The organism is Kitasatospora sp. NPDC090308, from assembly GCF_044769485.1.
Taxonomy (GTDB): Bacteria; Actinomycetota; Actinomycetes; order Streptomycetales; family Streptomycetaceae; genus Kitasatospora; species Kitasatospora fiedleri.
This window is the reverse complement of the sequence record NZ_JBIVXY010000004.1, coordinates 55,354-113,024: the sequence shown is the minus strand read 5'-3', so window position 1 is coordinate 113,024 and position 57,671 is coordinate 55,354. Positions and strand designations below refer to the sequence as shown.

The window sequence follows — 57,671 nt, the reverse complement described above, 5'->3', positions numbered from 1 at the left end:
CCTCGGTGACGGTGTCGACCGCGTCGTCGGCCGCATCGGAGCCGGAGCCGGAGCCGGAGTCGGTGACGGAGCCAGAGACGGTGACGGAGTCGGTGACGGAGCCGGAGACGGTGACGGAGTCGGCAGCGGCATCGACGGCGGAGTCGGTGACGGATTCGGGCATGACGGCTCCAGGGCACGGCGGGGCGGGGGTGACGGCGCCCGGGGCGACAGGCCGGCCGGGCACGCCCCGAACGTTGGCAGCTCGTTCCGCCGGCCGTCGCCACCCTTTCCGCCTGACGGAAACGCGCTGCTCGCGGCGGGCTGCGCGGCGCAGACTGCGGGACGGCCCACGGCGTCGTGCGCGGTGCGGTGTCGTACGCGGTGCGTCGTACGCGTCACGGCGTCGGGCACGTCACGGCGTCGGGCGCGCTACAGCGCCGTGCGGGCCCGCCGCCCCAACTCCTCGGAGATCCCGTGCACCGCCCGCAGCAGCGGCTCCCGCAGCCCCCGCGCCCGCTCCGCGCCGCGCGCCGCCACCACGATCCCCAGCGCCGCGCCCACCGGCCCGGTCCGGCCGATCCGCACCGGCGCGGCCACCGCCACCGTGCTCTCCGACAGCTGACGGTCGCTCACGAACACCTGCTCGCGGCGGATCAGGTCCAGCTGCGCCCGCAGCGTCCTCGGGTCGGTCACCGTGTGCGGCGTCCACGAGCGCAGCGGCGCCGCCAGCACCTCCTCCTGCAACTCGCGCGGCGCGTGCGCCAGCAGCACCCGGCCCATCCCCGTCGACCCGACCGGGAACCGGGTGCCCACCATCGTCAGCAGCTCCACCGAGCGGTGCCCCGCGATCCGCTCCACGAACACCAGCTCGGTGCCCTCGCGGACCGCCAGCTGGATGTTCTCGTGCGTCGCCTCGTACAGGTCCTGCATGAACGGCAGCGCCGCGTCCCGCAGGATCTGGGTCCGCGGACACCCCGAGGCGATCTCCCACAGCCGCAGCCCCACGTGCCACGACCCGTCCTCGGCCCGCTCCAGCGCGCCCCAGGACGCCAGCTCTGCCACCACCCGGTGCGCGGTGCTGATCGCCAGCCCCGTGCACTGCGCGATCTCCGACAGCGTCCGCGACGGGTGCTCGCGGTCGAACACCGCCAGCACCTGGAGGACCTTGCCGGCCGCCGAAACCCGGTTCGCACTCATCCCGCCAGTCTCGCACCCGCCCGTCCGGCCCCCGCCGGCCTCACCCCTGCCCCTGGAGGAACCCCCGTGGACCTGCTCGCCCTGACCTCGATGGCCGTCCGCCCCGCCCTCGCCGACCTCGTCCCGCTGCTGCCCCCGGTACGGTTCGAGGCCGCCGGCGGCGTCGAGGTGGCCCGCCGCATCCGCGCGGGCGCGTCCGCCGACCTCGCCGTGCTCGCCGCCGACGCGCTCGCCGCGCTGCACGCCGACGGGCTGGTGGAACGCCCCCGCCCGCTCTGGGACTCCGCCACCGTCGCCGCCGTGCCCGCCGCCGCCCCGCCCGCCGCCCTCGCCACCACCGCCGACCTGCGCACCCTGCTCACCACCGCCCGGGCCGTCGCCCACTCCACCGGCCCCAGCGGCACCGCCCTGCGCGCCCTGGTCGACCGGCTCGGCCTCACCGCCCGGGTCCGCCTCGTCCAGGCCCCGCCCGGCACCCCCGCCGGCCACCTGCTCACCGACGGCCGCGCCGACCTCGCCTTCCAGCAGCACAGCGAACTCGCCGACCTCCCCGGCATCCGCGTCCTCGGCCCGCTGCCCGGAGACACCGCCATCACCTCCACCTTCGCCGCCGCCGTCCTCACCGCCACCCCCCGCCCCGGCCCCGCCCGCCACCTGCTCGACCTGCTCGACGGCCTCGCCGCCGCCGGAGCCCCGCCCACCGCCCGGGCCCGCGGAATGCACCCGCACACCCCGGCGACCGGCCGTCCCGCCGGGTGACCCCCGACCGGCGCCGGACCGGCCCGGCCGAATTCGGTTCCGGCGGACCGGCCCGACCGCCTACCATCGCGGCCATGCCCAGACCCTTCGGCTTCAGCTACGACCGGCGCCCCGACGGCACCGTCACGATCACCCACCAGGGCCGCCCGGCCGGTACGCTGCGCGGGGCGCGCGCCGAGAAGTTCCTCGCGGAGGCCGACTCCGGTGACGCCCAGCTGGTGATGGCCCGCTGGACGGGCGCGTACAAGCACGGCAACGAGCGCACGGCACGCGACCACCCGCGCAACCGGCGCTAGCCTTCCTGTCCCGGGCCCCGGCCCCGGCCCCGGGTCCGTCCAGCCGCCCGCCGGGCGATAGCGCACCGCCCGGCGCGCCGTCAACTCCGCGACGCGGCGCGCCGATAACGGCTGGACGGCCCCGCGCCCGGTGCCGAGACTGGGTGCGGTGACGACCCATACGGACCACTCGACGGCCCCCTCCGCCGCCGCCCCCTCCACCGACCTCGGCGAACTGCGGCGGCAGTTGGCCGTCCTGCACGGCGGCAAGGTGACCTCGGTGCACGTCCCCGGCGGCGGCGCGGGCCTGTTCGCCCTGCTGCTCGGCCTGCCCGACCCCCGGCCCGACGGCCCGGCCGAACTCGCCCACCGCTGGCTCACCGTCGCCCGCAGCGGCTGGACCCTCGACCGCCCCACCACCGCCCGCACCACCCCCGGCCCCGGGGCCCGGCACCTGGCCGACGACCTGCGGGCCCTGATCGGTCGGGAGATCACCGCCGTCCGGATCACCGAACCCGACTGGGACACCCTGATCGAGTTCGGCGACCACCACCTGCGCATCCACCCCGCCGCCCCCGCCCCCCACGCCCCGCCCGACGAAACCCCCGCCTGGGCCCTGCGCCTCCCCTCCCGCCACCTCCTCCTGATCGGCCCCGGCCCCCGCTGGCGAACCCGCCACTGACCTGCGACGATGCCCGGATGCTGCGCCACGTCCACCGCGTCACCGCGGACGATCCCGCCGACCGTGACGCGTACGGCCGCTTCACCGGCACCACGGACACCCGCAGCGACCGCGGCCCCGTCGAGGCCGCGTACGTCGCGGCCGTCGCCGCGTTCGCCGCGGACTCCGGTGTGACGGTGCTGGAGCTGCGGGAGCCGTCCCTGCCCCCGGTCCCGGTCCACCCCGGGCCGGAACCGGCGTACCGGGACCCGGAGCCGGACGCGCTGCTGCCCGGCGGCCGGGAGGCGCTGCACGACGGGCTGCGGGTGGACGTGCCGACCGCGCAGGAGCTCGTTCGGGCGATGCTGCGCGACAGCGGGCTGTGGTGCCGGCTGGAGGCCGAGGGCCGGTTCGCCGTGCACATCGGGTGGGACCAGTACATGTACATCGGCAGCCACCTGCCGTGCGAGCGGGCCGTCGCCGCGACGAACGCCGCCGGTCTGTTCGCCGAGCGGATCGACGCCTCCCCGTACGACCCCGAACCGGAGCCGCGCGCGGTCCAACAGCGCCCCGCCGACCAGGAGTTCTGGGACCGGCTGCGGTGGTGCGTCGAACAGGGCGAGGCCGCCCTGCTGGAGGAGCTGTACGCGGGCAACTCGGCCCGCTGGTACCGACTCACCCCCGCGAACCTCGACACCGTCCGGGCCGGCCTCGCACCGCGCGCCCGGCTCTCGGTCCGGCCCGACGTCCTCGGCGACGCCGCCGCGGTGGCCGCCCGGATCGCCGCGATGACCGAGCAGGACGCCACCGTCGAGCTGGTCGTCGAGCACCCGGACGGCCGGATCACCGCCGCCCTCCACCACCCCGACGACCCGGCCCCCGACCTCTCCCGGGCCCGGGGCGCCGCACTGCTCCCGCTCCTCGCCGACGAGGACCCCCCCGCTGTTCACCGCCGCCCGCCCCGACCCCGACGGCGTCCTGCGCCTGCGCCGGTCCGTCGACCCGGCCCCCGGCGACTTCCGGTGGGCCCGACTGCGGGCGCTGCGGCTCGGCGAGCAGGTCACCGTCCAGGTCGGCACGGACGGCACGGCCGACCTGGACGGCCTGCCCGCCCGGCTGCGGGGCGGGCCGACGGCCGGGCCGGGCGGACGGGTGGCGGGGCGGATCACCGCGATCGACCTGGTCCGCGAACAGGTCGAGGTCGCGCCCACAGGACGGTGAAGCGACCGCCGGACAGGCGGACGCCCGGGCGAACTCCGCGACCCGGGTCTCCGGCGCGCCGCGGGACCACGCCACGGCCGTGGGCAGGGGGGCGCGCGGTGGCGGTGGCGGAGCTGGTGCCACCTCGCTCCGGGTGCCGGCGTCCTGGACGCCGGGCTGAAGGAGTTCCTCGGCCGCGGCTACCGGAAGGGGGCGGACGGGCCCGCGCCCGCCCGGCTGATTCCGCAGCCGCCGGAGGCCCTGCGGAAGGTCTTCACCGCGTTCACGGCCGGTGGTGGACGAGCTCGGCGGCGGAACGGCCCCGGTGGAGGGCGAGACGTTCGGCGCGGCGGGCGTGCGGGTGCGTCATGTTCCGGGGCCGGACGGCGGGACTTCGCTGCTCCAGCGGGTCTCGCCGTCGACGACGGTCCCGGTCGGGGCCAGGCCGAGGGCGCGGGCGACGCCGGCGGACGCCCGGTGTCCGGGGTGGACGTGGGCGAGCAGGACGTCCACCCGCTGGGCGCGCAGCCAGTGGGCCATCGCGAGTGCGCCCGTGCGGGCGTGGCCGTGTCCCTGGTGGGCGGTGCCGATCACCCAGGCCAGTTCCGCTGTGACGCGGCCGTCCGGGGCGCGCTCCAGGGTGGCCTGGACCGTGCCGACGAGCTGCCGGTCGGAGGTGCGGCGCAGCATCCAGTTGAGCCAGCCCTGCTCGCCGTCCGGGGAGCGGCCCCGCTCCAGGCGGCGGTAGCGGGCGCGGAGTTGCTCCGGTGAGAGCGGGTGCCCGCCGATCCAGGTGTGCAGCCGTACGTCGTCCAGCAGGGTGAACGCCTCCGCGGCGTGCGCCGCCCGCAGCGGTTCGAGGCGGAGGGCTCCGGCGGTGATCTCGGTGGCGGCGGGCCACTGCGCTGGGTCGGGCATCCCGGCAGCGTACGCCGCGGTGCCCCGGCGCGTGGTCACCCGGGGCGGAGCGGGCCGTCCAGCTCGGGTCCGGGTGGGCGAGGACCGCCTCCGGCTGTTCCGGGTGGGGGAGGTGTCCGGCTCCGGGCACGACGGCGAAGCGGGCGGCGGGGAAGGCGTAGGCGGCGCCGTACCCGGGGGTGGCGACCCGGTCGCTCTCGCCCCACAGCACCAGGACGGGCACCCGGACGCCGCGCAGCCGCTCCCGCAGCTCCGGGGTCGTGCACGGAGGGGTCGCCGGCCAGCGCCCGCACGGTGGCCAGGTCGGCCCGGCGGCGGGCGAGTTCGGCCGGGGGGAGGGGAACCCGCCGGGGCGGCGGCGTGACAACCTGGCGGCGTGAACGACGTCCTCACCGCCGCCCTGCGCCGCGCCGCCGACCACCAGCACCGCTTCGAAGCGCGCTTCGCGGCGCACCTCGACGCCCTGGCCGACCCGGCGGCCGGCCCGCTGGAGCCGCCGCCGCACGGCAGGTTCCCGGCCCGGGCCCTCGCGCTGGTGCGCGAACTGTCGCTGCGCGGCGGCAAGCGGCTGCGGGTCGCCCTGCTGCACGAGGCCGCCGCCCTGGCCACCGACCGGCCGGTGCCCGGCCTGGACGCCGCCGCGATCGGCATCGAACTGCTGCACACCCACGGGCTGATCCACGACGACCTGATCGACGACGCCCCCGTGCGCCGGGGCGGCCCGTCCACCTACCACGCCTACCGCCAGGAGTTCCCCGACCGGCCCGACACCGCCCTCGCCCTCACCGTCCTGGCCGGGGACCTGGCCGCCTTCCTGGCCGTCCGGGCCCTGCTCTCCGGCGACCTGCCCCCCGAGCGCGCCCTGGCCATGGCCACCGTCGTCACCGACGCGGCGGCCGCCGCGGTCAACGGCCAACTCCTCGACCTGGAACGCGACTTCCACCCCGCATCCGAGACCGGGTTCCTGCACACCGTCACCGAGTACAAGTCCACCCGCTACTCGATCCTCGCCCCGCTGCGCCTGGGCCTGCTCGCCGCCGGCGCCGACCCCGCCCCGCACGACGCCGAACTGCGCGCCTACGCCACCGCGCTGGGCATCGCCAACCAGATCCACGACGACTGGCTCGACCTCTTCGGCGACCCGGCCGCCCTCGGCAAACCCCTCGGCACCGACATCCGGGCCGGTCGCCGCAGCTACCTCGTCCGCGCCCTGCTGGCCGCCACCGCCGACGACGCCCCCGCCCGCGCCACCCTGCACGCCGTCCTGGGCGTCCCGCACCCGGACGAGGACGCCCTCGCCGAACTGCGCGACCTCGCCCGCGCCCGCGGCCTCGACCGCACCCTGTACGACGAAGCCGCCCGACACGCCCACCGCGCCGCCACCCTGGCCACCGCCTGGCAGCGGCACTGGCGCCCGGACGCCGTCGCCTTCTTCACCCACCTCCCGGCCTGGTCCGTCACCCGCGACCACTGAAACCCGCCGCGCCCGGCAGGACCGGCCCGTGCCGAGGAACCCCTCCGGAGCCGCTGCACCACGGCCAGTCCCTCGTGCTGTGACCGGCAACGTTCACCGAGTCAGGTCCGCGGCTGGTGGACCTTTGGGATCTGCGACGCTAGTCGCATGAGCAAGCAGGAGTGGGACGAGTTGTCCGAGGCCGAGAGGGCCTTCATGATCAATTCGTGCGAGATTGACATCCTCCCGGGAGTCTGGGGGGATCTCGACGAGGACGATCAAGCCCGGCCGGTTTGTGACCTCGCTGAAGTCCTGCTCACGCTTGTGGACCGCGGGTGGATTGAGGTCCGGCGGGTAGCTCCCTGGGTGTCGCCGTCGGGCCAGCAGGGATTCCAGCCAGGAGACCTGGTGCCGCGAGATCAGCTTGCGAAGGTCCTCCTGGACGAGGCCAGCTGGGAATACCCGGACGGCGACTGGGTCGGTGCGCTGACGCTGGTCGAGACCGCTGCCGGGAGGACGGTCACTCACCGTTCTCCCGACGAAGAGCCTGAGTAGGGTCCCCTGGTCAGCTCAGGCAGTCAGCAAGAGGCGCCCGCCCCAGCGGATGCCCTTCTCGCTGCGGATGCGGGCGCGTTCCTTGCGTTGGGCGGCCAGGACGTCGGGGTGGCGAGCGTTGGCGTTGCGCCAGCGCAGATAGGCGTGCAGCGCGCGGGTCTGGACCGTGTGGTTCGGATGGTTCGAGTTGGCGAGGGTGAACTGCCGCAAGGGCCCGAAGTGCGCCTCGATCGGGTTGGCCCAGGAGGTGTTGGTCGGGGTGAAGCAGAGGTGGACGTTGTTGTTCTTCGCCCAGCGCAGGATCTTCTTGCCGTTGTGGGCGGAGAGGTTGTCCAGGATCACGTAGACCGGGGCACCGTCCGGGCGCGCGGCCCGGATCGACCTGAGCGCGGCCAGGGTGTTCACAGTCCCCTTGCGGCGCCTGTTCACGCCCCACAGGGTGTCGTCGCCGATCGAGTAGCAGCCGTGGAAGTACGTCACGCCATGGGTGCGCTTGTAGGTCGCGGACAGCCGCTCGGGCCCGCCCTGTTCGGCCCAGCAACTGCCCGCGGTGGGGCGGATGCCGAGCGGGCCGAACTCGTCGAACGCGAACGTCCGGTCCGGGAAGCGTTTCAGGACGTGCTCGATCCGGTCGAGCTTGGCGTCGTAGTCGGGGTCGGTGGACTGCTTCCACGTCTTGGTGTGCTGGAAGGTGATGCCTCGCCGGGCGAGCAGGCAGCGCAGGGCCTCGCAGCCGATCCGGATCACTCGACCGTGGACCTTGCGCAGGTAGGCGAGGAGTTTGCGAATCGACCAGCGGGTGAAGGGCTGGCCGAGCTTGGCCGGACGGGTGGTGGCCGTCTGGACGACGAAGTCCTCGTCGTCAGTGCTGAGGAGGCGGGGACGGCCTCCCGCCCATCGAGAGTCCAGGCAGGCCAGGCCGATCTCGTTGAACCGGTGGATCACATCCCGCACGGTGTCCTCGTCCGCCTGTACGAGCTGGGCGATGACCGGGACCCGGTTGCCGCCGGCCGAGGCCAGCAGCATCATCGCCCGCCGGTAACGCACCGAGCTGGTGCTGCCCCGACGCACGATCCGCTGTAACTGCTGGCCTTCCTGGTCCGTGAGCCTGCGGACCCTGACCGGCTCTGCCATCGCGCCCCTCCGAGTTGAACGTCTCGCGACATCAAACCGGCCGAGGGCCCACCAGAGTCAACCCGGCGGACCTATGCGGTCACAGCACTCGGTAGGGCGGGGCGAGCCGTCGCGCTCCGGATCTCCCGCACCAGTGCTGAAGGCTCCCGGCCGGAGGCGGCGGCACTCCTCGCGGCGGGGCTCGGGGGCGGGGCTCGGGGGCGGGACCGGGGCGGACCCGGGCCGCTTCGACGTCCGGGCCGATCCCGACGCCGGGCTGGCGGAGGACTTCATCGGCCGGCCGGTCAAGATCGACGCCGAGGGACCCCTGGGAGGCCCTGCCGCCCGCCGTCTCCCGCCTCCCGGCCGCCGCCCGGGCACCGGGCCGTGGCCGCCTGCGACTTCGAGGGCGAGCTCCCGCAGGTCTGCGTCGGGGTCGGGAGTTCGGACCTGACCGGACGCGACCGGCCCGGCCGCCCGTGCGGGCCGGTCGGGCCGGTCGGGCCGACGGGGTGTCAGGGGGCCTCCGGGGCCGGGAGGAAGCCGGTGTCCCGGAAGTAGGAGAGGTAGCGGACGAGCACCTCCTCGGTCAGCGGCGCCGGGTGGACGCCGAGGCGGGCCGCGGCCTCGGTGGTGCGGCGGGAGTCGAAGTGGCGGGCCTCCGCAGGCTGCTCCGCGCCGCCGTCCGCGCCGCCGCCTCCGCTGCCGTCCTCGCCGAGGAAGAGCTGGGCGGCGTTGTCGTGGCGGGCCGCGACGGCGGCTCGCCACTGGTCGGCGGGCATGGTGCGCAGGCGGTAGCCGAGGTGCTCGGCGGCGGCGAACACCCGTGCCAGGTCCGGCGGTTCGGGGTGGGTGAGGTGGAAGGTCCCGCCGCCGCCGGGGGCGTCGAGGACGAACGCGGTGATCGCCGCGCTGACGTAGTCCACCGGTACCCAGCCGGTGGAGCCCGGCGGCAGGTCGGGCACCGCCCCCGCCTGGAGGCAGCCCTTGATCAACTGCCAGAGCAGGTCCCGGTCCTGGCAGGCCCCGGTCACGCTGTCGCCGCTGATCCGACCGGGGCGGTGCACGGTGACCGGCAGCCCGCGCTCCCGGGCCAGCCCGACCAGGCCCTCGGCCACCCACTTGCTCTGCGCGTAGCCGTCCGGCAGCGCCGCCACCGGCCCGGCCGGGGTGTGCTCGGTCACGGTGCCCGGGCCGCCCGTCGGCGGGTGCACGCCGGTGGTCGAGACGTGGTGCAGGCCGGGGGAGCGGGACTCCGCCAGCAGCCGCAGCAGCTCCTCGGTGCCCGCGACGTTCGCGGGCCGCAACTCCCGGTAGCCCGCCGCGAAGTTGACCCGGGCCCCGTTGTGCACGATCGGCCCGAGCCGGCGCAGCAGCGCCGCGCGCGCCCCCGGGTCGAGACCGAGCCCGGGCGCGGCCAGATCCCCGGGCACCGGACGGACCAGCTCCCGGTACCGCTCCTGCCACAGGCCGTACCGGCGCAGGTTCCGCTCCAGCCGCAGCGCCCCGTCCCGCTCGTCCTCGGCCCGCACCAGGCAGTCCACCGGGCCGCCGGTCGCCTCGATCAGGTCGCGCAGCAGGAACGCCCCGAGGAAACCGGAGGCACCCGTCAACAGCGGCCGGGCGGAGGACGGCACGGCGGCACCCGCCCGCGCCGCCGTTCCGGCCCCGGTGATGTCCGGGGCCAGCCGGACCTCGGCCGCCCAGTCCACCGCCTCCGCTCCCGTTCCCGTCCCCGCCTCCGCTCTCGTTCTCGCTCCTGTTCCCGCCCCCGCTCCCGCCTGCGTTCCGGTCCCCGGCCCGGCGTCGGCCGCCGCGTCGGCCGCAGCCCCGACCGAGGCCGCAGCCCCGGGCCCGTCCAGCAGGCGGGCGACGCCCTCCGCCGTCGGGGCCGCGAACAGGGCGCGCAGGGAGAGGCGTCGGCCGCAGCGTTCCTCGATCCGCTGGGCCAGGGACACCACCAGCAGGGAGTGGCCGCCGCAGGCGAAGAAGTCGTCCGTGGGGCCGATCTCCGGCAGGCCGAGGGTCTGGGCGAACACCTCGCACAGGACCGCCTCCCGTTCGGTGCGCGGCGCCCGGCCGGTGCCCCGGGGGTGCTCGGGGGCGGGCAGGGCCCGGCGGTCGGTCTTGCCGTTGGGCGTCAGCGGGAGCGCGTCCAGGGCGACGTACGCGGAGGGCACCAGGTGGTCCGGCAGGACGGCCGCCAGCCGGGCCCGCAGCTCCGCGGCGTCCGGGGGCGTCCGGCCGTCCGGCCCGCCCACGGTGTACGCGACCAGTCGGCGGTCGCCCGGCCGGTCCTCGCGGACCACGACGCAGGCGGCCGCGACGCCCGGCAGCGCGGTGAGTGCCGCCTCGACCTCGCCGGGCTCGATCCGGAAGCCGCGCAGCTTGACCTGCTCGTCGACCCGGCCGACGTACTCCAACTGCCCGTCGCGGCGCCAGCGGGCCAGGTCGCCGGTGCGGTACATCCGTTCGCCCGGCGCCCCGGCCGGGTCGGCCACGAAGCGGGCGGCGGTCAGGCCCGGACGGCCCAGGTAGCCGCGGGCCAGGCCCTCCCCGGCCACGTACAGCTCGCCCACCACGCCCGGCGGGACGGGGGCCAGCCGGGCGTCCAGGACGCGTACCCGGGTGCCGTCCACGGGGACGCCGATCGGCACGGACCGGTCCGGGACGGCCGCGCCCGCGGCGGCCTGGAAGCCGCTCATGGTGGCGCAGACCGTGGTCTCGGTGGGCCCGTACGCGTTGACCAGGCGGTGCTCGGCGGCCCAGGCGCGGGCCAGCGCGGGCGGGCAGGTCTCCCCGGCCAGGACCAGGGTCGTCCCGGCGGGCAGCGACCCCGGGGGCAGCGCCGCGAGCGCTGCCGGGGGCAGGGTCAGGTGGGTGATGCCGTGCTCGCGGACCCGGGCGGCCAGGGCCGGGCCGGGCAGCAGCGCCTCCCGGGCGTCCAGCTCCAGGCAGGCGCCGGACAGCAGGCCCATGCACAGCTCCCAGAACGCGGCGTCGAAGCTCACCGACGCCAGTTGCAGCACCCGGTCGGCCCCGGTCAGCCCCAGCCGCTCCCGCTGGGTGCCCGCCATCGCGGCGATGCCCCGGTGGGTGACCACCACGCCCTTGGGCCGCCCGGTGGAGCCGGAGGTGTAGATGACGTACGCCGGGTGCGCCGGGTCCACCACCGGCAGCCGGCCCGACGCCCCGGCGGACGCGTCCGCCCCCGCCTCGCCGGGCGCGTCCAGGTACAGGTGGGGCACGTCCGACGCCGGCAGCCCCCGGTGCACCTCGGGCGTGGTGAGCAGCAGCCGCGGCGCGGCGTCGTCGAGCATGTACGCCAGCCGGGCCGCCGGGTAGCCGGGGTCCAGCGGCAGGTAGGCGGCTCCGGCCCGGAGCACGGCCAGCAGGGCCACCGGCAGGCCGCCGTCGCGGGGGAGCGCCACGGCGACCCGGTCCTCCGGGCCGATGCCGCGGGCGGCCAGCCGCCGGGCCAGCGCCTCGGCGCGGGCGTCGAGTTCGCGGTAGGTCAGGGTGGTGCGCGGGTCGCGGACCGCGGGCGCGTCGGGGGTGCGGCGCACCTGCCGGGCGAACAGTTCGGGGAAGGCGGCGGGCGGTTCGGCCCGCGGACCGGTGCCCCAGCGCTCCAGGCGGGCCCGCTCGGCCGGGTCAAGCACCGGGTAGGCGTGCAGCGGCAGGCCCGGGTCGTCGGTGACGGCGCCCAGCAGCCGCACCAGCCGCCCGGCCAGCGCCCGGACGGTGTCGGCGTCGAACAGCGCGGTCGCGTAGTCCACGGTGGCCGCCAGCCCCCCGGTGCCGCCGGGGTCCGCGGCGAAGGTGAAGGACAGGTCGAACTTGCTGGCGCCCAGGTCCAGCGGCACCGGGTCGACGCGCAGGCCGGGCAGTTCGACGGGCGCGGCGGGGGCGTGGTTCTGCAGCACCAGCATGGTCTGGAACAGCGGGTGGTGCTCGGCCCGGGCCGGGTTCAGCAGCTCCACCAGCCGCTCGAACGGGACGTCCTGGTGGGCGTACGCGGCCAGGTCGAACTCCTTGACCCGGTCCAGGAGTTCCCGGAAGGTCGGGTCGCCGGACAGGTCGGTGCGCAGCACCAGCGTGTTGACGAAGAAGCCCACCAGGCCGGCGGTCGCCTCGTCGGTGCGCCCGGCCACCGCGGTGCCCAGCGGGACGTCCTCGCCCGCGCCGTGCCGGGACAGCAGCAGCGCCAGCGCGGCCTGCAGCACCATGAACTCGCTGCACCGCCCGGCCCGGGCCAGCGCGGCGATCCGGCCGGCCGTGGCGGCGTCCACCGCGAAGTGGTGGGTGGCGCCGTCGTGCCCGGCCCCGGCCGGGCGCGGCCGGTCGCAGGGCAGCTCGACCCGCTCCGGCAGCCCGGCCAGCGCCCCGCGCCAGAACGCCAGCTGCCGGGCCAGCGGGCTGTCCGGGTCGTGCTCGTCGCCCAGCAGCTCGCGCTGCCACAGCGCGTAGTCGGCGTAGTCGACCGGCAGCGGGCTCCAGTCGGGGGCCGCGCCCGCCAGCCGGGCCCGGTAGGCGGCGCCCAGGTCGCGGAAGAGCGGCGCCAGCGAGGAGCCGTCCGCGGCGATGTGGTGCACCACCAGCACCAGCACGTGCGAGTCGGCCGCCAGCCGCAGCACCACCACCCGCAGCGGCGCCTCCCGCTCCACGTCGATCGGCTCGGCCACCGCCGCGGCCATCCGGTCGGCGCACTTGCCCGGCTCGACGTCCTCCACCGCGAACGGCAGCCGCACCTCGGCGGCCGGCACGATCCGCTGCACCGGCCCGTCCGGGCCCGCCGGGAAGACGGTGCGCAGCACGGCGTGCCGGTCGACCGCGTCGTGGCAGGCCAGCCGCAGCGCGTCCACGTCCAGCGGGCCGTCCAGCCGCACCGCGAACGGCACGTGGTACGTCGCGGACGGGCCGTCCAGGCGGTGCAGGAACCACAGCCGCCGCTGGGCGGGAGACAGCGGCAGCGGCTCCGGCCGGGGCCCGCGGCGCAGCGCCGGGCGGGCCGGGCCGTCGGCGTCCCGGAGCGCCGCGGCGAGCGCCGCGACGGTCGGGTGCTCGAACAGGGTGCGGATCTGCGCCTCGGTGCCCAGCGCGGAGCGGATCCGGCCCACCAACAGCGTCGCCAGCAGCGAATTGCCGCCCAGCGCGAAGAAGTTGTCGTCCGCGCCGACCCGGGGCAGGCCCAGCGTCTCGGCGAACAGCCCGGCCAGGATCTCCTCCCGGCCCTCCAGCGGCGCCCGGCCGCCCACCGGCGCGGCGGCGGCCGGCGCGGGCAGCGCCGCCCGGTCCAGCTTGCCGTTGGCGGTCATCGGCAACGCCTCCAGCACCACCACGGCCGAGGGCACCAGGAACGCGGGCAGCCGGCCGCCCAGGTACCCGGCCAGCGCCGCCGGGTCCGCGGTGCGGCCCGCCGCCGGAACGGCGTACGCCACCAGCGCGCGGTCGCCCGGCCGGTCCTCGCGCACCAGCACGCAGGCCGCCCGCACCGACGGGTGGGAGCGCAGCGCCGCCTCCACCTCGCCCGGCTCGATCCGGTGGCCGCGCAGCTTCACCTGCTGGTCGGCCCGCCCGACGTACGCCAGCTCCCCGTCACCGCACCGGCGCACCAGGTCGCCGGTGCGGTACATCCGGGCGCCCGCCGCCCCCGACGGGTCGGCGACGAACCGGGCCGCGGTCAGCCCCGGCTGCCCCAGGTAGCCGCGCGCCACGCCCGGCCCCGCCAGGTACAGCTCGCCCTCCGCGCCCTCCGGCACCGGCCGCAGCGCGCCGTCCAGCACCAGGGCGCGCACCCCGTCCAGCGGCCGCCCGACCGGCGGCACCCCGGCCGGGGCGCCCTCGGCGGGCACCCGGTGCAGCAGGGCGAAGGTGGTGGCCTCGGTGGGCCCGTACGCGTTCAGCACCCGGGTGCCGGGGTGCGCCGCCGCCAGCCGCTGGAGCACCCCGGGCGCCGCCGCCTCGCCGCCGCAGGCCACCAGCCGCAGCAGGCCCAGCGCCGCCGGGTCGGTCTCGGCGACCACGTTGAACAGCGCCGTGGTCAGGAACGCCGCCCGCACCCCGTCCCGGGCCACCGCCTCCCGCAGCGCCGCCGGCTGCAGCACGCCCTCCGGCGCCGCCACCACCCGGCCGCCGCGCAGCAGCGGCACCCACAGCTCGAAGGTCGCCGCGTCGAAGACGTACGCCGAGTGCAGCAGCACCGCCTCGCCCGCGCCGTCCCCGTCCCAGGCCCGGTCGGCGGCCAGCGCGGCCACGTCCGCGTGCGTGACGCCCACCGCCTTGGGCCGGCCGGTCGAGCCGGAGGTGAACATCACGTACGCCAGCCGCCGCCCGCCCGCCGGGGCGGGCAGCGGACCGGGCACCGGCGGCGCCCCGGCCAGCACCCGGCCCGCGCCGTCCACGGTCAGCACCCGCACCCCGGGCCCCAGCGCCCGCACCCACGGGTGCCCGGCGTTCGCGGCGTCCACCACCAGCAGCCGGGGGGCCGCCGCCGCGGCGACCGCGGCCAGCCGCTCGACCGGCCAGCGCGGGTCCAGCGGCACGTACGCCGCGCCCGCCCGCAGCACCCCCAGCGGCGCGGTGACCTGCGCGGCCGAGCGGCCCAGCAGCAGGCCCACGCCCTCCTCGGGGGCCGCCCCCAGCCCGGTCAGCGCACCCGCCAACCGGTCCGACAGGTCGGCGAGCCGGCGGTAGGTCAGCCGCTCGACCGCCCCGGTCACCGCCGGTGCCTCCGGCCGCTCGGCGGCCCACCGGGCCACCACCGCCGCCAGGTCGGTGCCCGCGACGTCGGCGGGCAGCGCCGCCCCCGCGCCCCGCGCCAGCAGCTCCTCCCGCTCGCCCGCCAGCAGCACCGGCACCGCGTCGGCCCGCCCCGTCAGGCCCGCGCCCAGCCGCTCCAGCAGCCCGCGCAGCCGGTCCACCGTGCGCTCCGCCCACGGCCGCTCCAGCACCGAGGGGCGGAAGGCGAAGGTGATCCGCAGCGTCCGGCCCGGCGCCACCGTCAGGGTCAGCGGGTAGTGCGCGGCGTCGCTGCCCGCCATGCCGGTCACGGCCAGGCCCGGCAGCGCCCGCCCGGCGGCCCGCAGGCCCTCCTGGTCCAGCGGGTAGTTCTCGAACACCAGCAGGGTGTCGAACAGGGTGTCCAGGCCGGTGGTCGCCCCGATGTCGGTCAGCCCGACGTGCTGGCTGCCCAGCAGCGCGCCCTGCTCGTCCTGCAACCGGGCCAGCAGCGCGGCCAGGCCCTCGCCCGGCCGCACCGCCAGCCGCACCGGCACCGTGTTGATGAACAGGCCGATCATCGACTCGACCCCGGGCAGCTCCGGCGGCCGGCCCGACACCGTCGTCCCGAACAGCACGTCCGACCGGCCGGTCAGCCCCGCCAGCAGCAGCACCCAGGCGCCCTGCACCAGCGTGTTCAGGGTCAGCCGGTGCGCCCGGGCGGTGACCCGCAGCCGCTCGGTGGCCGCCTCGTCCAGCTCCAGCACCAGCGTCTCGGGCAGCTCGCCCGCGTGCGCCGCCCGGGCCGCCGCCCGCCCCGCCAGCAGCGTCGGCGCCTCCACCCCGGCCAGCGCGCCCCGCCAGGCGTCCAGCGCCGCGCCCCGGTCCTGCCCGGCCAGCCAGGCCAGGTAGGAGCGGTACGGGGCGACCCGGGGCAGCCCGGCGGCGTCGCCCCCGCTCCCGTACAGCTCGAACAGCTCGCGCAGCAGCAGCGGCACCGACCAGCCGTCCAGCAGGATGTGGTGACTGGTGATCACCAGCCGGTACCGGGCCGGGCCGGTGCGCAGCAGCGCGAAGCGCATCAGCGGCGGCGAGGCCAGGTCGAAGCGCCGCACCCGGTCGGCGGCCAGGAACTCCCGCAGCCGCTCCTCGACCGCCGCGCCGCCCGCCGCGCCGTCCCCCGCTGCGTCCGCCGCGCCGTCCGCCGCGGCGGCCAGGTCCGCCACGTGCAGCGGCACCGGCACCTCGGCCGCCACCGCCTGCACCGGCTGGTCCAGGTCCTCGTGCAGGAACCCCACCCGCAGGTTGGCGTGCCGGCGCAGCAGCGCGCCCAGCGCGGCCCGCAGCGCGGCCGGGTCGACCTCGCCCTCCAGGGCCAGCACGAACTGCGAGGTGTAGACGTCCACCGCCTCGGCGTCGTACAGCGCGTGGAAGAGCATGCCCGCCTGCAACGGCGTCAGCGGCAGTACGTCCTCCAACTGGAACCCGGTCATGCGCGTCCACCCCACTTGGTCTGCAGTCGGTCGAGTTGGGCCTGGTCCAGCGAGACCAGGGGAAGGTCGGACGGCGTCCAGCCGCCCGCGTCGGGCTGCGCGGAGTGCTCCGCGATCGCCCGCAGCGCCCGGTCGAAGGCGTCGGCGAGCGCCGCCACGTCCGCCTCGTCGAGCAGGTCGGCGGCCCAGGTCCAGCGGGCCGTCAGGCGCGGGCCGGCGGGCCCGTCCTCGGTGTGCGCGTTGATGTCCAGCACGTGGTGCACCGGCATCGCCGGGTCCGCCGGGGCCGGCGCGCCGCCCTCGGGCAGCACCTCCCAGTCCGCCTCCGGGCCGGCCCCGGGCGCCGGGTGGCGGCCCAGGTAGTTGAAGCCGATCCGCGGCTCGGCGCCGCCGGCCAGCAGCTCCCGGGCGGCCGGGTCCAGGTGCCGCAGCACGCCGTACCCGACGCCGTGGTCGGGCACCGCCCGCAGCTGCTCCTTGACGTTCTTCACCGCCCGGTCCACCAGGCCCGCGTCGAACCGGCCCGGCACCCGCGGGTCCAGCGGACCCGGGTCCAGCAGCACCGGGTACAGGCTGGTGAACCAGCCCACCGTGCGCGACAGGTCCAGGCCCTCGGCGAGCTGCTCGCGCCCGTGGCTCTCCAGGTCCACCAGCACCCCCGCCCGCCCGTCGTCCCCGGCCCGCCCGGCCCGCCAGGAGCGCACCGCCAGCGCCAGCGCCGTCAGCAGCACGTCGTCCACCCCGGCGTGGAACGCCTGCGGCGCGCTGGTCAGCAGCTCCCCGGTGCGGTCGGACGCCGGACGGGTGGTCAGCGACCTGGTCCGGCCCGCCGTGTCCCGGGCCGGGTCCAGCGGACGCACCCCCAGCGGCGGGTCGTCGGCCCGCGCCACCGCCTCCCAGAGCGGCAGCTCGCCCGCCCGGGCGCCGCTCGCGCCCTGCGCGGCCAGCAGCCGGGCCCAGGCTCGGTACGAGGTGCCCACCGCCGGCAGCACCGCGCCGCCCGGCGCGACCCCACCGGACACCGCACCCGGCACCCCGGCGAGCGCCGGGTCGGACACCGCCCGCCAGGCGGTCGCCAGGTCCTCGACCAGGATTCGCCAGGACACCGCGTCCACCGCCAGGTGGTGCACCAGCAGCAGCAGCCGCCCGCGCACCTCCGGCCCGGCGTCGCACCACACCGCCTCCAGCACCCCGCCGTGGGCCGGCCGCAGCCGCCCCCGGGCCCGTTCGCCCTCGGCGGCCAGCGCGGCGCGCACCTCCCGCTCGCCCAGCCCCGCGACGTCCAGCCGCACCAGCCGCGGCGCGACCGGCACCGCCCCGCGCGGCAGCGCCTCCAGCGCCGCCGAGCCGTCCGCGGCCCGGGTCACCCGGACCCGCAGCATGTCGTGGTGGTCGACCAGCAACTGGAGCGCCGCCGCCAGCCGCTCCCGGTCCGCCCCGGCCGGGGTGCGCAGCACCGCGGACTGGTGGTAGCCGTCGGTGGGGCCCGGCCGGTCCAGGAACCAGGCCGCGATCGGGGTCGGCGGCATGGTGCCCGTCCCGTCCTCGGCCGCCGCCGCGGGGGCCTCCTCGGCTGGCCGGGCCACCGCCGCCACCGCCTGCGGGGTGCGGTGCAGGAACACGTCGCGCGGGGTGATCCGCAGCCCCGCCTCGCGGGCCCGGCTGACCAGCTGGATCGACAGGATGCTGTCCCCGCCCAGCGCGAAGAAGTCCTCCTCCGGCCCGACCTCCGGCACCCGCAGCACCCCCGCGAACACCTCGCACAGCACCCGCTCCGGCCCGTCCGCCGGCCGCCCCGCGCCGCCGCCGGCCGCCGCCCCGGGCCGCGGCGGGTCGGGCAGCGCCCGCCGGTCCGCCTTGCCGCTGGGCAGCAGCGGCAGCGCCGCCAGCCGGACGAACACCGCCGGCACCAGCCCGGACGGCAGCAGCTCCGACAGCCCGGCCCGCAGCTCCGCGTCCGGCGGCAGCGCGCCGCCGTCCGCCGCGGGCACCAGGTAGGCCACCAGCCGCTCCGCCCGGACCAGCACGCAGGCCGCGCCCACGCCCGGCAGCGAGGTCAGCGCCGCCTCCACCTCCCCGGGCTCGATCCGCAGGCCGTGCAGCTTCACCTGGTCGTCGCCCCGGCCCAGGTAGCGCAGCAGCCCGTCCGCGCCGCGCCGCACCAGGTCCCCGGTGCGGTACATCCGGGTCCCGTCCGCCGCGAACGGGTCCGCGACGAACCGGGACGCGGTCAGCGCCGCCCGCCCCAGGTAGCCGCGGGCCAGGCCCGCGCCCGCCAGGTACAGCTCGCCCACCGCCCCCGGCGGCACCGGCCCCAGCGCGTCGTCCAGCACGTACGCGCGCAGGTTGTCCACCGGGCGCCCGATCGGCACCGCCGCGTCCGCCCCGTCTGCGGCCGGCCGCCAGCGGTGCGCGGTGGCGTCGATGGTCGCCTCGGTCGGCCCGTACAGGTTGTGCACCGCCACGCCCCAGGCCCGCTCGGCCCGCGCGGCCAGCGCCCCGGTCAGCGGCTCGCCGCCGCACAGCACCGCCCGCAGCGCGGCCGGGGCCGGCTCCCGCTCGGTCTCGCCCAGCACCAGCGCCAGCAGCGAGGGCACGAACTGGGCGACCGTCACGCCCTCGGCGCGCATCCGTCCCAGCAGCCCCACCGGGTCGTGGTTCAGCTCCGGCGGCACCGGGCAGGTCGCGCCGCCGTGCAGCAGCGGCAGCCAGGTCTCCCACACCGAGGCGTCGAAGCTCGGCGAGGTCCGGGCCAGCACCCGGTCGTCCGGGGTCAGCTCCAGGTGCCCGGCCAGCCAGGCCATGTGGTTGACCAGCCCCGCGTGGGTGACCACCACGCCCTTGGGACGGCCGGTGGAGCCCGAGGTGTGGATCACGTACGCGGCGTCCAGCGGCGCCGGGTCCACCAGCGGCACGTCCGGCGACTCCGGTGCGCCCGGCTCCCCGTCCCCGTCCCCGTCGTCGTCCAGCGCCAGCACCGGCACCGGCAGTTCCGGCAGCGCCGCCAGCGCCCGCGCCGGGGCCAGCAGCAGCACCGGCCGGGCGTCCTCCACGACGAAGCGCAGCCGGGCCGCCGGGTACTGCGGGTCCAGCGGCAGCCAGGCCGCGCCCGCCTTCGCGACCGCCAGCATCGCCACCACCTGCTCCGCGGTGCCCGGCATCGCCAGCGCCACCACGTCCCCGCGCCCGACCCCGCGCCCGCGCAGCCGCCGGGCCAGCGCGTCCGAGCCCGCGTCCAGCTCCGCGAAGGTCAGGCCCGCGCCGCCGTCCCGCACCGCGAGCGCGTCCGGGGTGCGGGCGCACCGGGCGCGGAACGCCTCCGGCGCCGTCCGCTCCGCCACCGCCCGCACCGGGCCGCGGCCCGCCGCGGCCAGCGCCGCCCGCTCCGCGCCGTCCAGCACCGGCACCGACCGCACCCGCAGCCCCGGGTCGGCCGCCAGCACGGCCAGCAGCCGCACCAGCCGGTCCGCCAGCGCCCGCGCCGTCCCCGGCTCGAACAGGTCCGCGGCGAACTCCAGCGACCCCTCCAGCCCCAGCGGGCGGCCCCGCCCGTCCCGGCGCTCGGCGAAGGTGAAGGTCAGGTCGAACTTGCTGATCCCGGTGCGCACCGGCTGCTGCGCCACCGCCAGGCCCGGCAGGTCCAGGTCCGCCCCGGCGTTGTTCTGCAGCGCCAGCATCACCTGGAACAGCGGGTGGCGGCTCTCGGTCCGCTCCGGCGCCAGCGCGTCCACCAGCCGCTCGAACGGCACGTCCTGGTGCGCGTACGCCGCCAGGTCGAACTCCCGCACCCGGTCCAGGACCTGCTCGAACGTCGGGTCGCCGGACAGGTCGGTGCGCAGCACCAGCGTGTTGACGAAGAAGCCCACCAGCTCGTCCAGCGCCTCGTCGGTGCGCCCCGCCACCGGCGTGCCCAGCGCGACGTCCTCGCCGCCGCCGTGCCGGGACAGCAGCACCGCCAGCGCCCCCTGGAGCACCATGAACAGGCTGCAGCCGCGCGAGCGGGCCAGCGCGTCCAGCGCCCGGTGGGTGTCGGCGTCCACCGGGAAGGCGAACGCGTCGCCCCGGTGCGAGGCCACCGCCGGGCGCGGCCGGTCCAACGGCAGCTCCAGCACGTCCGGCAGGCCCGCCAGCGCCTCCTCCCAGAACGCCAGCTGACGGGCCGCCAGCCCCGCCGGATCGCCCTCGTCGCCCAGCAGCCCGCGCTGCCACAGCGCGTAGTCCGCGTACTGCACCGGCAGTTCGGCCCAGCCCGGCGCCCGCCCCGCCGACCGGGCCCGGTACGCCGCGCCCAGGTCCCGGGCCAGCGGCGCCAGCGACCAGCCGTCGCCCGCGATGTGGTGCACCAGCAGCACCAGCACGTGCGCGTCCGGCCCCAGCCGCAGCAGCCGGGCCCGCACCGGGCGCTCCACCGCCACGTCGAAGGCGTACGCCGTCTCGGCCGCCAGCACCGCCGCCAGCAGCGCCGGGTCCACCTCGCGCGGCGTCAGGTCCAGGTCCGCGCCGGCCGCGTCCAGCACCAGCTGGCCCGGCACGCCCCCCGCCTCCGGGAAGACCGTCCGCAGCGACTCGTGCCGCTCCACCACGTCCGCCAGCGCCAGGCCCAGCGCCGCCGCGTCCAGCGGCCCGTCCAGGCGCAGCACCAGCGGCACGTTGTACGTCGCGCTCGGCCCCTCGAAGCGGTGCAGGAACCACAGCCGCTGCTGCGCGTACGACAGCGGCAGCGGGTCGGGCCGGTGCGCCGCCCGCTCCAGCCGGGGCCGGGCGGCCCGGCCGCCGTCCAGCGCCGCCGCCAGCCCCGCCGGGGTCGGGTGCTCGAAGACCGTGCGCACCTCGGTGTCCACGTCGAGCGCCGCCCGCAGCCGGGCCGCCAGCCGGGTGGCCAGCAGCGAGTGGCCGCCCAGCGCGAAGAAGTCCTCGTCGGCGCCGACCGAGGCCCGGCCCAGCAGGTCCGCGAACAGCCCGCACACCAGCTCCTCGCGGGCCGTGCGCGGCGCCCGGCCCGGCCCGGCGGCCCCGCCGTCCCCGTCCCCGGGCACCGGCAGCGCCGCCCGGTCCACCTTCCCGTTCGGGTTCAGCGGGAACGCCGCCAGCAGCACCACCGCCGCGGGCACCATGTACCCGGGCAGCACCCGGCCCACCGCCGCGGCCAGCTCCTCCGGCCGCGGCGCGGCCCCGGCCGCCGGGACGACGTACGCCACCAGCCGCCGGTCGCCCGGCACGTCCTCGCGCACCAGCACGAACGCGTCGGCGACCTCCGGCAGCGCCGCCAGCACGCCCTCGATCTCGCCCGGCTCCACCCGGTAGCCGCGCAGCTTCACCTGCCCGTCGGCCCGGGCGACGTACGCCACCTCCCCGTCCGCCGTCCAGCGCACCAGGTCGCCGGTGCGGTACATCCGCGAGCCGTCCGCCGCGAACGGGTCCGCCACGAAGCGCTCGGCGCTCGCCCCCGGCCGCCCCAGGTAGCCGCGCGCCACGCCCCGGCCCGCCAGGTACAGCTCGCCCACCACGCCCGGCGCGACCCGGTTCAGCGCGCCGTCCAGCACGTACAGCCGCATGCCGTCCAGCGGCCGGCCGATCGGCGGCGGGCCCGGCGGCAGGTCGGGGGAGACCCGGTGGCGGGTGGCGAAGGTGGTGGTCTCGGTCGGCCCGTACACGTGCAGCACCGCGGTGTCCGGCGCGGTCGCCGCGACCCGCTGCATCGCGTCCGGCGAGGCCAGCTCCCCGCCCGCGCACACCACCCGCAGGCCCGCGAACGCGCCCGGGTCGGTCTCGGCGACCACGTTGAACAGGGCGGTGGTCAGGAACACCGCCGTCACCCCCCGCTCGTGCACCGCCACGTCCAGCGTCCGGGCCTCCAGCAGCCCGCCCGGCGCCACCACCACCCGGCCGCCGTTCAGCAGCGGCGTCCAGATCTCGAAGGTCGAGGCGTCGAAGACGTACGCCGAGTGCATCAGCACCGCGTCCACCGCGCCGTCCGCCCAGGCCGCGTCGGCCGCCAGCGCCGCCACGTCGGCGTGCGCCACCCCGACGCCCTTGGGCAGGCCGGTGGAGCCCGAGGTGAACATCACGTACGCCAGCGCCTCCGGACCCACCGCCGGGACCGGCCGCCCCGGGCGCGGCGGCGCGCCGCGCAGCACCCGGCCGCACCGGTCCAGCACCACCACCGGCAGGCCCAGGCCCGCCACCCACGGCGACCCGGCCCCCTCCTCGTCCACCAGCAGCAGCCGCGGCCGGGCCACCTCCGCGACCCGGTCCAGCCGCTCGACCGGCCAGCGCGCGTCCAGCGGCACGTACGCCGCTCCCGCCCGCACCGCGCCCAGCGAGGCCGTCACCTGCGCCGCCGACCGGCCCAGCAGCACGCCCACCCGGTCCTCCGGGCCCACCCCGTGCCCGCCCAGCACCCCGGCCAGCTCGGCCGACAGCCGGTCCAGCCCGGCGTAGGACAGCGCCTCCTCGCCGTCCACCACCGCCACCGCGCCCGGCGCGCGCCGCAGCTGCCGCTCGAACAGCGCGGGCAGGGTGCCCGCGACCGCGGCGTCCGGGCCGGCGGGCAGCTCCCGCGCGGTGCCCCAGCGGGTCAGCCGCAGCTGCTCCTCCGCCGTCAGCAGCCGGTGGCCCGACAGCCGGCGGTCCGGCTCGGCCACCACCCGCTCCAGCAGCCGCACCAGCCGGGCCGCCAGCGCCTCGGCGGTGGAGCGGTCGAACAGCGCGGTGGCGTACTCCAGGCCCGCGGTCAGCCCGCCCGCCCCGGCACCCGCCCCGGCCCCGGTTCCCCCGGTTCCTCCGGCGTCCGCGGCGTCCCCGGTGTCCCCGGTGTCCTCGGCGAAGGAGAAGGTCAGGTCGAACTTGCTCAGCCCGTTGTGCACCAGCCGCTGCTCCACCGCCAGGCCCGGCAGCTCCGGCCGGGCCGCCCGCTGGTTCTGCAGCACCACCACGGTCTGGAACAGCGGGTGGTGGTCCCGGGCCCGCACCGGGTTGAGCTCCTCCACCAGCCGCTCGAACGGCACGTCCTGGTGGGCGTACGCCGCCAGGTCGAACTCCCGGACCCGGCCCAGCAGTTCACGGAAGGTCGGGTCGCCGGACAGGTCGGTGCGCAGCACCAGCGTGTTGACGAAGAACCCCACCAGGTCCGCCAGCGCCTCGTCGGTGCGCCCCGCCACCGGCGCCCCCAGCGGCACGTCCTCGCCCGCCCCGTGCCGGTGCAACAGCGCCGCCACCGCCGCCCGCAGCACCATGAACAGCGTCCCGCCGGTGGACCGGGCCAGCCCCAGCAGCGCCGCGTGCAGCGCCGGGGACACCTCGAACTCCACCACCGCGCCGCGCGGGTCCGCCACCGCCGGACGCGGCCGGTCCCACGGCAGCGCGACCAGCCCCGGCAGCCCCGCCAGCGCCCCGCGCCAGTGCGCCACCTGCTCGCGCAGCAGCGCCCCGTCCTCGCGCAGCAGCTCGCGCTGCCACAGCGCGTAGTCCGCGTACTGCAACGCGGGCGCCCCGGACGCCCGGGCCGGGCCGTCCCCCGCCAGCCGGGCCCGGTACGCCGCGCCCAGGTCCCGCACCAGCGGGCCCAGCGACCAGCCGTCCCCGGCGATGTGGTGCAGCACCAGCACCAGCACGTGGTGCTCCGGCGCCGCCCGCAGCAGCCGCACCCGCAGCGGCGGGTCCACCAGCACGTCGAACGGCTCGCCGACGGCCGCCAGCACCGCCGCCTCCAGGTCCTTGGGCGCGGTGCTCTCCACCACCGGGCGCGGCACCGCCGCCGCGGCGTCCAGCACCACCTGGTGCGGCACCCCGTCCCGCTCCGGGAACACCGTGCGCAGCGACTCGTGCCGCTCCACCACGTCCGCCAGCGCCAGCCCCAGCGCCGCCGGGTCCAGCGCGCCGCGCAGCTCCAGCACCAGCGGCAGGTTGTAGGCCGAACCCGGCCCCTCCATCCGGTTCAGGAACCACAGCCGGCTCTGCGCGAAGGACAGCGGCACCGGATCGGGCCGCTCCACCGCCCGCACCACCGGCCGCCGCGCCGCCCCCGGCTCCAGGACGCGGGCCAGCCCGGCCGCCGTCGGGTGCTCGAACAGGGTGCGCACCGCGAGGTCCGCGCCCAGCACCGACCGCACCCGGCCCACCACCCGCATCGCCAGCAGCGAGTGCCCGCCCAGCTCGAAGAAGCTCTCCTCCGGACCGACCTCCGCCCGCTCCAGCACCTCGGCGAAGATCCCGGCGACCAGCTCCTCGCGCACCGTGCGCGGCGCCCGGCCCGGCCCGGCGGCCCCGCCGCCGTCCGCGGGCACCGGCAGCGCGGCCCGGTCCACCTTCCCGTTGGGCAGCAGCGGCAGCGCCGCCAGCACCACCACCGCCTCCGGCACCAGGTGCCCCGGCAGCACCCCGGCCAGCGCCGCCCGCAGCGCGCCCGCCGCCGCGCCCGGCGCGACCGCGTAGCCCACCAGCCGGGCCCGGCCCGGCACGTCCTCCCGGACCACCGCGCAGGCCGCCGACACCCCCGGCAGCGCCAGCAGCGCCGCCGCCACCTCGCCCGGCTCGATCCGGAACCCGCGCAGCTTCACCTGGTCGTCGGCCCGCGCCAGGTAGTGCAGCAGCCCGTCGGAGCCCCACCGCACCAGGTCCCCGGTGCGGTACATCCGCTCCCCGTCCGCCGCGAACGGGTCCGCCACGAAGCGCTCGGCGGTCAGCCCCGGGCGGCCCAGGTACCCGCGGGCCAGGTTGGCCCCCGCCAGGTACAGCTCCCCGGCCACGCCCGCCGGCACCGGCCGCAGCCGCCCGTCCAGCACGTACGCCCGCATCCCGTCCACCGGGCGCCCGATCGGCACCGCGGCGCCCGCCACCGGCCCCGCCACCCGGTGCGCGGTGGCGTCGATGGTCGCCTCGGTCGGGCCGTACAGGTTGTGCACCGCCGCGCCCCAGCGCTCCCCGACCGCCTCGGCCAGCGCGCGGGGGAGCACCTCCCCGCCGCACAGCACCGCCCGCAGCCCGCCCGGCGGCAGCCCGGGCCCGCCGCCGTTCGCCGCGGCCCCCGCCGGGACGGCGCCCTCGCCCTCGCCCTTGACCTCGCCCTTGACTTCGCTCTCGACCTCGACCTCGACCTCGACCTCGTCTTCGGCGAGCACCAGCGCGAGGTGCGAGGGCACGAACTGGGCCACCGTGACGTCGAAGCGGCGCATCCAGTCCAGCAGCTCGCGCGGCTCCCGGTTGGCCTCCGCCGGGGCCACGCACACCTCCGCGCCGCAGGTCAGCGGCAGCCACAGCTCCCACACCGAGGCGTCGAAGCTGGTGGAGGTGCGGGCCAGCACCCGGTCGTCCGGGGTCAGCCCCAGGTGGCGGGCCATCCAGGCCATGTGGTTGGCCAGCGCCAGGTGCGGGACGACCACGCCCTTGGGACGGCCGGTCGACCCGGAGGTGTAGATCACGTACGCGGCCTCCGCCGGACCGGCCGGCTCCCCGCCCCCCTCGCCGCCGGGGCCCGCCGGGACGGGCGGCAGCGGCTCGTCCAGCGCCAGCCGGGGCACCCCGGCCGCGTCCGCCGGCAGGCTCCCGGCCGGGAGACCCGGGCCGGTGAGCAGCAGCGCGGGCCGGGCGTCCGCCAGCATCTGCCGAATGCGCGCGGGCGGGTACCCGGGGTCGACCGGCAGGTAGGCGGCGCCCGCCCGCAGCACGGCCAGCATGGCGACCACGGTCGCCGCCGACGGCGCCGCGGCCAGCGCCACCAGCGCCCCCGGGCCCGCTCCGCGCCCGCGCAGCACCGCCGCCAGCGCGTCGGCCCGGGCGTCCAGCTCGGCGTAGCTCAGCCGGGTGCGCCCGTCCCGCACGGCGGGCGCGTCCGGGGTGCGGGCGGCCCACCGGGCGACCTGCTCCGCCACGTTCGCGGTCGGCAGCGGGCGCTGCTCGCCGCGCCCGTCGGCCAGCAGCCGGGCCCGCTCGCCCGGGGTCAGCGGGTCGAGCTCCCCGACGCTCCGGTCGGGGTCGGCCGCGGCCAGGGCCAGCACCCGGGCGAACCGGTCCGCGAGCGCGCGCGCCGTGCCCGGGTCGAACAGCTCGGTGGCGTACTCCAGGTACCCGCCCAGCCGGACGGCACCGGAGCCGTCCGGGCCCGCGCCCGTGTCCACGGTGTCGGAGTCGGCGGTTCTCGCGGCATCGGTGTCCCCGGCGGCCCCGGTGTCCCCGGCGGCTTCGACGGCCCCGGCGACCTCGGCCAGCGAGAAGGTCAGGTCGAACTTGCTGGTGGTCGGCGGACCGGACAGGTCCCGCACGGTGACGCCGGGCAGGTCGAGTCCGGCCGCCCGCTGGTTCTGCAGCACCAGCATGGTCTGGAACAGCGGGTGGTGGCCGCCGGAGCGGTCCGGGTTCAGCTCCTCGACCAGCCGCTCGAACGGCAGGTCCGCGTGGCCGAACGCGGCCAGGTCGAACTCCCGCACCCGGCCCAGCAGTTCACGGAAGGTCGGGTCGCCGGACAGGTCGGTGCGCAGCACCACGGTGTTGACGAAGAAGCCCACCAGCTCGTCCAGCGCCTCGTCGGTGCGCCCGGCCAGCGCCGTGCCCAGCGGGACGTCGGTGCCCGCGCCGTGCGCGTGCAGGGTCACCGCGAGCGCCGCGTGCAGCACCATGAACGGCGTGCAGCCGCTCTCCCGGGCCAGCCGCACCACCCGCCCGTACGCCCCGGCGGGCAGCTCGAACGGCACCGCGCCGCCCCGGTGGCCGGGGACGGCCGGGCGGGGGCGGTCCCGGGGCAGCTCGACCGGCCCCGGCAGGCCCGCCAGCGCCCCGCGCCAGAACGCCAGCTGACGCGCCGCCAGCGACTCGGGATCGCCGTCCGCGCCCAGCAGCTCGCGCTGCCAGAGCGCGTAGTCGGCGTACTGGACGCGCAGCGCCGGCCAGTCGGGCGCGCCGCCGCCGGTGGTCCGGGCCCGGTAGGCGGCGGCGAGGTCCCGGCACAGCGGGGCCAGCGACCAGCCGTCGGCGCCCACGTGGTGCAGCACCAGCACCAGCACGTGCCGCTCGGGGCCGGTGCGCAGCAGCCTGGCTCGCACCGGCAGGTCCGCGGTCAGGTCGAAGGGCGCGGCGGCCAGCCGCCGCACCGCGTCCGCCACCCAGGCGTCATCGCCCGCGCCGTCATCAGTGCGGTCGCCCGCCGGGGCCCGCTCGACCTCCAGCGGCACCCGCGCCGCCGCGTCCGCCGGTGCCAGCACCAGCTGCTGCGGCACGCCGTCGCGCTCGGCGAGCACCGTGCGCAGGCTCTCGTGCCGGGCCAGCACGTCGTCCAGCGCGCCGCCCAGCGCCGCCGGGTCCAGCGGGCCGTCCAGGGCCAGCACCAGCGGCACGTTGTAGACGTCCCCCGCGCCCTCGACCCGGTTGAGGAACCACAGCCGCCGCTGCGCGAAGGACAGCGGCAGCGGGTCGGGCCGCTCCGCCGCCACCAGCGCGGGCCGCGCCGCCCCCGCCGGGCCCAGCACGGCCGCCAGCTCGGCCACCGTCGGGTGCGCGAACACCTCGCGCAGCTCCAGCTCCGCGCCGGTCGCCGCCCGGACCCGGGCCGCCAGCCGGGTGGCCAGCAGCGAGTGGCCGCCCAGCGCGAAGAAGTCGTCGTCCACGCCCACCGAGGGCAGCCCCAGCACGTCCGCGAACAGCCCCGCCAGCACCTCCTCGTACGCGGTGCGCGGCGCGGGCCCCTCGGCGACGGCGGTCGGCGGCGCGGGCAGCGCCCGCCGGTCCACCTTGCCGTTGGCGTTCAGCGGCAGCGCGTCCAGCAGCACGAACGCGCCCGGCACCGTGTACGCGGGCAGCACCCGGCCCAGCGCCCGGGCCAGCGCCGGACCCTCCACCCGCGCCCCGGGCTCCGGCACCACGTACGCGACCAGCCGCGGGTTGCCCGGCACGTCCTCGCGCACCAGCACCCGCGCGTCCCGGACGCCCGGGCGGGCCAGCAGCGCGTTCTCCACCTCGGCGGGCTCGATCCGGAACCCGCGCAGCTTCACCTGCCCGTCGGCCCGCCCCACGTAGTCGACATCCCCGTCCGCCGTCCAGCGCACCAGGTCGCCGGTGCGGTACATCCGCTCACCGCCCGCCGCGAACGGGTCGGCGACGAACCGCCCGGCGGTCAGGCCCGGGCGGCCCAGGTAGCCGCGGGCCACCCCCGCCCCGCCCACGTACAGCTCGCCCACCACGCCGGGCGGGACGGGGCGCAGCGCCGCGTCCAGCACGTACAGCCGCACGCCGTCCAGGGCCCGGCCGATCGGCGGCACCCCGGACGCGCCGGGGCGCACCCGGTGCCGGGTGGCGAAGGTGGTGGTCTCGGTCGGCCCGTACACGTGCAGCACCGCGGTGTCCGGCGCGGCCGCGGCGATCCGGCCCAGCACGCCGGGGGCGGCCGCCTCGCCGCCCGCCGCCACCAGCCGCAGGCCCGCGAACGCCGCCGGGTCGGTCCGGGCGATCTCGTTGAACAGGGCGGTGGTCAGGAAGAGCGCGCCCACCCCGTCCCGCTCGACCGCCGCCCGCAGTCCGGGCGCGTCCAGCACCCCGGGGGCGGCCACCACCACCCGGCCGCCGTTCAGCAGCGGGGCCCAGATCTCGAAGGTCGAGGCGTCGAAGACGTACGCCGAGTGCATCAGCACCGCGTCCACCGCGCCGTCCGCCCAGGCCGCGTCGGCCGCCAGCGCCAGCACGTCCGCGTGGCTGACCCCGACGCCCTTGGGCAGGCCGGTGGAGCCCGAGGTGAACACCGTGTACGCCAACCGCCCGCCGGGCACCGCCCCCGGCAGCGGGCCGGGCCGCTCCGGGCCGCCGCGCAGCACCGCGCCCGCCCGGTCCACCACCAGCACCGGCAGCCGCCCGGCCGCCGCCGCCACCCAGTCCAGCCCGGCCGCCGCCCCGTCCACCACCAGCGCCCGGACCCGGCCCACCTCGGCCACCCGGTCCAGCCGCTCGGCCGGCCAGGCCGGGTCCATCGGCACGTACACCCCGCCCGCGCCCACCACGCCCAGCGAGGCCGTCACCACCGCGGCCGAACGCCCCACCAGGACGCCCACCCCGTCCTCGGCCCGCAGGCCCCAGCCGGTCAGCGCCCCGGCCAACCCGGCCGACAGCCCGTCCAGTTCGGCGCAGGACAGCACCCGCGCGCCGTCCACCACCGCCGGCGCGTCCGGCGCGGCCCCGGCCCGGGCCGCGAACGCCGCCGCCAGGCCGTCCGCCGCCGGGCCGTCCGTCGCCCGCCGCGACAGCGCCCCGCCCCGGCCCTGCTCGACCAGCTCCCGGGTCCGGGCCGCGTCCACCAGCGGCAGGCCGTCCACCGGGGCGTCCGGGTCCGCCCCGGCGAACGCGGCCAGGAAACCGGACACCGCCCGCTGGTGCAGCCGCACGTCCTCGGGGTGGTACAGCGCCGGATCGGTGTCGAAACCGATCAGCGGACCCGTCCCCTCGGCCCGCTCGGAGACGAACAGCGACACGTCGTTCACCGGGCCGATCGACAGCAGCCGGGAGGTGGCCCGGCTGCCCGCGAAGTCCAGGTCGTAGTCGTAGCCCATGACGTTCACCACCAGGTCGGTCAGCCGCGACCCGCCGTCCGCCAGGTTCAGCTCCCGGGCCAACTGCTCGCGCGAGAAGCGCCGGTGGCGCAGGGCGCCGCGCATCTCGGCCGCCACCGCCCGCACCAGGCCGCCCACCGTCGTCCCCGGCTCCACCGCCAGCGGCAGCGGCAGCACGGTGGCGGTCATCCCCACCGCCTCCCGGAACCCGCCGGGACGCCCGTGCGAGGCCAGCCCCAGGCAGACCTCCCGCCGCCCGGCCACCCGGGCCGCGTACGCGGCGAGCGCCGCGACCAGCACCGCGCTCCAGGTGGTGCGGTGCTCGGCGGCCAGCCGCCGCAGGCCCTCGAACACCGGCAGCGGCAGCGTCTCGCCGGTGTGCAGCGCCCCGCCGGTGCCCGTCCCGCCGTTGTCCGTTCCGCCGGTGCCCGGCGCGCCGGTGTCCGACCGGTCCGCGCCGCCGCCGTCGGTGCGCCGGCGCAGCAGGGTGCCCGCGCCCGCGCCGCTCCCGTCGGTGGCCCGGTCGGCGAACCGGCCGACCCAGTACGCCCGGTCCGCCGCGTACCGCTCCGAGGACCGGTACGCCGCCTCCTCCTCCACCAGCGCGCGCAGCGGCCCGCCGACCGGCCCCGGCACCACCACCGGCTCCGCCCCGGCCGCCGCCCCGGTGTACAGCTCGGCGACCGTCCGGGCGAGCACCGCGCCGCTGAGGCCGTCCACCGCGATGTGGTGGTAGCGCACGTACCAGTAGTGCAGCTCGGGGCCCAGCCGCAGCAGCGCCCAGTGGTGGGTGGGCGCCTCGACGTCGTCGACGGTGGCCATGTCCCCGGCCATGTACCGCTCCGCCGCCGCCACCGGATCGGCCGTCCCGCTCAGGTCCACCCGCAGCAGCCGCGCCCGCGGCACCCCGGACCGGACCACCCGCTGGCGCACCGCACCGTCCCGCTCGACCAGCACGGCGTTCAGACTGTCGCACTGGTGGAACACCCGGTCGGCTACCTCGGCGAACAGCTCCTCGTCGAGCCCGCCGCGGATCTCCAGGCATTCGCCGATGTTGTACTTCGGGCTGTCCGGATCGACCAGCTGGCCGTACCGCACGCCCTGCTGCGCGGCGGTCAGCTCCAGGAGTTCGGAGTCCGGGAGTTCAGCGTCCGGGAGTTCCGGGTCCAGGAGTTCCGGGGCGGTTTCGTCCGACGGGACGGGACGGTATTCAGGCATGCCGACGACACCTTCGGTGAGGTTTTCCAGCGACGAATGGGAAGAACCGCGGACACGGTCGAGCGCGCGGTCGGCCGGGGCGCGTCCGCGGGGTGAATTCCCACTGAAGGGAGGGATTGCCGCCGGGCCCGTGGAAGGCGCCGCCGGGCCCGGAGCGGAAATCCCGTAAATAAGATGATCAGATCAAGATGATCGAATCGGACGGCCGGACCGCCCGGACGGCCGGACCGCGGGTCAGTCGGTGTCGGACTCCATGGCCGCGACCAGGCCGGCCGGGCGCATGTCGGTCCACAGGCGGTCGATCCGCGCCACGCACTCCTCCCGCGACCCCTCGGCGCCCACCTGGTCCCAGCCGCCCGGGACCTCGATGTGCGCGGGCCAGAGCGAGTACTGCGCCTCCGCGTTCACCAGCACGACGAAGCGCCCGGATTCGTCATCGAAAGGATTGCTCACGTTGCCCACCCCTTGTATCGCCTTGTCTCGGTCGCCGTTCCGCGTTTCGAGCGTCCTGCGGTCCGGGGGCGACGGCACTCCGGTGCGGAACCCCCGAAAACCGCCCGGCGCACAACCCGGCGCACAACCCAGCGCGTATGTCATGGATGTGATGCGCCGGGGCACGACTGCCCCCGAAAAACATATCTATTCCTATCACGTCATTGGATCTGTCGAGGCCGCTCCCGGTGATCGCCACGTTACCGGTCCGTAATCATTCAAGTGAGCGAATTAGAAAAGGCCCCGGTCATATGCCGCACCGCCCGGACCGGCGCACATGCGGTCGCGACCTGCCCGCTGCACCCCCGCATGTACCGATATGGAACGATCCGTTCCCCTCGGCTCCCGGTGCTCTCCCCGTGATCCCCTGCGCCCTTCCGGCCCCCGCCGTGCTCCCGTGCGCCCGTCGTACGCCCCGGGGCCGCCCGTGTCCTCCGGTGTCGCCCCGTGTCCCCCGATGACCCCCGGTTTCCCGGCCGCTTCCCCCGGAGCCACCCCGAGGCCGCCCGGGCCCCGCTCCCGGGGCGGACCCTCCTGCCGCCGCCCGTCCGGGGCCGCGTAGAGTGACCGCTCCGCCCACCGGGAGAGGACGGCAGCGTGCGTGAGCGTTCCGGAATCCTGTTCGTCACCGACCTCGCGTACCCGGCCCAGGGGCGCCGGTACTGCGACGAGGACATCCTCCTGACCGCGCGGCTGCGCGAGGAGTTCGACCTGGCGCTGTGCCACCCGCGCGACGCCGCCGCCCTGATGGACGGCTTCGACGCGGTCGTCATCCGCAACAGCGGGCCGGTGCTGCACTACCGCGAGCAGTTCGACGCCTTCCGCCGCCGGGCCGCCGAACGCGGCACCCGGGTCTACAACCCGCTGACCGGCCGCGGTGACATGGCCGGCAAGGACTACCTGCTCGACCTCACCGCGGCCGGCCACCCGGTCATCCCCACCGTCGACCGCCCCGCCGACCTCCACCTGCTGCCCCCGGCCGAGCGCTACGTGGTCAAGCCCAAGGCCGGTGCCGACTCGATCGGCCTCTCCGTGGTCGACCGCGCCCAACTGACCGACCGCGCCACCGGCCCGGTCCCCTCCTGGGACGGCATGCTCGTCCAGCCGCTGGTCGACTTCCGCTACGAGGTCTCGTTCTACTTCGTCGACGACGCCTTCCAGTACGCCCTGCACGCCCCCGACCCGTCCCGCCGCTGGGAGCTGACGCCCTACCACCCCACCGCGGACGACCTGGACTTCGCCCGCCGGTTCATCGCCTGGAACACCCTCGACCACGGCATCCAGCGCGTCGACGCCTGCCGCACCGCCACCGGCGAACTCCTGCTGGTCGAACTGGAGGACCTCAACCCCTACCTCTCGCTGGACGTCGCCCCACCGCCGCAGCGCGAGGCGTTCGTCACCGCGATGGCCGCCTCGCTCCACCACTTCCTGCACACCACCCCGGGGGAGTGACCACCCCGGGCATGGCCGCCGCCGCCCGCCGCTCCGGCTAGACGCCCTTCGCCGCGGCGACCTTCACCTCTGCGCCCTTCGTTCCTGTGCCCTTCGCCCCGGCGGCTTCCGCTCTGCCGCCCTTCGCCCTGCCGTCCCGCGTCGGTCGTTCGGCGTGGGCGGCCCGGGCCGCCAGGACCTCGGGGGTGCGGGTCTCGGCCCAGCGGGCCAGTGTCCAGACGTGCTGGGCGGCCTCCTCGCCGAGCGGGGTCAGCGAGTAGTCGACCCGTGGCGGGATGACGGGGTACGCCTCCCGGTGGACCAGGCCGTCCTGCTCCAGCGTCTGCAGGGTCTGGGCGAGCATCTTCTCGCTCACCCCGCCCACCGCGCGGCGCAGTTCGCTGAACCGGTGGGTGCCGTCCAGCAGGACGGCCAGCACCAGCACCGCCCAGCGGCTGGTGACATGCTCCAGGATGCCGCGCGAGGGACAGCAGACCGAGTTGACGTCCACCGGGATCCCGCCGGTCAGTTCCTTCACCCTGGTGTTCATGGAAGTACCTTACCTGAAAGTGGGTACTTCCGAATGGTTAGTGACTTTCCTAGGGTGGGTCTCCAAGCGTTGTCCCACCTCAGGAGTTGCATCACCATGAGCATCGTCGTCACCGGCGCCACCGGTCAGCTGGGCCGTCTCGTCATCGACGCCCTGCTGGCCCGCGTCCCGGCCACCGAGGTCGTCGCCGCCGTCCGCGACGAGGGCCGGGCCGCCGACCTGGCCGCCCGCGGCGTCGAACTGCGGGTCGCCGACTACGACCGGCCCGAGACGGTGGCCGCGGCGATCCGCCCCGGCGACACCGTGCTGCTGGTCTCCGGCAGCGAGGTCGGCCGCCGGGTCGCCCAGCACACCGCCGTGATCGAGGCCGCGAAGGCCGCCGGAGCCGCCCGCCTGGTCTACACCGGGGTGCTCGGCGGCCCGGACGCCGACTTCCGGCTCGCGGACGAGCACAAGGCCACCGAGCAGCTGATCCTCGACTCCGGCCTGCCGTACACCTTCCTGCGCAACGGCTGGTACACCGAGAACTACACCGCGCTGATCCCGGTCCAGCTGGAGCACGGCGTGGCCGGCAGCACCGCCGGCGGCCGGATCGGCTCGGCGTCCCGCGCCGACTACGCCGCCGCCGCGGCCGAGGTGCTGACCGGCGAGGGCCACGAGAACCGGGTCTACGAGCTCAGCGGCGACACCGCCTGGACGCTGGAGGAGTACGCCGCCGAACTCTCCCGGCAGAGCGGCCGCCAGGTCGCCCACCACGAGCTGCCGGCCGAGGCCAACCTCGGCGTGCTTACCGGCGCGGGCCTGCCCCCGCAGCTGGCCGAGATCCTGGTCGACGTCGACGTCTCCGGCATCTCCCGCGGCCTGCTGGCCGGCGGCAGCGGCGACCTCTCCCGCCTGATCGGCCGCCCCACCACCCCGCTCTCCACCACCATCGCCGAGGCCCTCGCGACCACCCACTGAGCCTCCGGCCCGCCCGGCCCCGGAGCCGCCCGACCCCGGCCAGCTCGGCTCCGGGGCCCTGGGCTCAGCCCGGTTCGTCCTCGTCGCTGCGGCGGCCCGCCCGGGCCGCGGCGAGGAAGACGGCCAGGGCCACCACGGGGCAGGCGAGTCCGAGACCCAGCAGGACGTAGCGCACGACGACCCCCTCCTTCTGTTCACGAACCCTTTCGGCGTGAAGGGCGGTCAACCTGACCCCTGCGGGCGGACTTTCACCCGTCGGTGTCGTGGACGTCGTCGCTGTTGCCGTCGTCGTCGCTGTTGCCGCCGTCGTCGTCGTCGCTGCCGCCGTCGCCGCTGCCGGTGTCGGCGACGGCGGTGCGGATGCGGCCGAGCAGGGTGCGCAGCTGCTCGCGTTCGGCGGCGCCGAGGGCGCCGGTGGCCGCGGCGAGGGCGGCGCGGTCGAGTTCCTCGGCCTCGCGGTGGCGGCGCACGCCCTCCGGGGTGAGGGTCAGCAGGAACGCGCGCCGGTCGGAGGGGTGCCGGACGCGTTCGACCAGGCCGTCGCGTTCGAGGCTGTCGACGATCGTGGTGGTCGTGCGGGGGGCGTTGCCCACGTACTCGGCGAGGTCGCGCATGCGCAGCGGGCCGCCCGCCAGGGCCAGGACGCGCAGGGTCCGCAGCCGGGCCACCGAGGCGCCGTGCTCGCGCAGCCGGCCGTCCACGAAGGTGCGCAACTGCTGGGTGGTGGCGAACAGTTCGTCGATCAGGACGTCGCTGCTGCCGAACCGGTGCCGCGCCTTCGCTTCCGCTGCCATGCCGTGTGCTCCCCATCCTCGTCCGGTTCCGCTGCGGAATCCGGTGCGTTCCCGCCGGGCCCTCGGACTTCATGAGCATACTCATACTGAGTATGCTCAGCTTCTATGAGCACCCGCCTGGGCCAGCGCCGTGTCGTGCCCATCATGGCTGTCCTGACCACCTTCATCTGCATCGTCGACGGGGCGATCACCACCGTCGCCCTCCCCAGCATCGCCCGGCAGTTCGACCTGACCCCGGCCGCCCTCACCGGCGTCGTCGTGGTCTACCCCGTCTGCCTGGGCATGATGATCCCCGCCTCCGCCTGGCTGGTGGAACGCCACGGCGGCCGCCGCCTGATGCTGCTGTCGCTGTCCGCCTTCACCGCCGCCAGCGGCCTGTGCGGCGCCGCCCCGAACCTGACCGCCCTGGTCGGCGCCCGGGCCCTGCAGGGCCTGGCCGCCGGTCTGCTCATGCCGACCTCGCAGGCCCTGCTCTTCCGCACCTTCAGCCAGACCGAGCAGGTCAGGCTGTCCCGGCTGATGGTCATCCCGCAGCAGATCGCCCCGGCGATCGCCCCGCTGCTGGGCGGCCTGCTGATCACCGGCCTGTCCTGGCGCTGGGTGTTCTACGTCAACGTGCCCTTCGGCGCCGCGGCGGTCCTGTTCGGCGCGCTCTTCCTGGCCGAGCACCGGGACCACGCCGCCGGCCGCCTCGACCTGCCCGGCCTGCTGCTGTGCGGCGCGGGCACGGCCGCCCTGATGTACGGCGTCTGCGCGGGCCCCGACCTCGGCTGGACCCGGCCGCAGGTGCTCGGCACCCTGGCCGCCGGCGCGGTCCTGCTCGCGGTCGCCGTCCGGCACCAACTCCGCACGCCCGAGCCGATCCTGCGGCTGCGGCTGTTCCGCGACCGGCTGTTCCGCGACACCAACCTGGTCAGCCTGGTCGGCTACGTGCCGATGATGGGCGCCATGTTCCTCGGCCCGATCTTCATCCAGGAGGCCCGCGGCGGCACGGCGCTGGAGAGCGGCAGCACCACCTTCACCGAGGCGTTCGGCGTCCTGGTGACGATGCAGGTGGTCGGCGCGGTCTACCACCGGATCGGACCGCGCCCGATCATCGGCACCGGCCTGCTGGGCGTCGCCGGCGTGATGCTGCTGTTCGCCACCGCCGACGCCGACACCGGCCTGTGGGCCTTCCGCGGCTACATGTTCCTGCTCGGCCTGGCCATGGGCGCGGTCTTCATCCCCACCACCATCGCCTCCTTCAGCACCATCGCCCGCGCCGACGTCGCCCACGCCGCCACCCTCAACACCGTCGTCCGGCAGACCGGCAGCGCCCTGGCCCCCGCCGTCGTCACCTCGGTCCTGGTCCTCGGCGCGAGCGGCTCGCAGCGTGCCCACCCGCCGCTGGCCGCCTACCAGCTCAGCTACTCCGTCCTGGCGGCCGTCGCCCTCGTCGCCGCGCTCTTCGCCCTCACCCTCCCCGCCGGCCCCGGCACCACCCGCCCCGCGGACGGCCCCACCACCGCCCGCACCCGCCCCGGGCCCCGCCAGCAGGTCGGCTGACCGCCCCGCCCCACCGCCCGGTCCGGACCCCGAGCCGGGACGGGCCGGATCAGGGCGCCGGGACGGTACCGAGAGCGGGGAGCATCCGCGCGACCTCCTCGTCGTCGGCACCCTCGACGTCGACGTCGCCCGCCACGCGCAGCTCCAGGTAGGCGAACCGGGGGGCCAGCGCGGCGAGGAGGGCCGGCGGATCGAGGTCCCCGTCCGCGTCCGCGGCTCCGATCACCAGTTCCCTGATGCCCAGGTGCTCGAGTTGGGCGAGCAACGGGTGCTCCGCGAGGAGGACGAAATCACCGGCCTCCTCGGGCTCGAAGTGCGCCCCGCCCAGGTCGAGGCTCCGCAGCCGGGGGTACCGGGCCGGGGCCGGCTCCGCCAGCTGGGCGTTCGTCCCCATCGTGCCGTGGACGTCGCAGTCGATCTCCACCTCCAGCGAGACGAGGGCGGGCGTCGCGGAGGGGAACAGGGAACCGTCCGCGAAGACGGCCCCCCGCACCCGCAGGTGCGCCAGGCCGTCGTGCTCCACGTCGTCGAACAGGAACGCGCCCTCCAGCTCCAGCGAGCGCAGCGCGGGCAGCGACCCCCACAGCGCCCGCGCCACCTCCTCGGGGACCACCGCGGCGTTCAGGTACACCTCGGGGACGACGGAGTTCCCCGCCGAGGTCGTGTGCGACTCCAGCAGCGTGTCGAACCCGTGGCCGAAGGACAGGGACGCCAACCGGGGCCACCGCCGCCGCCCCAGCGCGACCGCGGCCCGCTCGGCGGAGTGGTGGTAGTCGGTGAGGTGCAGATCCAGACCGCGCAGCAGCCGGGCCGCCGGATGGGACAGCAGGGCGTCGACCAGCACCCCCTCCCACTGCTCGGGATCGGCCGGGTCGACCTCCCCGCCCCCGAACGGCCCGGTCGGCGACCGCTCCGCCAGCAGCCGCTCCACCAGCACCCGGCGCCGCCGCCCCGGGTCCGGCGCGAGCCGGAAAACGGCCTTGTCGACGAACCCCCGGGACCAGGTGAACCGCCAGGACCCGTCCGCCCGGAGCAGGTCGAGCCCGCACTCCCGCTCCACCCGCCCGTACGCCGCGACCGTCTCCGCCGACTCCCCGCCGCTGCGGTGCTCCCGCCGGATCGCCTCCCCGCGCGGATCGCCCACCGCGGCGAGCGCGTCCGCGTGGGCGAGCCACTCCGCCCACCCGTCCGACACCGGTACCGCCACATCACCGGCAAAGCCCACGTCGCCCTCCTGGCCTCGGGTGTCGGTGGGCACCCTACGGGCACCCACCGACACCCGCCGCCCCCGGCCGGTCTCCTGACCGGCCGCCGGCTCGGGCGATCCGATGACGCGGGGGAGTCGGCCCGGACGCTAGGACTTCCACGCCCCCAGCATGTCCTTCATGGAGTCCGTCAGCGCGAGTTGGAGCAGCGGGCCGTAGGTGATCCGGCCGACGCCGAGGCGGCGGAAGCGGTCGAGGTCGTGCCTGACGGGGTGGGCAGTGGAGTTGACGGGGACGCCGAGGGCGCCGGTCACCGCCGTGAGCAGGGCGTCGTCGTCCTGGATGCGCACCGGGTAGACGCTGTCGGCACCGGCCCGCTCCAGGGCCAGCAGCCGTTCGACCGCCTCGTCGAGGACGGCGGAGGCGTCCTGCGCGTGCAGGAAGAGGTCGGTGCGCCCGTTGATCCAGACCGGGACCCCCGCGTCGTCGGCCGCCGCGCGCAGCCCGGCGACGTACTCCGCGTGCTCCTCGGTGCTGCGCAGCCGCCCGCCGTCCGAGTGGACGGTGTCCTCGACGTTGAGGCCGACGCCGCCGACCTCGATCAGGCCGGCGATCAGGTCGGCGGGCCGCTGCCCGTACCCGGCCTCCAGGTCCACGGAGACCGGGACGTCGACGGCCGCGATGATCGGCCTGACGGCGGCGAGCACCTCCTCGAAGGTCTGCCCCTCGTGGTCCTCGGCACCCCGGGACTCGGCGAGCGGATGGCTGCCGATCGTCAGCGCGGGAAACCCGGCGCCGGCCGCCGTCCGCGCCGACCACACGTCCCAGACGGTGGGCAGCACGAGCGGCTTGTGGTCGGCGTGCAACTGCTTGAGGCGTCGAGCGCGCTCGACGGTGGTGGGAAGGTCCATGCCCAGGACGCTACCCCCGGATCGCCCGCGCACAACGCCTTGACGGGCCCGACATGCGCCCGGGCCGGACGGTCAGGCGGGATCGGGATCGGGATCGGGGTCAGGGTCAGGGCTGTCGGCGGAGGTGGCGGCCAGCAGCCGCTCCGGGGCAGTCAGTACCGCGTCCAGGGTGTCCGCGCCAACGAGACGCCGTCGGTGGCGCAGGTGTCCTCGAAGGTCTTCCGCAGCAGGGCCGCCGGCCAGTAACGGGCGCCGTTGGCGGCGTAGTCGAGCATCTGGCCGACCACCTCGCGCCGGATGCGGGTGTCGCCGGCCCGCTTCACCTCCACCAGGGTCGGCACCGCGTCCTCGTCCACGAACAGGTGGTCCAGCGCCAGCGTCGGTCCGGTGTGCTCCCCGGTGGCCACGCCCATCTCCCGTGCCACCAGGGACAGGCGCAGCGGACGGCCGTCGGCCAGCGAGCCGAAGTCCAGGACGCGCGGATGACGGGCCAACAACCGCTGGAACTCCTCCTCGGAGTCGAAGCCGACCGCCTCCAGGGTGTGCACGTCCTCGTCGCCCACCACGAACACCGGTTGCAGTGTCACCGACACCCCTCCGCCACCCAAGCCGTCCCCGCGGGCACCGAACCTACCAGCGGCCGGTCTCCGGGGTCGGCGAGCCGGGGATGCCCGGGACGGCGAGAGGGAGCGGGGCCTGGTGGTGAAGCGCCGTCAGCTTCCGGCGGGCGGTCGGAGAGCAGTGCGGGGACGGCCTCCGGCTGCGGGTGCGTCGCCGCCCGCCCCGAGGGCCGGTACGTGCCGGAACCCTTCGGTGTCCGCGACGGGCAGCATGCCGAGGACCGCCGACCTCCCGGCACCGGCACTGGAAGCCCGTCGGCACCCCCGCCGCTTGTCGGCCCGGGGTGCCAGGCTGTGTCCCATGGACGAGCACCACGAGCAACTGCTGCGCGGCCGGGTCTACGGCGCCGACCACGAGGATCCCGGCCCGCGCCCCGGCCGTGAGTACCGTGAACTGGTGGGCGGCCCCCTGGACGGCCTCCTCCTGGACGTCACCGGCCGGGACCCGGCCGACCTCGAACGCGGGGCCGCCCTCGTCACCGGTCTCAGCCACTACGGCAGCGAAGGCCGCGCGCACTACGCACCCCGCCCCACCGCCCCGCACCGCTGGGACTGGACGGGCGACACCCCGTAGCGCCCCCGCGCACGCGAGACCGCCCGGCGCGGCGGGCGCGGGTCGACCCCGTACGGCGGGGGCCCGGCCGCAAGGGGGGGATTGGCCGGGCCCTCGTCCGCCGCACCCGACGCCTGCCCCGGCGGGGCGCTCTCATGCGCCCTCCTGTCCCTGCCCTTGCTCTTGCTCCTGTTCCTGTTCCTGCGGGACCCGGCCGAGGCCGTCGAGGAGTTGGAGGATCTGCTGGAAGGGCCTGCGCAGGGCCACCGCGGCGGGGCGGGAGTCGGCGCGGGCGTAGGCGGCGAGGCCGTCGCGGACGGTGGCCAGGGCCGGCCCGGGCCCGCCGGTGTCCAGGAGGCCGGTGATCGCCCGGCCGGTGGCGGCGGTGAGGGCGCGCAGGTGCGGCCGGGCATCGGTGACGACCGGGGCGAGGTCGTCCCTGGCGGTGAACGCGGCGACCTCCCCGGCCAGGGTCTCCAGGTGCGGGGCGAGGCGGTCCACGGCGGTGACGGCCCGGGCGGTGCGCCCGGCGCTGTCGCGGTGCCGGCGGTGCAGGGGGTTGAAGCGGACGGAGCGTTCGGCTTCGCGGGCCCGCGCGGCGTTGTCGTGGACCGCGTCGACGTGACCGGTGACGGCGGCGACGTTGTCGCGGGCCACCGCGGGATCGGCACCGAGGGCGGCGGCGGTGCCTGCCAGCGCCCGGGTGAGGTGGGCGGACGAGTCGCGGGCGAGGGCGGTGAGGGCGCGCCGGGGGTCGGCGGGCCACAGCAGCGGCGCGAGCAGGACGGTCACGGCCGCTCCCGCCGCGGTCTCCCAGAGGCGGTGGAGGGCGTAGGCGTCGGGGGAGGTGCTGGCGAAGACCAGCAGGGAGGAGGCCGGGACCTGGACGTTCGGCGGCCCGCCGACCCGCAGCAGCATCCCGATGCCCAGACCCAGGGCGACGACCAGGGTGAGCGCGTCGGTCGAGGGGTGCAGGACGTTCAGGGCGGCGATGCCGACCGCCACCCCCGCCACGACGCCCAGTACCCGCTGCAGCGAGGTGCGCAGGGCGGTCGCCGGATCGCCGCCCAGGGCCACCAGCGGGACGACGGCCGCGTACACGGGCGGCTGGTCCGCCCCCAGCCAGAGCGCCACCTGCCAGGCGGCGGCGACCGTGACCACGATCCGGGCCGCGGCGGGCCCCTGGGACGCCAGGACGCCCCGGACCCGGCCGCCCGCCGGCGCGTGCCGCCGCGCCGCCCCTCGCGCCCGCCCGGACAACGCCTCGTACGGTCTGCGCACCACCGGTCTCCCCGATCCGGGCCGTGATCGACATGATCAAGCCGTGATCAGCGCGATCAACGCGATCAATGGGCCCAGCGTGGTCGCCGGACGGGCCACGGCCGCCGATTGCGCCGAATGCGGCATGTCACGGACCGGCACCCCGGGCCGGAGACAGCCCGGACGGAGACGGAGACGGAGACGGAGGCGGAGACGGAGGCGGCGACGGAGGCGGAGACGGAGGCGGCGACGGGGCGGGTCGGTCAGCCGTCTTCCCGGCGCAGCGCGGCGACGGCCCGGGCGGTGGCGGCGCCGATGGCGGCGTTGATCGCGGTCTCGTCCGAGCCCGGCCGGGAGCGGGTGAAGACGGCGGCGGCGTAACGGCGGCCGTCGGGGTGGGAGATCACGCCGACCTCGTTGCGGACCACGCCGAGCAGGCCGCCGCTCTTGGCCGCGACCCGCACCGGCGGCCGGAAGCCGCTCGCGATCCGGTGCCGGGTCAGCTGGCGGCCCATCAGGGTGCGTACCCGGGCGCACGCGGCGGCCGGTCCGGCCCGGTCGGTCCAGATCAGCCGCAGCAGTTCGGCCATGTCGCGCGGGGTGGTGCGGGTCCCCCGGGACGGGTCGAGCGCGCGGGCGGTCGGCAGCAGTTCCTCGACCCGGGTCGACTCGGCCGCCGACGCCCGCTCCCCCCGGGCCACCGCGTCCGCCCAGCCGGTGCGGCCCAGGTCCCGGCCGATGGAGTCGAGCATGGTCCGCAGGTCGGACTCCAGCACGGTGCCGGTCAGTCCGAGCCGTTCGGCGGTCGCGTTCACGGCGCCGACGCCGATCCGCCGCAGCAGCACGTCGGTGGTGTGGTTGTCGCTGATGGTGAGCATCAGGACGACCATGTCCCGCCAGGAGAGCACCGCGTCGTCCTCGAACAGCGAGGTCCCGGTCGGGCCGAAGGTCCGGTCGGCGGCGCTCAGCGTCACCCGCTCGCCCGGGTCCAGGCGGCCCTCGGCGAACCAGGTCTCCACCTCCAGGGCCACCTGCACCTTGACCACCGAGGCCGGAACCGACGGCTCGTCGGCGCGGAAGCCGGACTCACGGAAGCCGGACCCGTCGGAGCCGGACCCGTCGAAGCCGAACTCGCCGTCGTCGTCCAGCGGCAGGACGCACAGCGCGCCCTCGCAGCCGGCCCGCTCGAAGATCCCCCGGATGTCGTCCGTCACGGCGCCCATCCTGCCAGCAGGGCTTCGGCAGGGTCCCAACAGCGCCCCGGCAGGGCGTCGGAAGAGCGGTCACCGCCGGTGCAGCGCGTCCAGCCGGGCGAGTTCGGCCGCGGACAGCCGCAGGCCGCCGGCCGCGACGTTGGCCTCCAGGTGTGCGGGGTCGCCGGTGCCGGGGATGGCCAGCACGTGCGGGCCGCGGTGCAGCGTCCAGGCGATCCGGACCTGCGCGGGGGAGGCCCCGTGCGCCCGGGCGACCTCGACCACCTCCGGGTGCTCCTCGGCGCCCGCCCCGTACTGGCGGCCCGCGGCCGCGATCGCGTAGAACGGCACGAAGGCGACGCCCTGTTCGCGGCACAGCTCGACGAGGGCGTCCTGCTCGGGCCGGACCCCGAGGCCGTACATGTTCTGCACGCACACCACCGGCGCGACGCCCTGCGCCTCGGCCAGCTGGTGGGGCTGGACGTTGGACAGACCGAGGTGCCGGACCAGCCCGGCCGTCCGCAGCTCGGCCAGCGCGCCGAACCGCTCGGCGACCGAACCGTCGCCCACCACCCGGAGGTTCACCAGGTCCAGGTGGTCGCGGCCGAGCTGGCGCAGGTTCTCCTCCACCAGCCCGCGCAGCTGGTCCGGCCGGGCGTGCGGCAGCCACGCCCCCGACGGGTCGCGCGGCTGCCCGACTTTGGTGGCGATCACCAGGTCGTCGGGGTAGGGCGACAGCGCCCGGTTGATCAGTTCGTTGGCCGAGCGCAGCGGCGAGAAGTAGAAGGCCGCGGTGTCGAGGTGGTTCACGCCGAGCTCGACGGCCCGGCGCAGCACGCCGACCGCCTGCCCGCGGTCGCGCGCGACCGCGCCGGGCACCAGGGCCGCGCCGGTCTGGGCCAGCCGCATCGCGCCGAAGCCGATCCGGTGGACCACGCGGTCGCCCAGCGTCCAGCTGCCCGCCGCGGCGGCGGTGATCGTCTGTGGGGTTGGGGTCATGCCGCCGATGATCGGCCGGCGGCTACAGTGGCGGCCACTGATTCGGACATCTGCGAATCCTCGGAGAGCAGTCCTCGGAGAGCAGGAGGTGGCCGCCCTGGCCGAACTGGCCTTCCCGGCCCGCGACGTGGCGCGGGTGCGGTTCGCCGTCTCCCCGATGTGGCAGCTCACCACCGGCTACCGCCTGCTGGCCGCCGGCACCGCGGACCCGGTCCACCGGCGCTGGCTCGACCAGGTGCGCCCCCGGGTGGCCGCCGCCGCGCTCGACCGGTGCCGGCTCGCCGAACTGCTCCCGCCCGGCACCCCGTACGTGCCGGACTTCCTCAACCCCGCACCCGCCGGCCCCGCCCCCGCCCTGGAGGAGGAACTCGCGGCGATCGCCGCCACCCCCGCCGAACGCGTCCGCGCCGACCTCGACCACCTCCGCCACCACCAGGGCCGCACCGGCCCCCGGACGCGCGCCCTGCACGCCGACCCGGCCGCCCGGCTGCCCGCACTCCTCCGGGAGATCGCCGCCTTCTGGGAGACGGCCCTCGCCCCGTACTGGCCGCGGATCCGCGCCCTGCTGGACGCCGACGTCCTGCACCGCTCCCGGCAGGCCGCCCGGCACGGCACCGGACGGCTCCTCAACACCCTGCACCCCCAGCTCAGTTGGGACGACACGGCGCTCCGCCTGGACCGCCGGAGCCGGACCCTGGCCCGCCACACCACGGGCGGCGGACTGCTCCTGATCCCCACCGCCTTCAAGGGCCCCGGCCTGTCCACCCGGATCGCCCCGCCCGACCCGCCCCAACTCGCCTACCGCGCCCACGGCGTCGGCCGCCTCTGGCAGCCCCGCACCAGCTCCGCCACCGAGGCCCTCGCCGCCGTCCTGGGCCGGGCCCGCACCCTCCTGCTGGCCGAACTCGACGCCCCCGCCACCACCACCGAACTCGCCCACCGCACCGGCCTCTCCCCGGCCCACGTCTCGCAGAACCTCACCGCCCTGCGCGCGGCCGGCCTCGCCACCGCGCACCGCACCGGCCGCACCGTCCTGTACGCCCGCACCGCCGTCGCCGACGCGCTGCTCGCCGCCGACCACTGACGGTCTGTCATATTCCTTTATGTACAAGCGACTTGTTGCCCAGCTCGGCCGCGTGGAACGATGGCCGTTCCGCGCCGGACTCGGCGTCGGGGGGTCGGGCGGGCGTGGGGGTGCCCGCCCTCTGCGGTGGGGGAGTACACCATGGCACTGCAATTCGTCGGTCTGTTCGCGAACGACCCGGCCTACCAGGCGGCGCAGGCCCAGCTCACGCTCTGTGACCGGCCGGCCGCCCCGGCCGACGCGGCCTGGGGGCTGTGGCCGGCGCCCGCGGTGCTGGGGGCGACCCTGCTGGGGAAGCTGGCGAACGTGCCGGGCGCCAACGTCGTCGTGCGCGGCGCCCGGGGCCGGATGCCGGTCGGGGACACCCAGCTGATCGGGGTCCCGGCGGGCGGCCAGCAGCACAACCTGACGGCCGAGACGGCCGGATCGCTGCGGACGTGGCTGGCGGCGAACCCCGGGGCGGCGCTCACCGTCGTGGTGAACGTGACCACCAGCCCCAGCACCACCTTCGCGGGGACGATCGTCGAGATCCTCAACCACGAACTGTCCGCGCACGCCGAGCCGTACGCCGACTTCCTGATCGCGGAGGCGGCCGCCGCCGGGACGGGCGTCCTGGACACGGCCGACCAGCAGCACCGGGCCCTGGCCGCCGGCAACCCCCGCTACCGGCTGATCGGGGCGGAGTACGTGACGACCCACCCGGCGGCCGACCAGGCGCCGCGCTACCGCACCCGGATGGCGCAGGACACGGTGGCCAACGCGACCCTGCCGCCGGGCGTCTGACCGCGCGGCAGCCGACCGCGGCCGAAGTGGCGCCGGGCCCCGAGGAGGGGGCCCGGCGCCACTTCGTCGTCCGCCCGGCGGCGGGCGGGCCGAACGGGGGCGCGCCGGGCCGTGGCGGGTCGGCGGCGGGTCGGTGCCCGGCCGTGGCGGGTCCGCAACGGGTCCGCGGCCGGGTCCGCGGCAGCGTTCCGGTCGCCGGCCCGGTGACGTCCGGAAACGCGGAGGAGGTCCAGACCATTGACCGGGTGCCTCCTCGCTCCCTAGCATCCGCCGTGTCACAGCAGCCCCATTTCAGCCATCCCGGCCCGGACGTCCCGGCCCGGGTGGCCGGCGTACCCGCGTGCGGCCCCACCCGCCCGCGCCGCCGCCGAACGGGGCCGCCGGGACGGCCCTCGACGGCGGAGGGCCCCGCACCGCGTACCACGGGAAGACCAACGGGGAGCTCGATTCATGCCTACCGGGAACACCGGACCGGAACCGGTGGCCGAAGCCACCGCCGCGCTGTCGGTGGGACAGGAACGCCTCTGGTTCCTGGCCCAACTGGAGCCGGGGGACCCGTCGTACAACATCCCGTACGTCCTGCGGCTCACCGGGCGGCTCGACCCGGCGGCGCTGCGGACCGCCCTGGACGCGGTCGTCGCCCGGCACGAGGCCCTGCGCTGCCGGTTCCCCGCCGCGGACGGGCGGCCCGCCGTGGTGGTCGAGCAGCCCGGGCCGGTCCGGCTCGATGAGCGCGACCTGCGGGACGCCCCGGCGGGGGAGGCGGAGGCGGCGCTGGCCGAGCTGAGCAACACCGCCTTCGACCTGGCCGCCGACCCGCCGCTGCGCGCCGCGCTGCTGCGCACCGGGGACGAGGAGCACCTGCTGGCCCTGGTGCTGCACCACATCGCCGCCGACGGCTGGTCGCTGGGGCTGCTGCGGGCCGAACTCGCCGCGCACTACACCGCGCACCGGGAGGGCCGGAGCGCCGAACTCCCGCCCGCCCCCTCCTACCTGGCGCACGCCGCCGCCGAACGGGCCTGGCTGGACGGCCCCGAGGCGGCCCGGGCACTCGCCCACTGGCGCGAACGCCTGGCCGGAGCGCCCCCGCTGGAGCTGCCCCTCGACCGGCCCCGGACCGGCGCGCCCAGCAGCGCCGGGGCCTACCACACCCGGGTGCTGCGCGGCCTGCGGCCCGTCCTGGAGTCCTTCGCCCGGGCCCGCCGGGTGACGCCGTTCATGGTGCTCGCCGCCGCCTACCAGGCCCTGCTGCACCGGTGCACCGGACAGGACGACTTCTGCGTCGGGGTGCCCACCGCCGCCCGGGACACCGTGGAGAGCGAACGGATCGTCGGGTACTGCTCCTCGGCGCTCGTGCTGCGCGCCGACCTCTCCGGGGCGCCCACCTTCGACGCCCTGCTGCGCGCCGTCCGCAGTGAGTGGACGCGCGCGCTGAGCCACCGGCGCATCCCCTTCGAACGGCTCCTCGACGAACTGGGCACCGACCGGGACCCGGACCGCGCGCCGGTCTTCCAGACCATGCTCACCGTGCACACCCACACCGGCGGCGAACTCGGCGAGGAGCCCTTCGCCGACCTGCGCTGCGCGGAGGCCGACGCCGGCCACACCGCCGCGAAGTCCGAACTCGGCCTGGACGTCCGGCCGGACGGCGACGACCTGCACGCCGTCTTCGGCCACCGCACCGACCTGCTGGACCCCGCGACGGCGGCGGCCCTCGCCGCCCGGTTCGAGACACTGCTGCGCGCCGCCCTCGCCGACCCGGAGACCCCGGTGCACCGGCTGCCGCTGCTGACCGACGCCGACCGCGCCCTGCTGGCCGACGGGGCCCGCGGGCCCGCGCTCCCGGCCGGACCGCCCACCGTCCTGGCCGCCGTCGACCTGGCCGCCCGCCGGCGCCCGGACGCCCCGGCGGTGGTCGGCCCGGACGGGACGCTCACCCGCGCCGGGCTCGCCGCCGCCTCCCGGGCGCTGGCCGCCCGGCTCGCCGCCCACGGCGTGCGCCGCGGCGACCTGGTGGCGCTCTGCCTGCCGCGCGGCCCGCGCGCCGTGACCGCGATGCTGGCGGCCTGGCGGCTGGGCGCCGGCTACCTCCCGCTGGACCCCGGCTACCCGCCGTCCCGGCTGGCGTTCATGCTCGCCGACAGCGGCGCCGCCGTCCTGCTCACCGAGGACGGCACCCTCCCGGACGGCGTGCGCGCCGACCTCCCGGTGCTCGCCGCCGACGCCCCGGCCCTCGCTGCCGACGGACCGGCCCTCGCCACCGACGGGCCGGACCCGCAGGACCGGGCCGTCCCCGAGGAGAGCCCGGCCACCCCCGAGGACCCCGCCTACCTGATCTACACCTCCGGCTCCACCGGCACCCCCAAGGGCGTCCTCGTCCCGCACCGCGCCCTGGCCGCCCGGGTGGCCTGGATGCGCGACGGGTACGGCCTGACGGCCGACGACCGCGTCCTGCAGTACGCCACCCTGTCCTTCGACACCAGCGCCGAGGAGGTCTTCCCCGCGCTCGCCGCCGGCGCCGTCCTGGTCACCGCCCGCCCGGACGCCACCCTGCCCGACCAGCTCGCCGAGCCGTACTGCGCCGGCCTCACGGTGCTCGACCTGCCCACCCCGTACTGGCACCACCTGGTCGCCGACCTCGACGAGACGCCCTGGCCGCCGGGCCTGCGGCTGCTCGTGCTGGGCGCCGACCAGGTCCGCCCGGAGGCCGTCGCGGCCTGGCGGAACCGGTTCGGGGAGCGCGTCCGGCTGGTCAACTCCTACGGCCCCACCGAGACCGCGATCATCGCCACCACCGCCGAGCTGGGCCCCGCGGACGCGCACCGCCGCCCGCCGATCGGCCGCCCGGTCGGCGGCACCACGGTCGCCGTCCTCGACCGGCACGGCACCCCGGTGCCGCCCGGCACCCCGGGCGAACTGGTCATCGGGGGAGCGGGGGTGACGGACGGCTACCTCGGCCGCCCCGGCGCCACCGCCCGCGCCTTCGGGCCCGACCCGGACGGCCCGCCCGGCGCCCGCCGCTACCGCACCGGCGACCTGGTGCGCCGCCTCCCGGACGGGACGCTGGAGTTCCTCGGCCGGATCGACGACCAGGTGAAGGTCCGCGGCTACCGGGTCGAACCCGGCGAGGTGGAGTCCGCGCTGCTCGCCCGCCCGGGCGTCACCCAGGCCGCGGTGGTCGCGCACCGCGACACCCTGGCCGCCTACGTGGTCGGCTCCGGCCTCGACCCGGACGCGCTGCGCACCGCCCTCGCCCGGACGCTCCCCCCGCACGCCGTCCCCGGCGCGATCGTCCCGCTGGACGCCCTCCCGCTCACCCCCAACGGCAAACTCGACCGCCGCGCCCTGCCCGCCCCCGACGCCGTGGCCGGCGCCCGCCGCCGCCCGCCGCACGTGCCGCCGCGCACCGAGGCGGAGGAACTGGTCGCCGACGTCTGGCAGGAGGTGCTGGGCGTGGCCGCCGTCGGCGCCCACGACGACTTCTTCGACCTCGGCGGCCACTCCCTGCTCGCCACCCGGGTCGTCGCCCGGATCCGCGCCGCGATCGACCTCGCCGTCCCGCTGCGCGCCCTGTTCACCCACCGCACCGCGGCCGCTTTCGCCGAGGCCGTCGAAGCCGCCCTGGTCGCCGAGATCGACAACCTGTCCGACGACGACGCCGCCCGGCTGCTCGCCGCCCCGGACGCCCCGTAAGGAGACCGGCTCCCGTCATGAGCTCCGACACCACCACCCCGGACGCCCCCGCCAAGGCCGGGCTGTCCGCCGCGAAGCGCGAACTCCTCAGACGCCGACTGGCCGGCCGCCCCTCCGCCCGGACCACCACCGTCCCCCGGCGCGCCCCGGACGCCCCCGTCCCGCTCTCCTTCGCGCAGGAACGGCTCTGGTTCATGGAGCAGTTCGCGCCGGGCACCGCCGCCTACAACATCCCCGTGGTCCGCCGGCTGCGCGGCCCCCTCGACCCGGACGCCCTGCGCGCCGCCCTGGACGCCGCCGTCGCCCGGCACGAGACGCTGCGCTCCCGCTACCCCGCCACCGAGGACGGCCGCCCGCTGCTGGTCGTCGACCCGCCCGGCCCCGCCGAACTGACCGTCACCGACGCCGCCGACGAGGCGGCGGCCGAACGGATCGTGGACGCGGACGCCGCCGTCCCGTTCGACCTGGAGCACGGGCCGCTGCTGCGGGCCCGGCTGATCCGGCTCGCCGCCGAGGACCACGTCCTGCTGCTGGTCGTGCACCACAGCGTCAGCGACGGCTGGTCCAGCGAGGTGCTGCTCGGCGAGGTGCTGCGCGGCCACGCCGCCCGGGTCGCCGGCGCACCCGATCCGCTGCCCGAACTCCCGGTCCAGTACGGCGACTTCGCGATCTGGCAGCGGCAGGAGCTGAGCGGCGACCGGCTGGCCGCCGAGGTCGCCCACTGGGGCGCCGAACTCGCCGGGGTGGAGCCGCTGGAGCTGGCGTTCGCCCGCCCGCGCCCGCCGCGCCAGACCTTCGAGGGCGCCGGGTACGCGTTCCGGGTCGAGCGCCCCCTGCTGGAGCGCCTCACCGCCCTGGGCCGCCGCCACGACGCCACCGCGTACATGGTGCTGCTGGCCGCCTTCCAGCTGCTGCTGGCCCGCCACAGCGGACGCACCGACTTCGCGGTCGGCTCGCCCGTGGCCGGCCGCCCGGAGGCCGAACTGGAGCCGCTGGTCGGCATGTTCGTCAACGTCCTGGCGCTGCCCGCCCGGCTGGAGGGCGACCCGGACTTCGCCGAACTGCTCGCCCGCACCCGGGAGACCTGCCTGACCGCCTACGGGCACCAGGACCTGCCGTTCGCCCAGCTGGTGAGCGAACTCAACTGGCCCCGGGACGTCTCCCGGCCGCCGGTCTTCCAGGCCGTCCTGGCCGTGCAGAACTACGCCGTCCAGGGCGAGGGCCCCGACACCGCGCCGCTCACCGCCGAACCGTTCGGCGTCCGGGCCAGCGGCACCCGCTTCGACCTCGAACTCTTCCTCCAGGAACGGCCCGAGGGCCTGAACGGCTCGTTCAACTACAACACCGACCTGTACGACGAGGCCGACATCGCCCGCCTCGCCGACCACCTCGGCCGCCTGCTGGCCGCCGTCGCCGACGCGCCCGACACCCCGCTGTCCGCCCTCGACACCCTCACCGCCGAGGAGCGGGCGTTCGAGACCGAGCGCTTCAACGACACCGCCGTGGACCGCCCGGCCACCACCCTGACCGCCCTGGTCGCCGCCCAGACCGCCCGCACCCCCGACGCCGTCGCCGTCGCCACCGAGGGCCGCCCCGCCCTGACCTACCGCCAACTCGACGAGCGGGCCGGCCGGATCGCCGCCCGGCTCGCCGCCGAGGGCGTCGGCCCCGGCAGCCTGGTCGCCGTCAGCGCCGAACGCTCGCCCGACCTGGTGGCCGGCCTGCTCGGCGTGCTGCGCACCGGCGCCGCCTACACCCCGCTGGAACCCGACTACCCGGCCGAACGCCTGGCCTTCCTGCTCGCCGACAGCGACGCCACCGTCCTGCTCACCCAGCGCAAGCTGCCCGTCCCGGCGGGCTGCGCGGCCCGCGTCCTGCTGCTCGACGACCCGGCCGAGTGGCCCCGGGCCCGCACCCGCCCGGCCGGACCCGCCCCCGACGACCCCGCCTACGTCATCTACACCTCCGGCTCCACCGGCCGCCCCAAGGGCGTCCCCAACACCCACCGGGCGATCGCCAACCGCCTCCAGTGGATGCAGGACGCCTACCGGATCGGCCCCGAGGACGCGGTGCTGCAGAAGACCCCCACCGGCTTCGACGTGTCGGTCTGGGAGTTCTTCTGGCCGCTGACCACCGGCGCCCGGATCGTGCTCGCCAAGCCCGGCGGCCAGAAGGACAGCGGCTACCTGCGCGACCTGATCGCCTCCGCCGGGGTCACCGTCGCCCACTTCGTCCCCGCCATGCTGCGGGCCTTCCTCGCCGAGGAGGACGTCGAACGCTGCACCACCCTGCGCCGCGTCGTCAGCAGCGGCGAGGCCCTCCCGCCGGACGCCGCCCGCGAACTGACCGCCCGGCTGCCCGGCCTGCGCCTGGCCAACCTGTACGGGCCCACCGAGGCCGCCGTCGACGTCTCCTCCTGGGAGTGCGCCGGGCCGCTGACCACCGTGCCGATCGGCCTGCCCGTCGACAACACCCGGCTGTACGTCCTGGACGCCCGGCTGCGCCCCGTCCCCCCGGGCGCCCCCGGCGAACTCCACATCGGCGGCACCGCCGTCGCCCTCGGCTACCACCGCCGCCCCGGCCTCACCGCCGCCCGCTTCGTCCCCGACCCCTACGGCCCGCCCGGCTCCCGCCTCTACCGCACCGGCGACCTGGCCCGCCGCCGCCCCGACGGCACCCTGGAACACCTGGGCCGGATCGACGACCAGGTCAAACTGCGCGGACTGCGGATCGAACCCGGCGAGACCGAGGCCGCGCTGCGCGCCCGGCCCGGCATCGCCGACGCCGCCGTCGTCCTGCACCGGGACCGCCTGGTCGGACACCTGGTCCTCGCCCCCGGCGCCGAGGAACCCGACCCGGTGGCCCTGCGCGCCGCCCTCAAGCGGACCCTCCCCGACCACCAGGTCCCGGCCGCGTTCACCACCCTCCCCGCCCTGCCGCTCAGCCCCAACGGCAAACTCGACCGGCGCGCCCTGCCCGCCCCGCGCATCCACCGCCCCGACGGCGCGGCCAAGCCCGCCACCCCCGCCGAGACCGTCCTCGCCGAGATCTGGGCCGAGGTGCTCGACCTGCCCGAGGTCGGCACCGACGAGAACTTCTTCGACCTCGGCGGCCACTCCCTGCTGGCCACCCAGGTCGTCGCCAGGGCCCGCAAGCGGCTCACCGCGATCGGCGCCCGCCCGGTCGGCGTGATGGACCTGTTCACCCACCGCACCGTCCGCGACCTGGCCGCCCTCGCCGCCGCCGACCGGCCGAGCGGCCCGCGCGCCCTGCTGCACCGCCTCACCCGCGCCGTCCCCGCCGCCCGCCGCACCCTCACGCTGGTGTGCGTCCCCTACGGCGGCGGCAGCGCCGTCGTCTACCAGCCGGTCGCCGACGCGCTGCCGCCCGACGTCGAACTCTGGTCCGTCGCCGTCCCCGGCCACGACCTCGGCGTCACCGAACACCACCTCGACTTCGACGACCTCGCCGAGGCCGTCGCCGCCGAGGTGCGCGCGAAGGTCGACGGACCGCTCGTCGTGTACGGGCACTGCGCCGTGGGCACCGCGCTCGCCGTCGCCGTGGCCCGCCTGCTGGAGGGCTCCGGCCGGGAACTGGAGGCCGTCTACGCGGGCGCCCAGTTCCCGTTCGCCCGGCCGCGCAGCCGGCTGCTCGCCGCGCTCGGGAAGATCGCCGCGCTGGAACCGCTGGTCGGCGACCGCTCCTACGCCAACTGGCTGACCGGCATGGGCGTCGACACCTCCGAACTCGACGAGGACCAGGTCCGGTTCGTGATCGGCAACATGCGGCGCGACACCCGGGCCGCCGAGGACTACTTCACCCGCGCCCTGGCCGAGGTCGAGGCCGGCGCGCCCCGGCTGCGCGCCCCCGTGGTCTCGCTGGTCGGCGACAAGGACCCGGCCGCCGACTTCTACCAGGAGCGCTACCGCGAGTGGCTGCTGCTGGCCGAACGCTCCGCGGTCGCCGTGCTGGACGAGGGCGGCCACTTCTTCATCGCCTACCGGGCCGCCGAGACCGCCGCCGCCGTCACCACCGTCCACCGCGCGCTCCTGGACGGCACCACCGCCGACCTCCCGCGGCGGGACCCGGAGAACTCCTGGTGGTTCCACGGCGAGACGGCCCCCGCCGCGGACGGCACGGACGGCGCGGACGGCTCCGCACCGGGCTCCGCGGACGGCCCGGCGGGCCGGGAACCGGCCGCCGCCGCGGACGGCCCGCAGCCCGGCATGGGCCGCTTCCTCTGGGTCGTCGGCGGCCAGCTCGCCTCCATCACCGGCTCGGCGCTCACCGAGTTCGCCCTGCCGATCTGGATCCTGCTGGAGACCGGGTCGATGGCCCGCTTCGCGCTGTACGCCGTGGTCGCGATGCTCCCCGGCATCCTGGTCGGCCCGCTCGCCGGCGCCCTGGTCGACCGCCTCGACCGCCGCCGCGTGATGCTGCTGGGCGACCTCGCCGCCGGCGCCACCCAGGCCGGACTGCTGACCCTGCTGCTCACCGGCCGCCTGCACACCTGGGAGGTGTACGCGCTGCTCGCGGTGCTGTCCGTCGCGCTCACCTTCCAACGCCTGGCGTACGCCTCCGCCGTCCCGCAACTGGTGCCCAAACGCCACCTCGGCCACGCCAACGGAATCGTCCAACTCGCCTTCGGAACCGCCCAGTTCGTCGTCCCGCTGGCCGCCGTGGCGCTGCTCGCCGCGATCGGCCTGCGCGGCATCCTGATCATCGACGTGGTCTCCTACGCCGTCGCCGTCACCATCCTGCTCGCCGTCCGCTTCCCGAAGACACTGCCCTGGACCCGCCGGGAGTCGCTGACCGCGGAGATCCGGCACGGCATCGCCCTCTCCTGGCGCCACCGCGGCTTCCGGGCGATGCTGCTCTGGTTCGCCGGCCTGAACGTCTTCCTGTCCCCGCTGTTCCTGCTCACCACCCCGCTGGTGCTCTCCTTCGACGACCTCGGCGGCGCCGCCCGGGTCGCGGTCGCGGCCGGCGCGGGCGCGATCCTCGGCGGCGTCGCGATGGGCTTCTGGGGCGGACCGCGCCGCCACAAGCTGCGCGGCATGCTCGCGCTGGCCGCCGTCCTCGCCCTGGCGGGCGCGGTGGAGGGGCTGCGGGCCAACCTGTGGACGGTGGCGGCCGGCGCGTTCGGCATGTCCTTCGCGCTGGCCCTGGTCAACGGCATCTACGCGACGATCGTCCAGGTCAAGGTCGCCCAGCGGTTCCACGGCCGGGTGTTCGCCCTGAACACCCTGGTCGCCTGGTCCACCCTCCCGCTCGGCCACGGCGTCATCGCCCCGCTCGGCTCCGCCCTGTTCGGCCCGCTGATGGAACCGGACGGCGCGCTCGCCCCCGTCTTCGGCCCGCTGATCGGCACCGGCCCCGGCCGCGGCATCGCCCTGATGTACCTGCTGTTCGCCGCCGCCATGCTCGCCCTGGTCGCCCTCGGACTGCGCCTGCCGGTGCTCGCCCGCTTCGACCGCGACGTCCCGGACGCCGAACCCGACGACCTGGTCGGCCTGCGCGAACGCGCCCGCACCGCCGCCGCCCGCCGCGCGGCCGGGACGGGGGCCCGATGAGCACCGCCCCGCACACCCCCGCCACCCTGCCCGCGCTGCTCGCCCACCGGGCCGCCGCGCACGGCGGGCGCACCGCCGTCGTCTGCGGCGCGCAGCGGCTCGACTTCGCCGCCTGGCAGGCCCGTTCCGGGACGCTGGCCGCCGCGCTGCGCGCCGAGGGCGTCCGGGACGGCGACCGGGTCGGGCTCTGCTTCGGCACCGACCGCTGGGCGGAGTACGCCGTCGCGTTCCTCGCCGTGCTGCGGGCGGGCGCCGTCGCCGTGCCGCTCTCCGACCGGACCTCGCCCGCCGGGACGGCGCACGCCCTCACCGACGCCGGGGCCCGCCTCCTGCTGCACGCCGACGGCGGCCCCCGCCCGCCGGGCGTCCCGGACGGCGTCCGCACCCGCACCGAGGCCACCGCCACCGCCCACCACCCCGCCGACCCCGGCGCCCCGGGCCTCCCCGAACCCGACCCGGACGCCCCGGCGCAGATCCTGTACACCTCCGGGACGACCGGCACCCCCAAGGGCGTCACCGCCCGGCACGCCAACCTGGTCCACGGCTGCACCCTCGACGAGCGCCGCCGCCCGCTGCGGCACTCCCGCACCTTCCTGCACGCCTTCCCGGTCGGCACCAACGCCGGGCAGACCATGCTGGTCAACGCGCTCAACGCGCACGCCGCCTGCGTCACCGCCCCGCAGTTCACCCCGGCCCGGTTCGTCCGGCTGATCGCCGAGCACGCGGTGGGCAGCGTGTTCCTCGTCCCCGCGACGGCCGTCGAACTGCTCGCCTCCCGGGCGCTGGCCGCCGCGGCCGAGCGCGGCGACCTGGACACCGTCCGGCTGGTCGGCTCCACCGCCGCCGCGCTGCCGCAGCCCGTCGCGCTCGCCCTCGACCGGGCGTTCGGCAGGGCCCAGGTGGTCAACTACTACACCTCGACCGAGGCGGCCCCCGCCCAGATCACCCTGCTGTTCGACCCGGCCCGCCCGGACTCCCCGGGCCGCCCCGCCTCGCTCGCCGAGCTGCGCGTCACCGACGCCGACGGGCACCCCGTCGCGCCGGGGGAGCCCGGCGAGCTGTGGCTGCGCTCGCCCGCCGCCCCGCGCGCCTACCTGGGGGAGCGGGACGGCGCGGTGTTCCGGGGCCGCTGGGTGCGGATGGGCGACCTGGGCCGGGTGGACGCCGACGGGTTCCTGCACCTGCTCGACCGGGAGCGCGACGTCGTCAAGTCCGGCGCCCACAAGGTCTCCACCCTCCAGGTCGAGAACGCCCTGCACGCCCACCCGAAGGTCGCCGACGCCGCCGCGTTCGGCGTCCCGCACCCGGTGCTCGGCAGCGTCGTCGCCGCCGTCGTCGTCCCGGACGGCGAACTGACCGCGGCCGAACTGCGCACCTTCCTGCTCGACCACCTCGCCGTCCACGAACTCCCCGCCACCGTGCACTTCCGCACCACCCTGCCGCGCAACGAGGGCGGCAAGGTCCTCAAACGCGAACTGCGCCGCACCCTCACCACTCCGGACACCCCCGAGGCCACGCCATGACCACCCCGCTCACCCCCGCCCAGCACGGCGTCTGGCTCACCGGGCGCACGCTCGACACCGGCACCGCCTACCACCTCGCCGTCACACTCGACCTCACCGGCCCGCTCGACGCCGACGCCCTCGACCGGGCCTGCGCCGCCGTCGTCGCCCACCACCCCGTCCTGGCCTCCCGGTTCGCCCCCGACGGCACGGCCGCGCCCACCGCCGCCGTCGCCCCGCCGCGCCGGGTCGACTGCGCCCCCGCCGACCTCGACAAGCTGCTCGACGAGGAGCGCGCCGCCCCGTTCGACCCCGCGACCGGGCCGCTCTGCCGGTTCGCGCTGTTCCGCCCCGGGGCCGAACGGCACGTGCTGCTGATCACCGCCCACCACCTCGTGCTGGACGGCGAGTCCAAGGAACGCCTGGTCGCCGACCTCGCCGCCGCCTACCGCGGCGAACCGCTCGACCCCGCCGCCGCCCCGGCCGACCCGCCGACCCCCGCCCTCGGAGCCCCCGACCTCGAAGCCCCCGCCCTGGCGGCCGCCGCCGCGTACTGGGCGCCGCGCTGGCGGGAACCCGCCTCGCCCGTCCTGCCCGGCCTGGCCCCGCCGCCCGACGGCGGCGTCCGGCCCGCCCCCGGCGCCGAGACCGCCTTCCGGCTCGACGGACGGCGCTGCGCCGACACCGCCCGCGCCCTCGGCGTCACCCGCTTCGAACTCCTCACCGCCGCCTGGCACGCCCTGCTGGCCCGCTACGGCGACCCCGCGCCCACCACCGCCGTCGAACTCTCGCTGCGCCGCCCCGGCGAACCCGTCGCCCTCGGCCTCGCCGTCAACGAACTGCCGCTGCGCCCGGGCGAGCCCGCCGACCGGACCTTCGCCGACTGGGCCCGCACCGTCCGGGCCGAACTGCGCGCCCTGTACGCCCACCGCGCCGTCCCGCTGGGCCGCGCCGTCCCGGGCCTGACCCCCCGCACCGCGCTCACCCCGCTGTCGGTCAGCTACCGCCGCCGCCCGGCCGCCGCCGCCCCGGACTTCGGGCCGCTCACCGCCCGGGTCGGCTGGACCGGCTTCGCCGGCACCGCCCGCAACCTGCTCCACCTCCACCTGGTCGACTGCGGCGAGGAGATCCTCGGCAGCCTCCAGTACCGCACCGGCGCGCTGGACGCCGCCACCGCCGCCCGGATCGCCGGGCACTACACGGCCCTGCTGGACGCCGCCCACGCCGCCCCCGACACCCCCGTCGCCGCCCTGGAGTTCCTGGCCCCCGACGAACGCGCCGCCCAGCTCGCCGCCCCCGCCCCCCGCCCCGACCTGCCCGCCACCACCGTCCCCGCCCGGTTCGCCGCCCGCGCCGCCGCCCACCCCGGCGCGGTCGCCGCCGTCGCCGACGGCACGCCCGTGACGTACGGCGAACTGGCCCGCCTGGTCGCCCACGCCGCCGCCGCCCTCAC

General features: G+C 77.1%; 30 protein-coding genes (2 of these 30 only partly in view). 15 read left to right on the top strand and 15 right to left on the bottom strand.

The window, feature by feature from the left end; translation table 11 throughout:
• Both ACIQVD_RS11040 and ACIQVD_RS11035 read right to left on the bottom strand, forming a co-directional pair.
• A protein-coding gene (locus ACIQVD_RS11040; RefSeq protein WP_402287906.1) for a 4-hydroxybenzoate 3-monooxygenase crosses the window boundary here: on the bottom strand, positions 1-163 show its start. Its footprint begins 1,175 nt before the window's first position; the window shows 163 of its 1,338 coding nt (coding positions 1-163); its start codon is at positions 161-163; its stop codon lies beyond the left edge, outside the window.
• A 248-nt stretch (positions 164-411) separates the two neighbouring features.
• Positions 412-1,179 carry an IclR family transcriptional regulator gene (locus ACIQVD_RS11035; RefSeq protein ID WP_400692866.1) on the bottom strand — a complete coding sequence of 256 codons (768 nt, stop codon included), beginning with the start codon at positions 1,177-1,179 and terminating at the stop codon, positions 412-414.
• 66 nt (positions 1,180-1,245) lie between these two features.
• On the opposite strand from ACIQVD_RS11035, the gene ACIQVD_RS11030 reads away from it, so the two are divergent.
• The 3 genes from ACIQVD_RS11030 to ACIQVD_RS11020 all read left to right on the top strand — a co-directional run bounded on the left by ACIQVD_RS11030 (position 1,246) and on the right by ACIQVD_RS11020 (position 2,895).
• On the top strand, positions 1,246-1,938 hold the full coding sequence (locus ACIQVD_RS11030; RefSeq protein ID WP_402287904.1) for a substrate-binding domain-containing protein: 693 nt from the start codon (positions 1,246-1,248) through the stop codon (positions 1,936-1,938).
• A gap of 74 nt (positions 1,939-2,012) precedes the next feature.
• Positions 2,013-2,234, top strand: a complete 222-nt coding sequence (locus ACIQVD_RS11025) for a hypothetical protein (RefSeq protein ID WP_402287901.1) — start codon at positions 2,013-2,015, stop codon at positions 2,232-2,234.
• A 148-nt stretch (positions 2,235-2,382) separates the two neighbouring features.
• Positions 2,383-2,895, top strand: a complete 513-nt coding sequence (locus ACIQVD_RS11020; RefSeq protein ID WP_402287899.1) for a hypothetical protein — start codon at positions 2,383-2,385, stop codon at positions 2,893-2,895.
• Between the two features lie 1,545 nt (positions 2,896-4,440).
• Here the strand turns inward: ACIQVD_RS11020 and ACIQVD_RS11015 are convergent.
• Complete coding sequence (locus ACIQVD_RS11015) at positions 4,441-4,992, bottom strand: GNAT family N-acetyltransferase (RefSeq protein WP_402287896.1); 552 nt, start codon at positions 4,990-4,992, stop codon at positions 4,441-4,443.
• 376 nt (positions 4,993-5,368) lie between these two features.
• Here ACIQVD_RS11015 and ACIQVD_RS11010 point away from each other — a divergent pair, with 376 nt between their 5' ends.
• Together ACIQVD_RS11010 and ACIQVD_RS11005 are read left to right on the top strand one after the other, a co-directional pair.
• A complete protein-coding gene (locus ACIQVD_RS11010; RefSeq protein ID WP_402287894.1) occupies positions 5,369-6,466 on the top strand; it encodes a polyprenyl synthetase family protein in 1,098 nt (365 codons plus the stop codon).
• A 147-nt stretch (positions 6,467-6,613) separates the two neighbouring features.
• A complete protein-coding gene (locus ACIQVD_RS11005) occupies positions 6,614-7,000 on the top strand; it encodes a hypothetical protein (protein WP_402287891.1) in 387 nt (128 codons plus the stop codon).
• Between the two features lie 15 nt (positions 7,001-7,015).
• Here the strand turns inward: ACIQVD_RS11005 and ACIQVD_RS11000 are convergent, their stop codons facing one another.
• From ACIQVD_RS11000 to ACIQVD_RS10985, 4 genes are all read right to left on the bottom strand, one after another.
• The gene (locus tag ACIQVD_RS11000; protein WP_402287888.1) at positions 7,016-8,134 is read right to left on the bottom strand and encodes an IS630 family transposase; all 1,119 of its coding nucleotides are present in this window, start codon (positions 8,132-8,134) and stop codon (positions 7,016-7,018) included.
• Positions 8,135-8,628: 494 nt separating this feature from the next.
• Positions 8,629-16,326 carry an amino acid adenylation domain-containing protein gene (locus tag ACIQVD_RS10995; RefSeq protein WP_402287886.1) on the bottom strand — a complete coding sequence of 2,566 codons (7,698 nt, stop codon included), beginning with the start codon at positions 16,324-16,326 and terminating at the stop codon, positions 8,629-8,631.
• Positions 16,323-31,070 (bottom strand): amino acid adenylation domain-containing protein, encoded by a 14,748-nt coding sequence (locus ACIQVD_RS10990; protein WP_402287884.1) that lies wholly within the window; start codon positions 31,068-31,070, stop codon positions 16,323-16,325. The genes ACIQVD_RS10995 and ACIQVD_RS10990 overlap by 4 nt, the downstream gene beginning before the upstream one ends.
• 234 nt (positions 31,071-31,304) lie before the next feature.
• Positions 31,305-31,523 (bottom strand): MbtH family protein, encoded by a 219-nt coding sequence (locus ACIQVD_RS10985; protein ID WP_100840487.1) that lies wholly within the window; start codon positions 31,521-31,523, stop codon positions 31,305-31,307.
• A 636-nt stretch (positions 31,524-32,159) separates the two neighbouring features.
• Here ACIQVD_RS10985 and ACIQVD_RS10980 point away from each other — a divergent pair.
• On the top strand, positions 32,160-33,014 hold the full coding sequence (locus ACIQVD_RS10980; RefSeq protein WP_402287880.1) for a hypothetical protein: 855 nt from the start codon (positions 32,160-32,162) through the stop codon (positions 33,012-33,014).
• 37 nt (positions 33,015-33,051) lie between these two features.
• Here ACIQVD_RS10980 and ACIQVD_RS10975 read toward each other — a convergent pair whose 3' ends face one another.
• Positions 33,052-33,543: a winged helix-turn-helix transcriptional regulator gene (locus tag ACIQVD_RS10975; protein WP_402287878.1), complete on the bottom strand. Its 492-nt coding sequence runs from the start codon at positions 33,541-33,543 to the stop codon at positions 33,052-33,054.
• A 96-nt stretch (positions 33,544-33,639) separates the two neighbouring features.
• Here ACIQVD_RS10975 and ACIQVD_RS10970 point away from each other — a divergent pair, with 96 nt between their 5' ends.
• Complete coding sequence (locus tag ACIQVD_RS10970; RefSeq protein WP_402287876.1) at positions 33,640-34,503, top strand: NAD(P)H-binding protein; 864 nt, start codon at positions 33,640-33,642, stop codon at positions 34,501-34,503.
• Positions 34,504-34,751: 248 nt separating this feature from the next.
• Here ACIQVD_RS10970 and ACIQVD_RS10965 read toward each other — a convergent pair whose 3' ends face one another.
• Positions 34,752-35,297: a MarR family winged helix-turn-helix transcriptional regulator gene (locus ACIQVD_RS10965; RefSeq protein ID WP_402287874.1), complete on the bottom strand. Its 546-nt coding sequence runs from the start codon at positions 35,295-35,297 to the stop codon at positions 34,752-34,754.
• A 105-nt stretch (positions 35,298-35,402) separates the two neighbouring features.
• Between ACIQVD_RS10965 and ACIQVD_RS10960 the strand changes: the two genes are divergently transcribed.
• Positions 35,403-36,842, top strand: coding sequence for a DHA2 family efflux MFS transporter permease subunit (locus ACIQVD_RS10960; protein ID WP_402287872.1), 1,440 nt, complete (start codon positions 35,403-35,405; stop codon positions 36,840-36,842).
• A 49-nt stretch (positions 36,843-36,891) separates the two neighbouring features.
• Here the strand turns inward: ACIQVD_RS10960 and ACIQVD_RS10955 are convergent, their stop codons facing one another.
• The 3 genes from ACIQVD_RS10955 to ACIQVD_RS10945 form a co-directional block, all read right to left on the bottom strand.
• On the bottom strand, positions 36,892-38,067 hold the full coding sequence (locus ACIQVD_RS10955; RefSeq protein ID WP_402287869.1) for a hypothetical protein: 1,176 nt from the start codon (positions 38,065-38,067) through the stop codon (positions 36,892-36,894).
• A 129-nt stretch (positions 38,068-38,196) separates the two neighbouring features.
• Positions 38,197-38,958, bottom strand: coding sequence for an isocitrate lyase/phosphoenolpyruvate mutase family protein (locus tag ACIQVD_RS10950; RefSeq protein ID WP_400692912.1), 762 nt, complete (start codon positions 38,956-38,958; stop codon positions 38,197-38,199).
• A 152-nt stretch (positions 38,959-39,110) separates the two neighbouring features.
• A complete protein-coding gene (locus ACIQVD_RS10945; RefSeq protein ID WP_402287867.1) occupies positions 39,111-39,545 on the bottom strand; it encodes a hypothetical protein in 435 nt (144 codons plus the stop codon).
• Positions 39,546-39,879: 334 nt separating this feature from the next.
• Between ACIQVD_RS10945 and ACIQVD_RS10940 the strand changes: the two genes are divergently transcribed.
• Positions 39,880-40,152 (top strand): hypothetical protein, encoded by a 273-nt coding sequence (locus tag ACIQVD_RS10940; RefSeq protein WP_400692917.1) that lies wholly within the window; start codon positions 39,880-39,882, stop codon positions 40,150-40,152.
• Between the two features lie 132 nt (positions 40,153-40,284).
• Here the strand turns inward: ACIQVD_RS10940 and ACIQVD_RS10935 are convergent, their stop codons facing one another.
• From ACIQVD_RS10935 to ACIQVD_RS10925, 3 genes are all read right to left on the bottom strand, one after another.
• Positions 40,285-41,412: an FUSC family protein gene (locus ACIQVD_RS10935; protein WP_402287864.1), complete on the bottom strand. Its 1,128-nt coding sequence runs from the start codon at positions 41,410-41,412 to the stop codon at positions 40,285-40,287.
• Between the two features lie 242 nt (positions 41,413-41,654).
• The gene (locus ACIQVD_RS10930) at positions 41,655-42,605 is read right to left on the bottom strand and encodes a serine hydrolase (RefSeq protein ID WP_402287861.1); all 951 of its coding nucleotides are present in this window, start codon (positions 42,603-42,605) and stop codon (positions 41,655-41,657) included.
• Positions 42,606-42,674: 69 nt separating this feature from the next.
• Complete coding sequence (locus tag ACIQVD_RS10925) at positions 42,675-43,583, bottom strand: oxidoreductase (RefSeq protein WP_402287858.1); 909 nt, start codon at positions 43,581-43,583, stop codon at positions 42,675-42,677.
• Positions 43,584-43,671: 88 nt separating this feature from the next.
• On the opposite strand from ACIQVD_RS10925, the gene ACIQVD_RS10920 reads away from it, so the two are divergent.
• From ACIQVD_RS10920 to ACIQVD_RS10895, 6 genes are all read left to right on the top strand, one after another.
• Positions 43,672-44,667 carry a DUF5937 family protein gene (locus ACIQVD_RS10920; protein ID WP_402287855.1) on the top strand — a complete coding sequence of 332 codons (996 nt, stop codon included), beginning with the start codon at positions 43,672-43,674 and terminating at the stop codon, positions 44,665-44,667.
• Between the two features lie 141 nt (positions 44,668-44,808).
• Positions 44,809-45,450, top strand: a complete 642-nt coding sequence (locus ACIQVD_RS10915; protein WP_400692928.1) for a hypothetical protein — start codon at positions 44,809-44,811, stop codon at positions 45,448-45,450.
• 450 nt (positions 45,451-45,900) lie between these two features.
• Complete coding sequence (locus tag ACIQVD_RS10910; protein WP_402287853.1) at positions 45,901-49,143, top strand: amino acid adenylation domain-containing protein; 3,243 nt, start codon at positions 45,901-45,903, stop codon at positions 49,141-49,143.
• A 17-nt stretch (positions 49,144-49,160) separates the two neighbouring features.
• Entirely contained in the window at positions 49,161-54,716 is a 5,556-nt protein-coding gene (locus ACIQVD_RS10905; protein ID WP_402287850.1) for an amino acid adenylation domain-containing protein, read from the top strand.
• Positions 54,713-56,239, top strand: coding sequence for a class I adenylate-forming enzyme family protein (locus tag ACIQVD_RS10900; RefSeq protein WP_402287848.1), 1,527 nt, complete (start codon positions 54,713-54,715; stop codon positions 56,237-56,239). The genes ACIQVD_RS10905 and ACIQVD_RS10900 overlap by 4 nt, the downstream gene beginning before the upstream one ends.
• Positions 56,236-57,671, top strand: partial view of an amino acid adenylation domain-containing protein gene (locus tag ACIQVD_RS10895; RefSeq protein ID WP_402287845.1) — the 5' portion only. It continues 1,624 nt past the right edge of the window; 1,436 of the gene's 3,060 nt are visible here — the first part of the coding sequence; its start codon is at positions 56,236-56,238; its stop codon lies off the right edge, out of view. The genes ACIQVD_RS10900 and ACIQVD_RS10895 overlap by 4 nt, the downstream gene beginning before the upstream one ends.

Bases quoted from the DNA above. Each gene is read 5' to 3' on its own strand.
- ACIQVD_RS11000 (WP_402287888.1), bottom strand. From the start codon at position 8,134: ATGGCAGAGCCGGTCAGGGTCCGCAGGCTCACGGACCAGGAAGGCCAG.
- ACIQVD_RS10950 (WP_400692912.1), bottom strand. From the start codon at position 38,958: ATGGACCTTCCCACCACCGTCGAGCGCGCTCGACGCCTCAAGCAGTTG.
- ACIQVD_RS11035 (WP_400692866.1), bottom strand. From the start codon at position 1,179: ATGAGTGCGAACCGGGTTTCGGCGGCCGGCAAGGTCCTCCAGGTGCTG.
- ACIQVD_RS11025 (WP_402287901.1), top strand. From the start codon at position 2,013: ATGCCCAGACCCTTCGGCTTCAGCTACGACCGGCGCCCCGACGGCACC.
- ACIQVD_RS10915 (WP_400692928.1), top strand. From the start codon at position 44,809: ATGGCACTGCAATTCGTCGGTCTGTTCGCGAACGACCCGGCCTACCAG.
- ACIQVD_RS10900 (WP_402287848.1), top strand. From the start codon at position 54,713: ATGAGCACCGCCCCGCACACCCCCGCCACCCTGCCCGCGCTGCTCGCC.
- ACIQVD_RS10925 (WP_402287858.1), bottom strand. From the start codon at position 43,583: ATGACCCCAACCCCACAGACGATCACCGCCGCCGCGGCGGGCAGCTGG.
- ACIQVD_RS11005 (WP_402287891.1), top strand. From the start codon at position 6,614: ATGAGCAAGCAGGAGTGGGACGAGTTGTCCGAGGCCGAGAGGGCCTTC.
- ACIQVD_RS10975 (WP_402287878.1), bottom strand. From the start codon at position 33,543: ATGAACACCAGGGTGAAGGAACTGACCGGCGGGATCCCGGTGGACGTC.
- ACIQVD_RS10910 (WP_402287853.1), top strand. From the start codon at position 45,901: ATGCCTACCGGGAACACCGGACCGGAACCGGTGGCCGAAGCCACCGCC.
- ACIQVD_RS11015 (WP_402287896.1), bottom strand. From the start codon at position 4,992: ATGCCCGACCCAGCGCAGTGGCCCGCCGCCACCGAGATCACCGCCGGA.
- ACIQVD_RS10970 (WP_402287876.1), top strand. From the start codon at position 33,640: ATGAGCATCGTCGTCACCGGCGCCACCGGTCAGCTGGGCCGTCTCGTC.
- ACIQVD_RS10965 (WP_402287874.1), bottom strand. From the start codon at position 35,297: ATGGCAGCGGAAGCGAAGGCGCGGCACCGGTTCGGCAGCAGCGACGTC.
- ACIQVD_RS10995 (WP_402287886.1), bottom strand. From the start codon at position 16,326: ATGACCGGGTTCCAGTTGGAGGACGTACTGCCGCTGACGCCGTTGCAG.
- ACIQVD_RS10990 (WP_402287884.1), bottom strand. From the start codon at position 31,070: ATGCCTGAATACCGTCCCGTCCCGTCGGACGAAACCGCCCCGGAACTC.
- ACIQVD_RS10905 (WP_402287850.1), top strand. From the start codon at position 49,161: ATGAGCTCCGACACCACCACCCCGGACGCCCCCGCCAAGGCCGGGCTG.
- ACIQVD_RS10960 (WP_402287872.1), top strand. From the start codon at position 35,403: ATGAGCACCCGCCTGGGCCAGCGCCGTGTCGTGCCCATCATGGCTGTC.
- ACIQVD_RS10940 (WP_400692917.1), top strand. From the start codon at position 39,880: ATGGACGAGCACCACGAGCAACTGCTGCGCGGCCGGGTCTACGGCGCC.